The sequence below is a fragment of the Bradyrhizobium altum genome (genome assembly GCF_020889705.1).
Lineage (GTDB): Bacteria > Pseudomonadota > Alphaproteobacteria > Rhizobiales > Xanthobacteraceae > Bradyrhizobium > Bradyrhizobium altum.
The window spans coordinates 1-47,060 of the sequence record NZ_JACMYP010000036.1; the positions used below are offsets into that span (position 1 = coordinate 1).

48 protein-coding genes and 1 pseudogene are annotated in these 47,060 nt (G+C 64.4%); 22 read left to right on the plus strand and 27 right to left on the minus strand.

Features of this window, described 5'->3' with window-relative positions; genetic code table 11:
* Positions 1-98: 98 nt before the first annotated feature.
* The 3 genes from H8B02_RS12495 to H8B02_RS12505 all read left to right on the plus strand — a co-directional run bounded on the left by H8B02_RS12495 (position 99) and on the right by H8B02_RS12505 (position 3,612).
* Positions 99-764, plus strand: a complete 666-nt coding sequence (locus tag H8B02_RS12495) for a response regulator (protein ID WP_229166514.1) — start codon at positions 99-101, stop codon at positions 762-764.
* A 164-nt stretch (positions 765-928) separates the two neighbouring features.
* Entirely contained in the window at positions 929-2,236 is a 1,308-nt protein-coding gene (gene purB, locus H8B02_RS12500) for an adenylosuccinate lyase (protein ID WP_229166515.1), read from the plus strand.
* Between the two features lie 203 nt (positions 2,237-2,439).
* The gene (locus tag H8B02_RS12505) at positions 2,440-3,612 is read left to right on the plus strand and encodes a M20 aminoacylase family protein (RefSeq protein WP_229166516.1); all 1,173 of its coding nucleotides are present in this window, start codon (positions 2,440-2,442) and stop codon (positions 3,610-3,612) included.
* A 67-nt stretch (positions 3,613-3,679) separates the two neighbouring features.
* On the opposite strand, the gene H8B02_RS12510 is transcribed toward H8B02_RS12505, so the two are convergent.
* Together H8B02_RS12510 and H8B02_RS12515 are read right to left on the minus strand one after the other, a co-directional pair.
* On the minus strand, positions 3,680-4,708 hold the full coding sequence (locus H8B02_RS12510) for an agmatine deiminase family protein (protein WP_229166517.1): 1,029 nt from the start codon (positions 4,706-4,708) through the stop codon (positions 3,680-3,682).
* A gap of 92 nt (positions 4,709-4,800) precedes the next feature.
* Complete coding sequence (locus tag H8B02_RS12515) at positions 4,801-5,400, minus strand: cytochrome b (RefSeq protein WP_229166518.1); 600 nt, start codon at positions 5,398-5,400, stop codon at positions 4,801-4,803.
* Between the two features lie 173 nt (positions 5,401-5,573).
* Here H8B02_RS12515 and murI point away from each other — a divergent pair, with 173 nt between their 5' ends.
* Together murI and H8B02_RS12525 are read left to right on the plus strand one after the other, a co-directional pair.
* Complete coding sequence (gene murI / locus H8B02_RS12520; protein ID WP_229166519.1) at positions 5,574-6,371, plus strand: glutamate racemase; 798 nt, start codon at positions 5,574-5,576, stop codon at positions 6,369-6,371.
* 59 nt (positions 6,372-6,430) lie between these two features.
* Positions 6,431-7,207 (plus strand): HpcH/HpaI aldolase family protein, encoded by a 777-nt coding sequence (locus H8B02_RS12525; protein WP_229166520.1) that lies wholly within the window; start codon positions 6,431-6,433, stop codon positions 7,205-7,207.
* 51 nt (positions 7,208-7,258) lie between these two features.
* Here the strand turns inward: H8B02_RS12525 and H8B02_RS12530 are convergent, their stop codons facing one another.
* The 9 genes and pseudogenes from H8B02_RS12530 to H8B02_RS12570 form a co-directional block, all read right to left on the minus strand.
* Positions 7,259-8,242, minus strand: a complete 984-nt coding sequence (locus H8B02_RS12530) for a SphA family protein (protein ID WP_229166553.1) — start codon at positions 8,240-8,242, stop codon at positions 7,259-7,261.
* A gap of 111 nt (positions 8,243-8,353) precedes the next feature.
* Positions 8,354-9,439, minus strand: coding sequence for a transporter substrate-binding domain-containing protein (locus H8B02_RS12535; RefSeq protein ID WP_229166521.1), 1,086 nt, complete (start codon positions 9,437-9,439; stop codon positions 8,354-8,356).
* Between the two features lie 40 nt (positions 9,440-9,479).
* Positions 9,480-10,511, minus strand: coding sequence for a DUF1254 domain-containing protein (locus tag H8B02_RS12540; RefSeq protein WP_376711648.1), 1,032 nt, complete (start codon positions 10,509-10,511; stop codon positions 9,480-9,482).
* A 39-nt stretch (positions 10,512-10,550) separates the two neighbouring features.
* On the minus strand, positions 10,551-11,939 hold the full coding sequence (locus tag H8B02_RS12545; protein ID WP_229166522.1) for a DUF1254 domain-containing protein: 1,389 nt from the start codon (positions 11,937-11,939) through the stop codon (positions 10,551-10,553).
* A gap of 24 nt (positions 11,940-11,963) precedes the next feature.
* On the minus strand, positions 11,964-12,905 hold the full coding sequence (locus tag H8B02_RS12550; RefSeq protein WP_229166523.1) for an HlyD family secretion protein: 942 nt from the start codon (positions 12,903-12,905) through the stop codon (positions 11,964-11,966).
* The gene (locus tag H8B02_RS12555; protein WP_229166524.1) at positions 12,905-13,147 is read right to left on the minus strand and encodes a DUF3302 domain-containing protein; all 243 of its coding nucleotides are present in this window, start codon (positions 13,145-13,147) and stop codon (positions 12,905-12,907) included. The genes H8B02_RS12550 and H8B02_RS12555 overlap by 1 nt, the downstream gene beginning before the upstream one ends.
* A pseudogene (locus tag H8B02_RS12560) lies at positions 13,144-14,186 on the minus strand (HAD family hydrolase). The gene H8B02_RS12555 and the pseudogene H8B02_RS12560 overlap by 4 nt, the downstream one beginning before the upstream one ends.
* A 72-nt stretch (positions 14,187-14,258) precedes the next feature.
* Positions 14,259-16,061, minus strand: a complete 1,803-nt coding sequence (locus H8B02_RS12565; protein ID WP_229166525.1) for an arylsulfatase — start codon at positions 16,059-16,061, stop codon at positions 14,259-14,261.
* Positions 16,062-16,088: 27 nt separating this feature from the next.
* The gene (locus H8B02_RS12570; protein ID WP_229166526.1) at positions 16,089-17,090 is read right to left on the minus strand and encodes a formylglycine-generating enzyme family protein; all 1,002 of its coding nucleotides are present in this window, start codon (positions 17,088-17,090) and stop codon (positions 16,089-16,091) included.
* Between the two features lie 539 nt (positions 17,091-17,629).
* Between H8B02_RS12570 and H8B02_RS12575 the strand changes: the two genes are divergently transcribed.
* The 5 genes from H8B02_RS12575 to H8B02_RS12595 all read left to right on the plus strand — a co-directional run bounded on the left by H8B02_RS12575 (position 17,630) and on the right by H8B02_RS12595 (position 21,364).
* A complete protein-coding gene (locus H8B02_RS12575; RefSeq protein ID WP_229166527.1) occupies positions 17,630-17,986 on the plus strand; it encodes a hypothetical protein in 357 nt (118 codons plus the stop codon).
* A 398-nt stretch (positions 17,987-18,384) separates the two neighbouring features.
* Positions 18,385-18,759: a cupin domain-containing protein gene (locus H8B02_RS12580; RefSeq protein WP_229166528.1), complete on the plus strand. Its 375-nt coding sequence runs from the start codon at positions 18,385-18,387 to the stop codon at positions 18,757-18,759.
* A 318-nt stretch (positions 18,760-19,077) separates the two neighbouring features.
* Positions 19,078-19,695 (plus strand): 30S ribosomal protein S4, encoded by a 618-nt coding sequence (gene rpsD / locus H8B02_RS12585; protein ID WP_229166529.1) that lies wholly within the window; start codon positions 19,078-19,080, stop codon positions 19,693-19,695.
* A gap of 292 nt (positions 19,696-19,987) precedes the next feature.
* Positions 19,988-20,281, plus strand: coding sequence for a type II toxin-antitoxin system RelE/ParE family toxin (locus tag H8B02_RS12590; RefSeq protein WP_312000851.1), 294 nt, complete (start codon positions 19,988-19,990; stop codon positions 20,279-20,281).
* Between the two features lie 15 nt (positions 20,282-20,296).
* Complete coding sequence (locus H8B02_RS12595) at positions 20,297-21,364, plus strand: threonine aldolase family protein (protein ID WP_229166531.1); 1,068 nt, start codon at positions 20,297-20,299, stop codon at positions 21,362-21,364.
* A gap of 116 nt (positions 21,365-21,480) precedes the next feature.
* On the opposite strand, the gene H8B02_RS12600 is transcribed toward H8B02_RS12595, so the two are convergent.
* From H8B02_RS12600 to grxD, 4 genes are all read right to left on the minus strand, one after another.
* The gene (locus H8B02_RS12600) at positions 21,481-22,743 is read right to left on the minus strand and encodes a serine hydrolase domain-containing protein (RefSeq protein ID WP_229166532.1); all 1,263 of its coding nucleotides are present in this window, start codon (positions 22,741-22,743) and stop codon (positions 21,481-21,483) included.
* A 1-nt stretch (position 22,744) separates the two neighbouring features.
* Entirely contained in the window at positions 22,745-23,986 is a 1,242-nt protein-coding gene (locus tag H8B02_RS12605; protein WP_229166555.1) for a serine hydrolase domain-containing protein, read from the minus strand.
* Positions 23,987-24,072: 86 nt separating this feature from the next.
* Complete coding sequence (locus H8B02_RS12610) at positions 24,073-24,618, minus strand: O-acetyl-ADP-ribose deacetylase (RefSeq protein WP_376711649.1); 546 nt, start codon at positions 24,616-24,618, stop codon at positions 24,073-24,075.
* A gap of 2 nt (positions 24,619-24,620) precedes the next feature.
* Positions 24,621-24,953, minus strand: a complete 333-nt coding sequence (gene grxD, locus H8B02_RS12615; protein WP_028336765.1) for a Grx4 family monothiol glutaredoxin — start codon at positions 24,951-24,953, stop codon at positions 24,621-24,623.
* Between the two features lie 293 nt (positions 24,954-25,246).
* Between grxD and egtB the strand changes: the two genes are divergently transcribed.
* The 3 genes from egtB to H8B02_RS12630 are packed head-to-tail and all read left to right on the plus strand — an operon-like array spanning position 25,247 to position 27,943.
* Positions 25,247-26,500 carry an ergothioneine biosynthesis protein EgtB gene (egtB, locus tag H8B02_RS12620; RefSeq protein WP_229166533.1) on the plus strand — a complete coding sequence of 418 codons (1,254 nt, stop codon included), beginning with the start codon at positions 25,247-25,249 and terminating at the stop codon, positions 26,498-26,500.
* Between the two features lie 53 nt (positions 26,501-26,553).
* Entirely contained in the window at positions 26,554-27,522 is a 969-nt protein-coding gene (gene egtD / locus H8B02_RS12625; protein ID WP_229166534.1) for an L-histidine N(alpha)-methyltransferase, read from the plus strand.
* A gap of 25 nt (positions 27,523-27,547) precedes the next feature.
* Positions 27,548-27,943 carry a DUF4345 domain-containing protein gene (locus H8B02_RS12630; RefSeq protein ID WP_229166535.1) on the plus strand — a complete coding sequence of 132 codons (396 nt, stop codon included), beginning with the start codon at positions 27,548-27,550 and terminating at the stop codon, positions 27,941-27,943.
* Between the two features lie 9 nt (positions 27,944-27,952).
* On the opposite strand, the gene H8B02_RS12635 is transcribed toward H8B02_RS12630, so the two are convergent.
* The gene (locus H8B02_RS12635) at positions 27,953-29,134 is read right to left on the minus strand and encodes a low temperature requirement protein A (protein ID WP_229166536.1); all 1,182 of its coding nucleotides are present in this window, start codon (positions 29,132-29,134) and stop codon (positions 27,953-27,955) included.
* 29 nt (positions 29,135-29,163) lie between these two features.
* Positions 29,164-29,400, minus strand: coding sequence for a BolA family protein (locus H8B02_RS12640; protein WP_021077843.1), 237 nt, complete (start codon positions 29,398-29,400; stop codon positions 29,164-29,166).
* A 210-nt stretch (positions 29,401-29,610) separates the two neighbouring features.
* On the opposite strand from H8B02_RS12640, the gene H8B02_RS12645 reads away from it, so the two are divergent.
* Entirely contained in the window at positions 29,611-29,970 is a 360-nt protein-coding gene (locus H8B02_RS12645) for a DUF427 domain-containing protein (RefSeq protein WP_212309974.1), read from the plus strand.
* Positions 29,971-30,098: 128 nt separating this feature from the next.
* Here H8B02_RS12645 and H8B02_RS12650 read toward each other — a convergent pair whose 3' ends face one another.
* Positions 30,099-30,272, minus strand: coding sequence for a DUF1328 domain-containing protein (locus H8B02_RS12650; protein ID WP_021077845.1), 174 nt, complete (start codon positions 30,270-30,272; stop codon positions 30,099-30,101).
* A 184-nt stretch (positions 30,273-30,456) separates the two neighbouring features.
* On the opposite strand from H8B02_RS12650, the gene H8B02_RS12655 reads away from it, so the two are divergent.
* Together H8B02_RS12655 and H8B02_RS12660 are read left to right on the plus strand one after the other, a co-directional pair.
* Positions 30,457-31,641 (plus strand): acyltransferase family protein, encoded by a 1,185-nt coding sequence (locus H8B02_RS12655; protein ID WP_229166537.1) that lies wholly within the window; start codon positions 30,457-30,459, stop codon positions 31,639-31,641.
* 181 nt (positions 31,642-31,822) lie between these two features.
* Positions 31,823-32,083, plus strand: a complete 261-nt coding sequence (locus H8B02_RS12660; protein ID WP_092115308.1) for a GlsB/YeaQ/YmgE family stress response membrane protein — start codon at positions 31,823-31,825, stop codon at positions 32,081-32,083.
* A gap of 106 nt (positions 32,084-32,189) precedes the next feature.
* On the opposite strand, the gene purL is transcribed toward H8B02_RS12660, so the two are convergent.
* A complete protein-coding gene (gene purL / locus H8B02_RS12665; RefSeq protein ID WP_229166538.1) occupies positions 32,190-34,409 on the minus strand; it encodes a phosphoribosylformylglycinamidine synthase subunit PurL in 2,220 nt (739 codons plus the stop codon).
* A 198-nt stretch (positions 34,410-34,607) separates the two neighbouring features.
* Here purL and H8B02_RS12670 point away from each other — a divergent pair, with 198 nt between their 5' ends.
* Both H8B02_RS12670 and H8B02_RS12675 read left to right on the plus strand, forming a co-directional pair.
* Positions 34,608-35,099, plus strand: a complete 492-nt coding sequence (locus tag H8B02_RS12670; protein ID WP_229166539.1) for a PaaI family thioesterase — start codon at positions 34,608-34,610, stop codon at positions 35,097-35,099.
* Between the two features lie 345 nt (positions 35,100-35,444).
* On the plus strand, positions 35,445-37,673 hold the full coding sequence (locus H8B02_RS12675; protein ID WP_229166540.1) for an alkaline phosphatase family protein: 2,229 nt from the start codon (positions 35,445-35,447) through the stop codon (positions 37,671-37,673).
* Positions 37,674-37,747: 74 nt separating this feature from the next.
* Here H8B02_RS12675 and H8B02_RS12680 read toward each other — a convergent pair whose 3' ends face one another.
* Entirely contained in the window at positions 37,748-38,461 is a 714-nt protein-coding gene (locus H8B02_RS12680) for a glutathione S-transferase family protein (protein WP_229166541.1), read from the minus strand.
* A gap of 107 nt (positions 38,462-38,568) precedes the next feature.
* Between H8B02_RS12680 and H8B02_RS12685 the strand changes: the two genes are divergently transcribed.
* Both H8B02_RS12685 and H8B02_RS12690 read left to right on the plus strand, forming a co-directional pair.
* Positions 38,569-38,943: a winged helix-turn-helix transcriptional regulator gene (locus tag H8B02_RS12685; protein WP_229166542.1), complete on the plus strand. Its 375-nt coding sequence runs from the start codon at positions 38,569-38,571 to the stop codon at positions 38,941-38,943.
* Between the two features lie 124 nt (positions 38,944-39,067).
* Positions 39,068-40,021: a DMT family transporter gene (locus H8B02_RS12690; RefSeq protein ID WP_229166543.1), complete on the plus strand. Its 954-nt coding sequence runs from the start codon at positions 39,068-39,070 to the stop codon at positions 40,019-40,021.
* Positions 40,022-40,034: 13 nt separating this feature from the next.
* On the opposite strand, the gene H8B02_RS12695 is transcribed toward H8B02_RS12690, so the two are convergent.
* From H8B02_RS12695 to purC, 6 genes are all read right to left on the minus strand, one after another.
* On the minus strand, positions 40,035-40,772 hold the full coding sequence (locus tag H8B02_RS12695) for a tetratricopeptide repeat protein (protein WP_229166544.1): 738 nt from the start codon (positions 40,770-40,772) through the stop codon (positions 40,035-40,037).
* 201 nt (positions 40,773-40,973) lie between these two features.
* The gene (locus H8B02_RS12700) at positions 40,974-41,954 is read right to left on the minus strand and encodes a tripartite tricarboxylate transporter substrate-binding protein (protein WP_229166545.1); all 981 of its coding nucleotides are present in this window, start codon (positions 41,952-41,954) and stop codon (positions 40,974-40,976) included.
* A 5-nt stretch (positions 41,955-41,959) separates the two neighbouring features.
* Complete coding sequence (gene purQ, locus H8B02_RS12705; RefSeq protein WP_229166546.1) at positions 41,960-42,661, minus strand: phosphoribosylformylglycinamidine synthase subunit PurQ; 702 nt, start codon at positions 42,659-42,661, stop codon at positions 41,960-41,962.
* Positions 42,662-42,665: 4 nt separating this feature from the next.
* Positions 42,666-43,247 carry a hypothetical protein gene (locus H8B02_RS12710; protein WP_229166547.1) on the minus strand — a complete coding sequence of 194 codons (582 nt, stop codon included), beginning with the start codon at positions 43,245-43,247 and terminating at the stop codon, positions 42,666-42,668.
* 12 nt (positions 43,248-43,259) lie between these two features.
* The gene (gene purS, locus H8B02_RS12715; protein WP_229166548.1) at positions 43,260-43,502 is read right to left on the minus strand and encodes a phosphoribosylformylglycinamidine synthase subunit PurS; all 243 of its coding nucleotides are present in this window, start codon (positions 43,500-43,502) and stop codon (positions 43,260-43,262) included.
* 15 nt (positions 43,503-43,517) lie between these two features.
* A complete protein-coding gene (purC, locus tag H8B02_RS12720; RefSeq protein WP_229166549.1) occupies positions 43,518-44,285 on the minus strand; it encodes a phosphoribosylaminoimidazolesuccinocarboxamide synthase in 768 nt (255 codons plus the stop codon).
* Between the two features lie 348 nt (positions 44,286-44,633).
* Between purC and H8B02_RS12725 the strand changes: the two genes are divergently transcribed.
* Positions 44,634-44,957 carry a DUF1476 domain-containing protein gene (locus H8B02_RS12725; protein ID WP_229166550.1) on the plus strand — a complete coding sequence of 108 codons (324 nt, stop codon included), beginning with the start codon at positions 44,634-44,636 and terminating at the stop codon, positions 44,955-44,957.
* Between the two features lie 33 nt (positions 44,958-44,990).
* Here the strand turns inward: H8B02_RS12725 and H8B02_RS12730 are convergent, their stop codons facing one another.
* The gene (locus H8B02_RS12730) at positions 44,991-45,935 is read right to left on the minus strand and encodes a LysR family transcriptional regulator (RefSeq protein ID WP_229166551.1); all 945 of its coding nucleotides are present in this window, start codon (positions 45,933-45,935) and stop codon (positions 44,991-44,993) included.
* A 112-nt stretch (positions 45,936-46,047) separates the two neighbouring features.
* Between H8B02_RS12730 and H8B02_RS12735 the strand changes: the two genes are divergently transcribed.
* Positions 46,048-46,872 carry an isocitrate lyase/PEP mutase family protein gene (locus H8B02_RS12735; RefSeq protein ID WP_229166552.1) on the plus strand — a complete coding sequence of 275 codons (825 nt, stop codon included), beginning with the start codon at positions 46,048-46,050 and terminating at the stop codon, positions 46,870-46,872.
* Positions 46,873-47,060 lie beyond the last annotated feature (188 nt).

Genomic DNA, 47,060 nt, shown 5'->3' on the forward strand with positions numbered 1-47,060 from the left:
CGCGCTCGGCGGCTCGCTGTCGATCGCGCGCGCCAGCCGCGGCTTCTCGGTCGCCGCCACGATTCCACTTGCTGCCTGAGATGACGGCCGCGAAGACGATGACCGCAAAGACAACGAACGTGAAGAGTCGCGGCATCTCGATCCTCTTGGTCGACGATCATCCCGTCGTCCGCCAGGGCTACCGGCGCGTGCTCGAGCATCAGGACGATTTCAGCGTGGTCGCCGAAGCCGACAACGCCGCCAATGCCTACCGCGCCTTCAAGTCGCACGGGCCCGATGTGGTGGTGATGGACATCTCGATGCCCGGCGCCAGCGGACTGGAAGCGATCCGCAACATCCGCGCGCGCGATGCCGACGCCCGCATCCTGGTCTTCAGCATGCACAGCGAGGCTGCCCAGGTGAAAGCGGCGTTCGGCGCCGGCGCCTCTGGCTTCGTCACCAAGGGCAGCGAACCGGCCGAGCTGATCGCAGCGATCCGCTCGGTGGCGCGCGGCGAGCATGCGATGAGCGATGACGTGGCCCGGGTGCTCGCGCTGGAGAGCCTGGTGCCGTCCAAATCGGCCCTCGACCAGCTCGGCGAGCGGGAGATCGAGATCCTCCGGCAGTTCGCGGCAGGCCACACCAAGGAACAGATCGCGGCCAACCTTAACCTCAGCACCAAGACCGTGCAGAACTACCACTATCTGATCAAGGCCAAGACCGGCATGCGGACCGACGCCCAGCTGGTCCGCCTGGCCGTCGAATGCGGGCTGGCGAATTTGTAGCCGCTTTGTAGCCCGGGTGAGCGCAACGACACCCGGGAGCGGCCGCGAGGCCCCGGATATCGCTGCGGTCATCCGGGCTACGGCCACCACGCCGGCTATTTTGGCCGGATTTCCGCACTATATTCCTTGTGAGCGGCCCCGCCCCGCTCGATTCGGAGCCCTCGATGATCCCCCGTTACACCCGCCCGGAAATGGCTTCCATCTGGGAGCCTCAGACGCGTTTCAAGATCTGGTTCGAGATCGAGGCGTATGCCGCCGACGCGCTGGCGGAGCTCGGCGTGATCCCCAAGGAAGCGGCCAAGACGATCTGGGCCAAGGGTAAGGACGCCACCTTCGACGTCGCGCGGATCGACGAGATCGAGCGTGAGACCAAGCACGACGTCATCGCCTTCCTGACCCATCTCGCCGAGATCGTCGGCCCCGAGGCGCGCTTCGTGCACCAGGGCATGACCTCCTCCGACGTGCTCGACACCTGCCTCAACGTCCAACTCAAGCGCGCCGCCGACCTCTTGATCGCCGATCTCGACCGGGTGCTGGCGGCGCTGAAGACGCGCGCCTTCGAGCACAAGATGACGCCGACCATCGGCCGCTCGCACGGCATCCATGCCGAGCCGGTCACCTTCGGCCTCAAGCTCGCCTATGCCCATGCCGAGTTCGCACGCGCACGCGCCCGTCTGGTCGCCGCGCGCGACGAGATCTCGACCTGCGCGATCTCCGGCGCAGTCGGCACCTTCGCCCAGATCGACCCGCAGGTCGAAGAGCACGTCGCGAAAGCGATGGGCCTGCGGCCGGAGCCGGTCTCGACGCAGGTGATCCCGCGCGACCGCCACGCAATGTATTTCGCCACCCTCGGCGTGATCGCGGCCTCGGTCGAGCGGCTCGCGGTGGAAGTGCGGCATCTGCAGCGAACCGAGGTGCTGGAAGCGGAGGAGTTCTTCTCCGAGGGCCAGAAGGGCTCGTCGGCGATGCCGCACAAGCGCAACCCGGTGCTGTCGGAGAACCTCTCCGGCCTGGCGCGCATGGTGCGCGCCTATGTGACGCCGGCGCTGGAAAACGTCGTGCTGTGGCACGAGCGCGACATCTCGCACTCCTCGGCCGAGCGCATGATGGCCCCCGACGCCACCGTGACGCTCGACTTCGCGCTGGTCCGGCTCGCCGGCCTGATCGAGAAGCTGCTGGTCTATCCGCAAAACATGCAGAAGAACCTCGACCGGCTCGGCGGCCTGGTGCATTCGCAGCGCGTGCTGATCGCGTTGACCCAGAAGGGCGCCAGCCGCGAGGACGCCTACAAATTCGTGCAGCGCAACGCGATGCCGGTCTGGCGCGGCGAAGGCGACTTCCAGACGCTGCTGAAGCAGGACGCGGACGTGAAGAAATACCTGACGGATGCCGAGATCGAGGAAAAATTCGACCTCGGCTATCACCTCAAGCATGTCGACACGATCTTCCAGCGGGTGTTCGGGGAGAGCTGAGGGTTTCTCTGTCATTCCGGGGCACGCGCACCGCGCGTGAGCCCGGAATCTCGCGCCACAATGTCGAGATTCCACAATTCGCAGTTGCGAATTGGGGTTCGCCCTCCGGGCGGCCCCGGAATGACGGTCGCTTTCGCGTGACAAGTCGGCGGGTTAGGCTACGCTGCCCGCCCTACAAAGCTCACAAGAAACGGACGCTCCCCATGCCCATCGTCAATCGCGTTGCCGCCCTCTCGGATGAAATGGCCGCCTGGCGCCATGACTTCCACGAGAACCCCGAACTGCTCTACGAGGTCCACCGCACCGCCGGCATCGTCGCCGACAAGCTGCGCGAGTTCGGCTGCGACGAGGTGGTGACGGGGATCGGGCGCACCGGCGTGGTCGGCGTGATCCGCGGCCGCAAGTCCGGTTCGGGCAAGACCATCGGGCTGCGCGCCGACATGGACGCGCTGCCGATCGCCGAGGCCTCGGGCGTCGCCTACGCCTCGAAGGTCCCCGGCAAGATGCACGCCTGCGGCCATGACGGCCACACCGCGATGCTCTTGGGCGCCGCAAAATATCTCACCGAGACCCGCAATTTCGACGGCACCGCGGTCGTGATCTTCCAGCCCGCCGAGGAAGGCGGCGCCGGCGGCAAGGCGATGGTCGACGACGGGCTGATGACGCGCTGGGGCATCCAGGAGGTCTATGGCCTGCACAACATGCCCGGCCTGCCCGAGGGCTATTTCGCGACCACGCCCGGCCCGATGCTGGCCTCGTCGGACACCTTGAAGATCGTCGTCCGCGGCAAGGGCGGCCACGCCGGCGCCGCCCCGCACGAGGCGGTCGACAGCGTGCTGATCGGCGCCCAGATCATCAATGCGCTACAATCGATCGTGTCGCGCAATGTCGATCCGCTGAAATCGGCGGTGATCTCGATCACCATGTTCGAGGCCGGCGCCGCGTTCAACGTGATCCCGGAGACCGTCACGCTGGGCGGCACCGTGCGCACGCTCGATCCCGGCGTGCGCGATCTGGTCGAGCGCCGGATCGGCGAGGTCGCCTCCAACATCGCCAAGGCCTATGGCGGCTCTGCCGAGACCGACTATGGCCGCATGTATCCGGTGACGCTGAACCACGCCCGCGAGGCCGGCATCGCCGCCGAGGTCGCACGCGATGTGGCCGGCGCCGAGCGCGTCAACGACAATCTGGTGCCGGTCATGGGCGCTGAGGACTTCGCGTTCATGCTGGAGGCGCGCCCCGGCGCGTTCGTCTTCCTCGGCATGGGCGACGGGCCGATGTGCCACCACCCTGCCTACAAGTTCAACGACAACATCCTCGGCCACGGCGCGTCCTACTGGGTGCGCCTGGTCGAGAAGCAGATGCCGGCGGGTTAGCACCGCTTGCGTCATTGACGAACGGCGAACGGCCCGGTCGCGATCCGTCGCGGCCGGGCCGCTCACATCACGAACGCGGTTGCTGTTGCGTGGTGCAGTGAATGCCGCCTCCGCCGGCCGCGATGCCGTCGATGTTGAGCTGGATGATCTCCCGGTCCGCAAACAGCTCCCGCAGGATGTCGCGCGCGTTGCGGTCCGCGGTCGTGTCGCCGAATTCCGGGGCGATCACGGCGCCGTTGCAGACGTAGAAGTTGATGTAGCCGGCAGCGAAGTCCTTGCTGCCGTGCTTTGGACGCACCGTCGACGGGCCCTGCAACACCGCGACATCCAGACGCCGGCCCTTCGCATCAACAGCACCGCGCAGGATATCGAGGTGTCGCGTGGTCACCGCGTGATCGAACGACGAAGGATCCACCTCCAGGCCGGCCACGACCACACCGGGACCGGCAAATCGCGCGTAGAAGTCGGTATGTCCGTCGGTGATGTCCTTGCCGGCGATGCCGGGCAGCCAGATGATCTTGTCCAGCCCGAGCAGGCGAGACAATTCGGCCTCGCATTTGTCCCGGGAGACGCCGGGATTGCGATTTGGGTTGAGGACACAGCTCTCGGTGATAATCGCCGTCCCTTCACCATCGACTTCGATGCCGCCGCCCTCCAGCACCAAATCCGCCTTGACGAACGTCGCCTGGGCCGCCCGCGCGACATGCGCGGCGACCTCGGCATCGAGCGCATGGCGTTGCTTGTTTCCCCAGCCGTTGAAGTTGAAACCGACCGCGCCAAGCTGTCCCGACGGGTCCCGCACAAACACCGGTCCGGTGTCGCGCATCCACACGTCGTCGACCAGTTGAACGACGAGGCTGACCGCGGGGCCGCACAGCCGCGCGGCAATCTCGCGGTCCTCCTCGCGCACCAGCATGTTGACGCGTTCATAGGCTGCGATCGCCTTGGCAATGTTGGCGAGATTTTCCCGCGCCACCGGAAGCAGCCTGCCGCCCCAGATCGCCGCGCTGACGCCGAAGGCCATCCAGGTCGCGGCATGCGGCGCGCCCTCGTCCGGCATCCGCCAGTTCGCATTGTCCCGCGCCAAATCATCCACGAGCGTTCCGGCCGCGACGGCCCTCCCGGGTTCGCCGCGAGACTAGCGCCGCCACCGGTGCGATGCCATCACCTGGCCGTCAAGACTCGACGTCATCCGCTCGTCCTGGACGTCGCCGTCCGCGCTACCTCATGGGCGGGGTCGACCTCGCCCGCTCCCATCATCCGCGCGGCGACGCGGTCGCGCTTGACGAAATGATGGAAGGCGACCGCGGCGAGGTGCAGCACGATCAGCGCGAGCAAGAGGTAGGCGAAGAAGATGTGACGGTGCTCAAAGGCATCCGCCGCCGCCTTGTCGGGCGAGGTGATCTGGGGAACGTGGAACAGGCCGAAGAAGCTCGAATAGTCCTGGTCGCGGGATCCGGAATGCGCCCAGCCCAGCATCGCCACCAGGATGGTAACGGCATAGAGCGCGCCATGGTTGACGCGGGCGGCGATCCGCTGCCAGGCGGGCGTATCGGCCGGCAGCGCCGGCGTCGGATTGACGCCGCGCCAGACCAGCCGCAGCACGGTCAGCAGCAGCACCAGATAGCCGATATCGGCATGGATCGACCGGTAGAAGAACTTGTCCGCCCGCGCCGGGAAGTGGTTCATCCACCAGCCATAGGCCAGCATGCCGATGATGGTGATGCCCAGCACCCAGTGGAACGCACGGGCGAGCGAGCCCCAGCTCGCGGCGGTATTGCGGATCATGATCGAGTTGCCCCGTTTGGATTTTCGCACGTCGCAGCAATAGTTTGCCGTGATACTTGCAGGGATAGGTCAAGGCCATATGAAATTCCCGGCTTCACCGCCTTTTGTCGGCCGCAGAGGCCGGATAGCCAAAACAACTGAATGGTAACCCTGCTTCGGATAGACTTTTCACCGTGTCCACTCCCCCGACCATCCTCGTTTTCGATTCCGGCCTCGGCGGCCTCACCGTGCTGCGCGAGATCGTCCGCGCCCGGCCCGACGCGCACTATGTCTATGTCGCCGACGACGCCTTCTTCCCCTATGGCCACCACACCGAGGACGAGATCATCGCCCGCGTGGTGCCGCTGGTCGGCGAGCTGATCGAGGCCCATACGCCCGACCTCGTCGTGATCGCCTGCAACACGGCATCCACCCTGGTCATGTCGCATCTGCGCGACGCCTATCGCCTGCCCTTCGTCGGCACGGTGCCGGCGATCAAGCCGGCCTGCGCACGGTCGAAAACCAGGCGCGTCTCGGTGCTGGGCACCAGAGGCACCGTGAAGCGGGAATATACCCGCAAGCTGATCTCGGATTTTGCGCAAGGCTGCGAGGTGACCCTGGTCGGTTCCGGTGAGCTGGCTTCGCTCGCCGAGGCCGCGCTGAGCGGCCAGAGGGTGCGCGACGAGGACATCGCCGCTGAACTGGCCCCCTGCTTCGTAGGGGATGGCGCCAATGACCCGACCCGCACCGATACCGTCGTGCTCGCCTGCACGCATTATCCGCTGCTGCTGGAACGCCTGACCCGGCTCGCGCCCTGGCCGGTCGACTGGATCGACCCGGCGCCGGCGATCGCCCGCCGCGTCGCCGATCTGCTCGGCCCGGCCGGCACCGGGAGCGACGAGGCCGGCGCCGAGATGATCTTCACCTCGAAGCGCCCGCACAGGCTGACCGAAGCGCTGACGCCGTTCTTCGGCGGCCGCGTCCCGGCCTGATCCTTTTCGCCGTCACAACGCGCTGCTAGCCTCTGCTCGCCTTCGAGGGAAGACCGCATTTGACCACAGCACCCCTGACGCCGCTCAATCGCCTGCGCCAGGCTTGGCGCGACAAGCGCCCGACCTTCGGCGCGATCGCAACCATTCCAAGCATCCAGACCGTGCAGATCATGGCGCAGTCGCTGGACTGGATCATCGTCGATCTCGAGCACGGTCCGATCGACCTCGGCACCGCGCATGCGATGATCGTGGCCACCTCGGGGACGCCATGCGTGCCGATGGTACGGATCGCGGCCAATGAGCCGTATCTCGCCAAGGCACCGATGGACATCGGCGCGCTCGGCATCAATTTCCCGATGATCTGCAACCGCGACGACGCCGAGAAAGCCGTGCGCAGCGTGCGCTATCCGCCGACGGGCGACCGGCTCTGGGGGCCGTTCCATGCGCCGTTCCGCTGGGGTGTCTCGATGGCCGACTACATGGCGACCGCTGACGACGACATGATCTGCATGATCACGATCGAGCATGTCGATGCGGTGAACCGCATCGACGAGATCATGGCCACGCCCGGCATCGACCTCGCGGTGATCGGGCCCGGAGATCTCGCCACTTCGATCAACAAGCGCGGCCTGCCCGACGACGCGGAAGTGGTCGCGCTGATGCAGCGCGCCGAGCAAGGCATCCTGAAGAGCGGCGTGCCGATCGGCGGCGTCGCGCGCACCGCCGATCAGGCCAATGCGATGATCGACCGCGGTTACCTCGCGCTCGCGCTCGGCTTCGACTGGTCGCTGTTCCAGCGCGGCATCGCGGCTGCGTTCGCCGGGATCAAGCGATAGGCGTTAATCGCCGCCGGCGCGCTGGCCCGGCTCGGCCATGTCGACGCCTGCTCAGTACTTCCGCACAATCGGCTTCGCCGAGGCCGGCCCAGGCGGCGCCGGCGAGATCGCTAAGGTGACCCAGGTGTTCCAGCCTTCGGGACGGTTCTCGGCGGCGAACTCCTTGTAGCCCTTGATGTTGAGGTAGCCCTGCATGTCGCCCACCGGGAACATGAAGCCGACCTGCGGGCCGACGCCGGCGATGCGCGAGCGGAAGCCGCCGAGCGTCGCGCCCGGGCCCGTGTCGTCGGAAATTTGCTGCATCACGTAGCCGACCAGGCCGAGCTGGATATTCGGCGTGAAGAAGTGCGACGCCCCCCAATCGAAATGGAAGTCGACGCCACTCTGGTATTGGGTGTCGGGATTCTTGAAGTTGTAGGTGAAGCCTGCAACGCCGGAAAATTCGTTGCCGTTGTGCGGGTTGAAATAGGTGTAGCCGCCGCCGAAATCCATCGCGCCGTGACCGATGCCGATATTGGCGAGGCGGGCAGGATCGTAGGCGCCGACCGGGATATCGCCGGTGCCGTAGAGCAGGATATTGTTGACGCCCCTGTTCCATTTCAACGTCACCTGCGGAATGACGTCGCCGATGTCGGTCAGCGCCTCGGAGCGCGACAGGTTGAACGTGTTGCCAAGCGGACCGGTCAGTGACGCCGCGACCGAAGCGCTACTGCGCCCGCCGAAGGCGAGCAGGCTGACGGAACCGACGGCACCAAGGCCGGGCACCGCGAACGTGTAGGTCGGGCCGAAGATCGCCAGATCGCCCTGCCCGCCGACGCCGAGATCGATTCGTCCACCACGTGGAAATCGGGCGCCCGCCGCGGACGACACCTCGGTATGATAGTAGACCGTCGCCCATGACCATCCCGGCGTACCCGGCACCGCGGCAAGGCTGCCGAAATTGCCAGGCAGCCAGAAACTGATGCCGCCTTCGTCGGCCACCGCGCCGCGCGGGAGCCCAAGCCACGCGATTGCGCACAACGGCGCGATCACCATCACCCTGCAACGTCCGATAGTCCCCATAGCGACCTCTCATTCTCGCCTGACGCCTGCGGCGCCGGCTTACGTCACCCGCATGCACGCTTTCGATCCGCTCTGATGCGCATCTCAATTTGCCTGCCCCAGATAGCGGAACAGCACATCCTTCCACCAATCCAATTGCCCCGCTTCCAGCAGCGCGATGTTGAGCCGCTTGCGCAAGACGCGGTCTTCCCGCAACGCGATGGCGTAGCTCTGCGGCTCGAAGGTCACATCGGTGAGCTCGGCCGACAGGCTGCCCTGCCGAATCATCCAGGCGAGGATCGGCCGATCATAAGCGAGTGCATCGATGCTCCCCTGCTGCAGCGCCTGAAAGCCTTCCGCGACCGAGGCAACCTTGTGGTGCTTGATGCGCATCCGCGACAGCGCGTCCTCGGTCGCCGTCCCCTGCACCACACCGACGCGAACTGCCGAGAGATCGCCGATCGAATTGACCGCGCCGTGCAGCCGCTTGGTCGTCAGCGCGGAGGTGATGCCGGCGGTGAACACCGCGATCGCGATGACAGATACGATCATCCACACCACCGCGACGATGCGGCCGGGCAGCGTGATCGGCGCAGCGCCGCCGACCACGCGCTGGGTCATGGTGTGGGTCGACCACAGCACGCCGGAACTCAGGCCGTGCGCGAGCCCGCGGCCAAATCCCTCGTTGGCGTTGTGCTCAAACATCCAGATCAGCAGGCCGGCGAGGATGGCGAGGCCGAGCAGCGCCAGCGCCGCCTGCACGAAGCCATAGGATACGATCGAGCGGATCACCGGCATCCAGTTCGCAACATGGTCGGTCTGCACTGCGACTCCGGTCCCCGTCTGGAAATAGGGCAACGTGAAATCGACCTGCTTCTCCCGCGCCGGCGTCACCGTGATCGCCGCCACCGCGACGTCGAACTTGCCGGCCTGCACGCCTTCGAGCAGCGCAGTGACGGACGGCGCCTCGACGAATCGATATCGCAGCTTGAGCTGATCCGCGAGCTTGCGCCACAGCTCGATGCTGATACCGCTCCATTCGCCTTCGCCATTCTTGATCGCAAAGGGCGGCGCATCCTTGGTACCGATCACGAGCTCGCGGACTGTGGATTCATCCTGTGCATTGGCGGGCGGCGCCAAGAGCACGACCGAGGCGAGCAGCAGCGCGGCGATCGCCAGCGCCGCTGCCATTGCCGTCGATCGTTGCCTGCGGCTCACTCTCGCACCTCGCTCATTTCACCGCCTCAGCTCCGGGAAACTTCCACTTGCCGCTGAGGATTTCCGGGCGGGGTCGATATAGGCGAACGGTGTAGTTCCAGCCCTTCGTGATCGGCAGGCAGTTTTGGACCTTGCCGTCGCAGCCGCCGAACTGGACCGCGATGGAGCCGTCAGGGCCCTTCGCGCCGGTGATGTCGTTCAGCGTGTAGGCGTCGGAGGGATTCTTCTCAAAATATCCCTTGGCGTTGTAGACGCTGATCGACCAGAACGCATCGACGGGAACATCGCGAACGGTCAGCTTGTAGACCGTCGTGCCGTCGTTCTTGGAGGGCGTGATGCTCAGATAGGTGGCATCCTTGTCGGGATTGCCGCCCCAACCGGCGGCAGTGCCGATCAAATGCCTGACAGGATCGACCTGTCCCTTGGATCCGAAGGCATGTGCGAAACCGCCCGTGTGGTCATTCAGCACAAGGAGCGCATCGCGAATGGCTTTCTGGCTGGCGGGGTCCCAGTTCGGCAGTTCGAGCTTACCGGTGCCTTTCTGGCTGACGTTGATGGCGTCCTGCAGCGCGTGCACGCGTGCAACGTCCTTTGGATCGTTCGGGTCGACCAGCGTCCGAATCGCGACCACCGCGTAGCGCGTACCGACGCTGTCGCGCGTCAGCGTGCGCTTTCCGGCGCCATAATACACCGCGGGCACATAGTGATCCTCGCTGACCACCTGAAACGACATGAAGCGCTTGCCAGGGTCAGGCATCGTGATCGTCACCGGCCCGGCGTCGAGGTCGAACACCCCTGATGTATAGAGCGTGTCGCGGTTGAGCCGGATAACCGTCTGGTTGTCGATGTTGGCCGGCTCGCGGCGATGTTCGAGCTTTCCGAGGCCCGCGCCCTTGGCGAGATTGCCGAGATATAGATCAGACTCGGCGCGGGCGAAATTGTCGACTGTAACAGGCACGGCATCGCCCGTGAGGGACTGCGCCCGAACCGCGGAAATTCCCGCCACCGTCATGACAAGAGCGAGGCCAATGCGTCTGATGATCATGAATCAACTCGCCTTTCGTTGAATTTCTGCGACAGCGTTCTAGTTCGCCTTCTTCAGCGGCGGCGCCTCCCACTTGCCCTGCAAGGCCTCCGGCTTCGGCCAATAGAGCCGCATTGCCACGAAGAACGGCCCCTTTGGCGCGGGCAGCCAATTTGATTCCTTGTCCTTGCCCGGCGACTCGTTCTGCACATACAGCGTAACGCCGCCGTCGGCATCGCGCTTGAGGTTCGGGAGCATTGGCGAATTGATCAGGTAACGGTTCAAGGGGTTGGCGAAGAGGAGGCTCGCCGGCAATTCGTAGAGTGTCAGCGACCAGAACGCCCGCGCCGGGGGCAGTTGCCCGGGCGCAAACCGTAGGGCATAGCGGTTTGTGCCTTCGAGTTTCTGCTTGCCGGCATCGACGAAGTAGACCGGATAGATCGCTTCATCCTTTGAATTACCGTAGATGCCGAGTGCAGCGGCGGACATCCGGGCCAGATAGTCGCCCTTCAGGGCGGCCCGCGTTCCGAATCCGTCCGCGCTGCTCCTCTTTCCTGTGTCGAGTTGGGTTTCCTTGTACTCAGCAAAGGACTTCCAGGCTTCGGCCATGCCATCCTGGAGCGCCTTGCGCATCTCCGGCGTCAACGCGCCGGCATCGACCTTCTTCCCTGCCCCGACGTTGATCCTGGCAAAGCGCGCCATCATCGCTTTTTCGGCCGGGTTCGTCGGACAGAACTGAAGAATGAAATTGAGCTCATTAAAGAATTCCGGCGAAGTCCGCTCCAGTTCCGAAGACAACGGCTTGACGAAATCGATTGTCGGCGCCGCCGCGGGAGCCTGCTTGCCGATGTACGCCGACAGGGGCTGCACCTTGTAGCCCGACTGAACCTTCTTCACATTGTCGATGTCGGCGGGACTGAACAGTTGCGTGCGATACAGCACGAATGCAAATTCCGTCTCGGAGCGGATGACCTGCTTGATCCCCTTCGGCTTCTCGCCCTTCCAGCCTGGCCCGGCCAGCAAATAGCTGCCGGCGCCGTTACCAGTCGCCCGGCTTCCGACATAGGCGAAATTGAACGTATACATGTCGATGAATTGCAGCGAATAGTAACGCCCCTTCTCGACCTCAGGCACCGTGAACACCAGCGGCTCGGCGCGCAAATCGGCGCCGACGTAGGAATAGGGCGTGTCGGAGTTCGGCGTCTGGATCGACTTGTCGTCGGGCGTGTAGACGCGGGCATTATTGACGAGCGTGTTCCAGCCTGCCTTGAACTCCGGCGAGTTGCGATCGACGAAATAGGAGTACTGGACGCGATAACTGTCCACCAGGGGGAAGCCGTAGACATAGGCATCTCTTGCGATTGCACGTGCCTCGTCCGGCGTCGTCTGCGCGCGCACGGGCACCAGCGCCGATGCCAGAACGAGAGCGGCAATTACCAACTTTCTCATGATAGCCCCTTGCAATGGATGCACCTAAAACGGATTGACGTAATTGACGATCGCAAGCTGACGCAGGATCACGCGGCGCACGACATGGGTTGGCTTCATATGGTCGGTGTAGATCGCCGCCGTTCCGGTCGAGCCGGCCGGCAGGCGGCTGGCGAAGGCGGCATCGTCGAGCCTGACGCGGACGACGAACGGCACGGTCTCGATCGCTTTCGGAGCAACGGCCGTGCCCGAGGTCGTGGCCTGGCCGGTCGCGACCGCCTGCAATACGCTTTCGACCTTCCCTGCGTAAATCTGCCCGGGCGCGAACTTGAAGGTCACCTCGACCTCCTGCCCCGGCGCGATATAGCGCGCGTCGATCTGGTTGATCTCGACGCCGATGATCGTGCTCGAGGTATCGATGAACGCCATCACCGGCGACAGCGGCAGGTTCGTCACCCGCGCGCCTTTACGCAGCGCAACGTTGGTGGCGTAGCCGTCGGCCGGCGCCCGCACCACTGTCTTGTCGCTGTTCCACTGCGCAGCCTCGAGCTGGCCGCTGAGCTGATCGACCTCGGACTGCCGCTGTTCGACGTCGAAGCCACGCCCCGCATCGCGCTCGTAGAGCGTCGTCATCTGCGCAAGCCGTATCTTCGACAGCTTGAGCTGGGCCGTGATCGCCTTGACCTGCGCGTCGTAGGGCGTCGGATCGATCTTGAACAAAACGTCGCCGGCCTTCAGCGGCGCATTGGCGGCGACGGGCACCTCGGTCACTTCGCCCGCGACGTCGGGCACGATCGACACCGCGTTGCGCACCACCAGCGCGGAGCCCTGCGGCGCGCCCCAGCCCATCGGCACCAGCAGGCCGAACAGCAGCAGCACCAGCACGACAAAGGGCGACGCCTTCCAGAACAGGTTGAAGCGCACGACCTTGAAATGCACCAGCAGGAACAGCAGCACCAGATAGGTATTGAAGATCGCAACACCCATCACGCATCTCCCGCCCGGCGTGGCGCCGGTACATCGACATAGGCCCAGACGAAGGCGATCGGCCACAGCGCAAAGCCGCAGATCAAGGTGATCCAGCCGGCAACCGTCACGGCCTGCGCATAGGGATGATTGCGGGACCTGGCGATATGCCCCGGCAGCCAGCCCGCGATGCAGAACACGCCGATCGCGCTGGCGATCAGGATGACGAGCACGATCCAGGCGAAGATGTCGTAGCCGCTCATGGCTTCGCCTCCTTCGCGGCGCCCGCCGTGGCCAGGGATGGAAAGACCTCCTTCCAGTCCTGCTTCATGTCGAAGCCGCCCGCACTGGCTGCATCGAGCGCCTTGTCGAGCTTGCCGATCTTCGAGTCCCGGTCGTAGGCGTATTCGCGGACGCCATCGGTGTGATGCACGATGCCGGCGAAGCGCGCGCCTGGACCCGCGGCGGTCCATTGCAGCATCTGCAAATCGCCGTCGGAGTTGCCGAAGGCGAAGATCGGACGGCGGCCGATGAAGCGGTTGATACCGACCGGCTTGCCCCGACCGTCATCGATGAACTCGATCTTGGCCTGCTTCATCAGGTCAGGCTTGCCGTCGGCGCTGATCTGGAACTTGACCACGCCGGACGAGCCGACTACCTGCTCCGGCAGAATGCCGTAGACCCCCTCCATCCACGGCCGCATGAATTCGACCCCGCCTCCGGAGACGACGAAGGTCTTGAAGCCGTTGCTGCGGAGATAGCCCAGCAGCTCCAGCATCGGCTGATACACGAGACTGTCGTAGGGCCGGTCGAAGCGCGGGTGCCGTGCCACGGCGAGCCAGTCGCGCACCGATTTCGAGAACTCTTCGGTGGTCATGCCGGCATGCGTCGCCGCCACGATCTGGAGCAGGCCCTTTTCGCCCGATGCCGTGAGCGCTCCGGCGTCCTTCTCCAGCAGCGCCTTGAACGGTTGCTGCGTCTTCCATTCCGGATGTTTTGGAGCCATCGCCTTGACGCGATCGAAGGCGAAGGCGAGCTGGAATAAAATGGCTGCTCGGTCCACAGCGTGCCGTCATTGTCGAAGGTTGCGATACGCTCGGAAGGCCGCACGAAATCCGCGCCGCGTTGCGTTGTCACGCGCGCGACGAAATCGGTGATGGATTTCTTCGCCGCGCCGTCGTTCCAGGACGGCAGCGGATCAACGCCCTGCGCAAACGCCTCCTGGTGCGGAGCAGCACTCGAAACCAGGGCAAGCAAGACCAAAATGGTCTGCCGGAAGCAGCGGGCGAGAGCGGCGAACATAGTCCTCAACTGCGTTTCGTATCAGATCGAGGTCACCCGGCCCGCCGATGCACGGGCCGGGTGCACGGCGTGTCAGCGACTTTGCAGTTGTTGCTGGATGATCTTGTTCAGTTCGGCACGAACCTTCTCGACGTCCATGCTGTCGGTCAACGCCTTCTTCTGTTTGATACCGTCCATCATGCCTTCCAGGATGTTGGCCGGATTGAAGCTCGGCGGGAAGGAGCGCGGCGGGAACTCCTTGAACGTCGCGACGAATTTGAAGACTTCGTCCATCATCCCGTAGGCCCCACCGACATGGTTGAGTTGCCAGTCCCAGAATGTGTTGGATGTGATATCGGCCCGCTCGAACGGGTCCTGCATCAGGTTGAATATCTTCTGCAAGCGGAGCGTGGTGAAGGGTTCGGCCCACAGCCCCATGGTCCCTTCCTTGCGCTGCTCGGAGAACACGTACTTGTAGTCACCCTGCCTGAAGCACACGAGCAGGCCGTCATCGTCGGAGTAGAAGAACTTGTCGCGCGCGCTCTTCGCGCCGTTATTGTTGGCTGCAGAGCCGCTGACGTTGCGCAGAAAAGCGGACTGGTCGTAGCCGTCCAGATGGACCTTGTAGTTGACGCCGTTCGCTGTGTAGCCGGCCTTCAGCTTGTTGACGATGTCAGGCTCGCCGGCGATGGCACAGAAAGTGGGTATCCAGTCGTTGTGACTCATCAGCTCGTTGCTGACTGTGCCGGGCTTGATGTTTCCCGGCCAGCGCACCAGGCAAGGGACACGGAAGGCGCCTTCCCAGTTGGTGTTCTTCTCGGAGCGGAACCAGGTCATCGCGCCGTCCGGCCACGTGTTCATGTGCGGGCCGTTGTCACTGGAGTAGATCACGATCATGTTGTTCGCGATCCCCATGTCGTCGAGCGCCTTGAGCAGGGTGCCGACTGTGTCGTCATGCTCCAGCATGCCGTCGATATACTCGCTGTCACCATGGGTGTAACGGCCTCGATGATCTGTTCGGACATGGGTCCGCAGATGCATGCGGGTAGAATTAAACCAGCAAAGGAATGGCTTTCCGGCCGCCTGCTGTCGCTTCATGTAATCGATCGCCGCTGAAGAGGTCTCGTCGTCGATCGTCTCCATGCGCTTCTTGGTGAGCGCCCCGGTGTCCTCGATGGTTTGCTTGCCGATCTTGCCGAAGCGCGGATCAACGGTAGGATCATCGACGTCGGTTGCCTTGCAACGCAAGACGCCGCGTGGGCTGAACTTGGCAAGGTAGGCCGGGTCCTTGGGATAGTCCGGCAGTTCGGGCTCTTCCTCGGCGTTGAGGTGGTAGAGATTGCCGAAGAACTCGTCGAAGCCGTTGACGGTCGGCAGCGATTCGTTGCGGTCGCCGACATGGTTCTTGCCGAACTGCCCGGTGGCATAACCGAGATTCTTGAGCAGGCCGCCGACGGAAGGATCCAATTGGCTCATGCCCATCGGTGCGCCGGGGTAGCCGACCTTGCTCAAGCCGGATCGGATGATGTGCTGACCGGTGAGAAATGCCGAGCGTCCTGCGGTGCACGATTGCTCACCGTAATAGTGCTGAAACTTGATGCCTTCGCGCCCGATGCGATCGATGTTTGGCGTCTCGTATCCCATCAGGCCATTCGAATAGGCGCTGATATTCGCGATGCCGATGTCGTCGCCCCAGATCACCAGAATATTCGGCTTGCGACCGGATGGCGCGGCCGGTGCGGGGCTCGCGGCCGGCGCGGCCTTCTGCGCTTGCGCCAGCGCCTCGGACGTCAACGTCGCCGCTGCTACCAGAGTGGATGTACCCAGCAACAGATTGCGGCGATCGATCGCCTGAGTCTTGCCGGTCTGCTTGTTGTTGTCGGCGTCGTTGCTCATAAGAAACTCCCTACATTGCAAAGACTTTCAGTTCGGTGGGTGAGAGACGGCAGCGGACGGCCGCACGACGCACCTGAAGCCGACATGGCTGGTCGACGTGTCGATCGGTTCGGCGTGACGGGCGGCGGGACGGTAGCGGCGGCAGTAATTCGGCGCGCAGAGATGCGAGCCACCCTTCAGGACCTTGCGCGGAATCCTGATCGCGGGCTGGGTCGGGTCGTAGCTCGCCTCCTCGCGGCCGCCGCGCGGATTCTGCGGGACGCAGCAGGGTTTTGCAGCGTCGGCCTCGTGGCGCGCGGACCACCAGTCGGCGGTCCACTCCCAGACATTGCCGATCATGTCGTGGACGCCGTAACCGTTCGGCGGGAACGCGGTCACCGGCGAGGTTCGGTCGAAGCCGTCCTCGCAGAGATTCTGCAGCGGGAAATTGCCCTGCCAGATGTTGGCCATGTGCTTGCCGCCTGGCGTCAGGGCGTTGCCCCAGGCAAACTCCTCACCTTCAAGCCCGCCGCGTGCTGCGAACTCCCACTCGGCTTCGGTCGGAAGCTCCTTGCCGGCCCATTTGGCGTAGGCGAGCGCATCGGCATAGGCGACGTGGATGACCGGATGGCTGCCGAACACATTGATGTTGCTGCGCGGCCCGTAGGGGCGACGCCAGTTCGCGCCCCGCATGAAGGTCCACCACTGGCTCCAGTCGCGCAGGGTGGTGACCCGGCGCGGCGGAGAAAACACCAGCGAGCCGGCGTACAGCATGTGCGGCAGCGCACCCGGATATTGTGCGGGATCGGGCGGCCGCTCGGCTATGGTGATGTGGCCGGTTTCCCGCACGAAGTCGCGGAATTGGGCGTTGGTCACCGGCGTACGATCGATCCAAAAGCCATCGACCGAGGCCGGATGCGACGGCGCCTCCTCGGGATAATGATGATCCGAGCCCATGCGGAAGGTGCCGCCGGGAATCCAGACCATGTCGTCGGTCTGCATCCGGTCGTCCGGCTCTGGTTCAGCGGAGGCGATCTCTGCCCGGGACACGGCGATGCACCTGTTTGCGCTATCGTGGGCAATAATCCCGGAAGCCCAACGTTCCGGACGGGGCGATGATTCCGATGAGTGCTGCGCGGAAAATCTTGCTGAAGATCGCAGCCTTGTAGATCACGGGCTTGGGGTCCTGGGGATCGAACGTCGTGCTCGATTGCATTGTCGCGCCCTTCCATTTTTCTGTGCTGCACTTTTCGGCAGCGTTGATTACGTCAGGCCCTCTTCCCCTTCTCTCCTCGTCTGTACGCGCGTCCACACGCGCGACCGCTCCTGCGGCGCGTGATCCGTCCCGCCGGACGTTGTCACGAGCTGTTTCGCTTTGAGATCAAACGATAGCCCAACGCGTCATGCGTGTGATGTGCAGTTTGTGCCAACCGCAACCGCAAGGCGTGCAGCCTTAACGAACAATGTCTCAATTCCATCAATCCGATGTCGTCGTCAGATTCTCTTTCTCGAAAAAACAAGCGAAAAACTGCGCGTTTGCGAAATCCGCTCGACGAGCGCGCCGTACGAATCCAACCAAGCGAGGCACGATGTCGCAGGGCGCCCGGTGCACTGACTTCAAGCGCCTGCACTCAGCCGATCGATCGCGCTGCGCTCGTGAACGTGGAATCGTCGCGGACGCTGACCTGCTTGGCAGAAGGCCGGACGAATTGAACGCCTGCACGAACCGGGAGCGCATCGCAGGAGAAGCCGCGTCGCCGAAAATCACGATCACTGAGTTGCCCGACGGCGCAAGCCCCTGCGGCAAAAATATTTCGGTTTATCGGAATGAAGATCTGGTGTATGAACAGCCCGTCTCACCCGATCGAGGGGCGCTTGCGCATCGTCACGGGCGTTGCGGTGAGATGCGGTGGACGCTGATGTCACGACCGACGAAGCGTGATTGATGCGTACGGCGAAATCGTGTGGTCCTGACGCCCCAGCGGCTGGTGTCTCCCGCGAGACGCGCAAGCGTTTTCGCGGAGACGGTGACAAACAAGCCCGGTCTCACCGGGGAGAGCACGTATAAGCCGTCAAACCATCGCGCGGGGAAAGCCGGAGCTCCCGGTTTCACCTGTGGTCCTACCTCCCGTGCTTTTTGTTGCACGGGACCCATGGGTGCGATCGGCACCCGGCTTTCCCTGCGCCCTCTGACAAATGTGGGCGAACCGATGATGCAAAACCCGGGTGCTTCGCGCCGCGGGATGAACGGACTTATCCGAATGTCGCAAGCGCAGATCACACATCGCCCGCTTTCCGCCGCGATTCCGCGCTGCTAGAGTTTCTCGCCTTGGGAGGAAAATGCATGTTCAGGAATTTGCTGCTTGGTCTCACCGTGATTGCCTTTGCCGGTGCCGGCGCTGCCCTTGCGCAGCAGAGCGGCATCAAGCGAACGCCGCTGCAGAAGGTCGATTTCCCGGCGGGCTACAACACGGTGACGGCGATTGGGGGTGCGTCGGGTCGTCACAGCCATCCCGGCGCTGAAACCGGCTATGTGCTCGACGGCGAGCTCGAGCTCCTGATCGACGGCAAGCCGCCGTTGAAGCTGAAGGCTGGAGATTCCTACCAGATCCCGGAAGGTGCGGTGCACGACGCCAAGACTTCCGGCGAAAAGCCGCTCAAGGTGCTCGGAGTCTACATCGTCAAGGCCGGCGAGCCCCTGGCGAAACCGGCGCCGTGAACCGAACCAAATTTGGCCTTTGGCGTCCGCGCGGCCAGAAATCGCCTTTGAGGGCCGAAATAGTCGATTTTGACGCCGATTCGGCCCAAAACGCCCTGCGTTTTGTTTGACAGAACCGGACTTTCTCCTTAAGACCACCCTTGCTCGCGGGCCGGTTTCGGCCCGCGATGCGTTTCGCGACCCGTGGTTCTCCCCGAGCTTTCGAGGCGGACCTGTCGGTACGGGCCTTTTGGCCGGTACACAGGAGGGCGCGTCTCCTCAAACCTGAAACTGACAAAACGCCGGGCGCTTCGTGCGACGGCTATCAAAGAGGACGCGATGACAAAGCGCAGTGAGGCGAAGTACAAGATCGATCGCCGCATGGGCCAGAATATCTGGGGCCGCCCGAAGAGCCCCGTGAACCGCCGCGAATACGGCCCCGGCCAGCACGGCCAGCGCCGCAAGGGCAAGCTCTCCGACTTCGGCGTGCAGCTCCGCGCTAAGCAGAAGCTGAAGGGCTACTACGCCAACATTTCCGAGCGCCAGTTCCACGGCATCTATGTCGAGGCCAGCCGGCTGAAGGGCGACACCGGCGAGAACCTGATCGGCCTGCTCGAGCGCCGTCTCGACACCGTGGTCTATCGCGCCAAGTTCGTCGCCACGATGTTCGCCGCGCGCCAGTTCATCAACCACGGCCACGTCAAGGTGAATGGCCGCAAGGTCAACATCGGCAGCTACAAGCTGAAGATCGGCGACACCATCGAGGTCAAGGAAGCCTCCAAGCAGCTGACGCCGGTGCTGGAAGCCGCCCAGCTGCCCGAGCGCGACGTGCCTGACTTCCTCGAGGTCGATCACGGCAAGATGACCGCGAAGTTCGTCCGCACCCCGGCGCTCGGCGACGTGCCGTTCCCGGTGCAGATGGAGCCGCATCTGATCGTCGAATTCTATTCGCGCTGATCGCAGCAGCGTTGCGAGATCCGAAAGGCCCCGGTTTTGCCGGGGCCTTTTTGTTTGAGCCGGAACTTGTGCTATATTGCCCCGATGTCACAGACTGCCGACAAAGCAACGCGCGTCATGCCGTCCGCTATACCAACGGAGGCCGAGTTTGCGGCCTGGTCCGCCCTCCCACGCGACGAGCAACTGCGTCGCTATCAGGAGGCGCTTGCCCATCCGGATTGCGCAACGCTGACCGATAGCAGCATGGATGACGTGCTAGCGGCTGCCCGACAGCAAGCCGCCGCACGTACGCATGGCTGAATGCCGCCTCTCGGTTCGAGCGCGTGCGCAGCTCTTCGACATCTACGGCTTCACATCGATGACGTTCGGGCAATATCAGGCGGAAGCGTACCATGCCGGCCTCGAGCGTCCATTCGGCCTGCTCGCAGATTTCCACGCATTGGACAATCGGTCGAGGAATTGGCCGCGCCACCGCCGCTTTCGATTCCAGTCCCACAGTGTCTTCTACACGGAAGAAGCGGGATATATCCTGATCCGCGCGCTCTACCATCATGCGCAAGACATCCGACCGCAGCCGTTCGACTGACCATCAGGACTAGCCATGCACTACACCCCTGCCCGGCCCGATCCCAAGGCGCCCGCCGTCCGCATCAACCTGTTGTCGGACACGCAAACCAAGCCGACGCCGGCAATGCGCGAGGCGATGGCAAAGGCCGAGGTCGGCGACGAGCAAGTCGGTGACGATCCGACCACCAATGAGCTCAATGCCCGCGTCGCCGATCTGCTCGGCAAGGAAGCCGCCGTCTTCATGCCGTCGGGCACGATGTGCAACGTCGCGGCGACGCTGGCCTATTGCCGCCCCGGCGACGAGATCCTGGCACACGCGACCGCGCATATCATCGCGCGCGAGGGCGGCGCGCACGCGGCGCTCGGCGGCTTCCAGATCACGCAGCTCCCGGGCGACGACGGCCAGTTCACGCCCGACACGTTCCGCGCGGCGCTGCATCCACGCACCCGCTACCAGCCGCCGCAGGTGCTCGTCAGCGTCGAGCAGACCGCCAATATCGGCGGCGGCACGATCTGGAAGAAGGCCGCGCTCGACGAGGTCGTGCGCATCGCCAAGGACCATGGGCTTGTCACCCACATGGACGGTGCGCGACTCCTGAACGCGACCGTCGCCTCAGGCATCGCGCCGCGCGACATGACGGCGGGCTGGGATTCCGCCTGGATCGATTTCTCCAAGGGCCTCGGCGCGCCGATCGGCGGCGTGATCGCCAGCACCCGCGCCTTCATCGACGAGGTCTGGCGCTGGAAGCAGCGGCTCGGCGGCTCGATGCGGCAGTCCGGCATCTGTGCCGCCGCCTGCATCTATGCGCTCGATCACCATGTCGATCGCCTCGCCGACGACCACGCCAATGCGCGGGCGCTGGCGCGCGGGCTGTCGCAGATCAACGGCATCGCGGTGCAGGCGCCCGAGACCAACCTCGTCTTCTTCAAGCCCGACGGCGCCGGCGTCTCCGGCGACAAGATGGTCGCCGAGCTGCGCAAGCGCGGGGTGACGCTCGCAATGATGGACGGCCGGATCAGGGCCTGCACGCATCTCGATGTCAACGCGGCCCAGATCGAGGAGATGATCGACCACGTCAGGGACATCGTGCGCGCGGCGTAGCTCCCACACTGTCGTTGCGAGGAGCGGAAGCGACGAAGCAATCCATGTCTCAGCAAGTGGCGGGATGGATTGCTTCGCTCTCGCTCGCAATGACGAGAAGATGGTCTTGCCCGGATCTACCTTCCCATCGCCTGGTAGATCAGCGTCTTCAGCTCCTGCTGGATCCGGCCGCGCTGTGATGGCGTCTGCACCATGAATATCCCGAACAGATCGTCCGCGGGATCGATGAAGAAGAACGTGCCGCCGACACCGTCCCAGCGATACTCGCCCAACGGCCAGGACGTGTTCGGCGGCACCGAGGTGCGGACCGCGAAGCCGAGGCCGAAGCCGGAGTTCGGACCGGGATAATAGTTCTTGTCGCGCACGACCCCGGTTTCCGGACCGATATGATCCGACGCCATCAGCGCGATGGTTTCCGGCTTCAGATAGCGCCGGCCCTGATAGCTGCCGCCGTTCAGAAGCATCTGCGAGAAGCGCGCATAGTCGCCGACGGTGCCGACCAGGCCGCCGCCGCCGGATTCGCGCCTCAGCGGCTGGCGCGGGTCGCTGATGTCAGCGATCGGGCTGAGGTTGCGATCCGTCGGCATCGGCTCGGCGATCAGCGGCCATTTCGCGCGGTCGGCGACATAGAACGCGGTCTCGTTCATGCCGAGCGGATCGAGCAGCCGCTCCTTCTCGACCTGAAACAGGGATTTGCCTGTTATCACCTCGATGATGCGGCCGAGCACATCGGTGGAATGGCCGTAGTCCCATTGCGTGCCGGGTTGCTCGGCGAGCGGCATCGCCGTGAGCCGCGCCACGAATTCGGCATTGTCGGGATCATTGTCGAACAGGCCGGCATCGGCGTAGGTCTTGTTCACGACACCGCCGCCATAATAGCCGTAGGGCAAGCCTGCCGTGTGGCGCATCAGGTCTTCGATGGTCACCGGCCGCTTGAGCGGCTCCAGCGTCATCGACGGCTTGCCCTCGTCGCCACGCTTCTCCACGCCGACCTTCATGTCGGCAAAGGCCGGGATGTATTTCGACACCGGATCGTTGAGGGCAAGCTTGCCCTCCTCCACCAGCATCATCGCGATGACCGTCGTGATCGGCTTCGACATCGAATAGAGACGGAAGATGGTATCCGCGCTCATCGAGTATTCGGTGGCGACGTCACGGACTCCGAAATTCTGGTAGTAGACCGGCTTGCCATGCTGTTGCAGCAGCAGGATCCCGCCGGGTATCTTCCCGGTCACGATCTCGTTCCTGACATAGTCGGAGACCTTGGCGAGGCCCTCCGGAGAAAAGCTGTGCGCGGCAGGCCCTGCGGAGCCGGCCTGTGCAGCCGTAGCAACGGACGCGAGCACGAGCGCCGCGACGAACGCGCGGCACTCGCGCATATCAGTTCTCCATGGCTTCATAGACGAGCTGCTTCAACGTCCGCTGGATGCGCTGACGCTCGGTCGGCGTCTGCTCCAGGAGGATGAAGAACATGTCCTGCTTGCGGTCGATAATGTAATAGCAGCCGCTGGCGCCATCCCATTTCAGTTCACCGAGATCGCCGGGCGGCGGCGGCTTGGCATTGCCTGGATCGGTGCGCACTGCGATCCCGAGCCCGAAGCCGAAGCCGTCGCCGGGGAAATAGAACACGTCGCGCGCAACGCCGGAGCCCGGGCCGACACGATCGGTCGTCAATTCCTTGAACGTCTCGGGCTTCAGGATGGTCTTGCCGTCGAGGGTGCCGCCGTTGAGCAGCATCTGGGCGAAGCGCGAATAATCCGCCATGGTCGAAACCATGCCGCCGCTGGCGGATTCCCATTTCTTGACCTTGGTCGGATCGTTGATCCGGCCGACCCGGAAATCGCTGTCGGTCGGGAGCGGTTCGGCCATCAGCTTCTGCTTCTCGGGATCGGTGACGAAGAAGCCGGTGTCCTTCATGCCGAGCGGGTCAAGCAGCTTCTCGCGCTCGATCGTCGAGAACTTCTCGCCGGCGGCCACCTCCATCACGCGCGCCAGCACGTCGGTGGAATGGCCGTATTGCCAGAGCCCACCGGGCTGGTTGTGCAGCGGCAGTTTGGCGATCCGCTCGGCGAATTCGGCGAGGTCGAAGTCGCCGGCGTAGATGTTGGCATCCTTATAGGCCTTGCGGACCAGGCTATCGCCATAGAAGCCGTAGGTGATGCCCGACGTATGCGTCATCAGATCGAGGATCGTCATCGGGCGCTGCGGCGGCACCAGTTCGAGCGTCTTGGTGCTGTCCTCGGCCTTCTTCTCGACGCCGACCTTCACATCGGCAAAGGACGGGATGTATTTCGAGACAGGATCGTCGAGCTTGTATTTGCCCTCTTCCAGGAGCTGCATCGAGACCACGGCGGTGATCGATTTGCTCATCGAGAACAGGCGGAAGATGGTCTTGTCGGTGATCGGCGCTTTGCTGACCGCGTCCTGCACGCCGAACGACTCGTGGTAGACCGGCTTGCCGTGCTGCTGGATCAGGACCAGCGCGCCGGGAATCTTTCCGGTCGCCACCTCGTTCTTGAAGAACTCGCCGATCTTGGCGAGCTTGTCGGGATTGAAATGCGCACCCGCCGGAATCTCATAGGTGCCTTCTGCGCGCCATCGGCGCCGCGAGCACGACCGCAGCGGCTGCGGCCGCGCACGCCAGACGAAGTAAATGCATTTGATTGCTCCCTCCCCGGAAATCACGCGGAAGTGTAGCGGCCGCGTGGTCAGGCACAAGGGCTCCCAAAGGAGGCCAAAGCGGCCTCGTGCAATTCGGCGCTGGGGGCGGAGAAGCAGCAGAAGATCACGTGCTCGACGCAGGGGGCGGTGGTCAGCGTGTCGACGACAGCCCTTACGGCGATCTGGGCCGCGCGATCCGCGGGGAAGCGATAGATGCCGGTCGAGATTGCGGGGAAAGCGACCGAGGCAAGGCCGTGCTTTTCACAGAGCTCCAGCGATCGCCGATAGCAGGATGCAAGCAGGCTGTCCTGGTCGAGCTTGCCGCCATTCCACACCGGGCCGACCGTATGGATGACGTGCCTGGCAGGCAGCCGATACCCTTTGGTGATCTTGGCCTGGCCAGTCTTGCAACCATGAAGCATACGGCATTCGGCGACCAGATCAGGCCCCGCGGCGCGATGGATCGCGCCGTCGACGCCGCCGCCCCCAAGCAGCGACGAATTGGCCGCGTTGACGATGGCGTCAACGCGTAGCGTCGTGATGTCGGTAACGATGACTTCGAGCCGCGCCTTGCCTATCTGGCGCGCCGTCAAGGTCAGGCAGCCACGTCGACCGGGATGCCCTTGTCGGCAAACAGCTGCTGCAATTCACCGGCCTGGAACATCTCGCGGATGATGTCGCAACCGCCGACGAACTCGCCCTTTACATAGAGCTGCGGAATCGTCGGCCAGTTCGAATAGACCTTGATGCCGTCGCGCAGCTCGGCCGATTCCAGAACGTTGAGGCCCTTATAGCCGACACCGATGTGGTCGAGGATCTGCACGACCTGACCGGAAAACCCGCACTGCGGGAATTGCGGCGTGCCCTTCATGAACAGCACGACGTCGTTCGACTTCACTTCGTTGTCGATGAATTGCTCGATGCTCATTTTCGCTTCCTTCGGGGGCGGCGCTCTCAAGCCTTGTGGGCCGGCCCACCCTTCTAACCCGTGACTGGCTATATATGTAGCTCAAACCATTGTGCATCCAAAGCAAAATGGCGGAAATCTGGCATGCGGCGGGGGCCGGACGGCACCGCAAAAGGAGCCGGGATTATCTGACGGCCCCAATATCATCATGGGGGGAGGCTTTTTTCCCGTAACGGAGCCCCTATCTAGGACGAACTGTCCGTCTGGAACCAGTTTGCCGAAGCAACGTTCTCCCCTTGAATCGGAGACCATCGTTGACGAAACCAGCCTCTGCCGCGGCCGCCATTCCCGGCACCCCCCCGTCATTGTCCTCCGAATCCGGATCGCTCGCGCAGCGGCTGGTGGATGCCTATCGCGCGGTCCGCAACGAGACCGAGCGCCGGGCCGCGCCGCTGTCGGCGGAAGACCAGCTGATCCAGTCGATGCCGGATGCGAGCCCCGCCAAGTGGCACCGCGCCCATACCGCCTGGTTCTTCGAGCAGTTTCTGCTCGGCGAGCACGTCAAGGGCTACACGCCGTTCCACCCGGACTACGCTTATCTGTTCAATTCCTATTACGTGGGCGCCGGCCCCCGCCATGCCCGCCACCAGCGCGGCCATCTGACCCGCCCGACCGCCGACGAAGTCACCGCCTACCGCCACCATGTCGACGCCGAGGTGGTGAAATTCTTCCAGACCGCCCCGACAGAACAGCTCGCGGCGCTGGTGCCGCTGGTCGAGGTCGGCCTTAATCACGAGCAGCAGCATCAGGAGCTGATGTACACCGACATCCTGCATGCCTTCGCACAAAACCCGATCCCGCCGGCCTACGATCCGGCGTGGCGCTTCCCGGCATCGCAGCGCGGGCCTGAGGAATGGGTGACACTCAGCGAAGGCATCCACACCGTCGGCCACGGCGACGACAGCTTCCATTTCGACAATGAGAAGCCCGCGCATCGTGCGCTGGTCGGCCCGGTCAAGCTCGCGAAAAACCTCGTCACCAATGCCGACTGGCTCGCCTTCATCAAGGACGGCGGCTATTCTACCGCCACGCTGTGGCTGATGGATGGCTTCGGCACGGTGACCAACGAGGGCTGGCAGGCGCCGGGCCACTGGCGCGAGATCGACGGCGAGTGGAAGATCATGACGCTCGGCGGTCTGCAGCCGATCGATCCGCAGGCTCCGGTTTGCCATGTCAGCTACTACGAAGCCGACGCTTTCGCCCGCTGGGCCGGCAAGCATCTGCCGACCGAGATGGAATGGGAGGTCGCGGCGCGCGCCGGCCTGCTCAACGACGCCTACGGCATCGTCTGGCAATGGACCCGCAGCGCCTATTCGCCCTACCCGGGCTACCGCGCGATCGAAGGCGCGCTCGGGGAGTACAACGGCAAGTTCATGGTCAACCAGCTCGTGCTGCGCGGCTCGTCGCTGGCGACGCCGGCCGGTCACAGCCGTGTCACCTACCGCAACTTCTTCTATCCGCACCATCGCTGGCAATTCACGGGGTTACGCCTCGCCGACTATGCCTGATTGAGTCCTGTCGACATCGATGACGCGTCGGTAAGCGCGTTCGGGAGAGTATCATGAATGTGCATGCCGCCGCTTTGGCCAAAGCGTATCCGTTCGACGAAGCGACCTCGGCGTTTGCCGGCGATGTGATCGGCGATCTCGCCCGTCACCCGAAACGGCTGTCGCCGAAATATTTCTACGACGCCACGGGCTCGGAGCTGTTCGAGCAGATCACGGTGCTGCCGGAATATTATCCGACGCGCACCGAGCTCGGCATCCTGCGCGACCGCGGCAGCGAGATCGCCGCGATCATTCCGGACGGCGCAGCGCTGGTCGAGTTCGGCGCCGGCGCGACCACCAAGGTGCGCCTCTTGCTCGAGCACTGCGAATTCGCCGCCTATGTGCCGGTCGATATATCGGGCGATTTCCTCAAGGCCCAGGCCGATGGCCTGCGCCGGGATTTCCCGGGTCTTGGCATCTATCCGGTCGCGGCCGATTTCACCACCCCGTTCGCACTGCCCGAGGCGGTCGCTGACATGCCGAAGGTCGGCTTCTTCCCGGGCTCGACGCTCGGCAATTTCGAGCCAAGCGAGGCCTTGGCCTTCCTGCGCAGCGCGCGCAAGATCCTCGGCCACGGCGCGCAGATGATCATCGGCGTCGATCTCGAGAAGGACGAGCGCGTGCTGTACGACGCCTATAACGACGCGGCCGGCGTCACCGCGCGCTTCAACCTCAATGTGCTGGTTCGGATCAACCGCGAGCTCGGCGGCAATTTCGACCTGTCGGGCTTCACCCACCGCTCGATCTACAACCGCGACCGCCATCGCATCGAGATGCACCTGATCAGCCGCAAAGCGCAGACCGTGCGCATCCTCGGCAACACCTTTGCGTTCCGTCCGGGCGAGAGCATTCACACCGAGAACAGCTACAAATATTCGCTCGAGCGATTCACCGCGCTCGCCCGCAGCGCGGGCTGGACGGTGCGCGACAGCTGGACCGACGCCAACACCATGTTCTCGGTGCACGCTTTGGTCGCGGACTAAAACTAAACCGGATGGGGCAACAATCATGGGCCGGCGTGCGCTGCAGATCGCGACGGCCCTGCTCGCCCTCGTCCCTATCCTGACCGGCATCATCACCATGCTCGGCGTGAGCGATCCGCTCTACGCCTCGTCGGGCGTTCCGTCGCTGCCGGTGCTCGACAGCAATCTGCGCTTCTTCGGCGGGGTCTGGCTCGGTCTCGGCCTCGCTTTGCTCTGGCTGGTGCCGCGGATCGAAAGCGAGAGCGTGCTGTTCCGCGTGGTCTGGGGCGGCATCTTCCTCGGCGGCATCGGCCGGCTGCTGTCGATCGCGATGGTCGGCCTGCCGCCGCTGCCCTTCGTGGGCTTCACTGCGCTCGAAGTGATCGGCGCCCCGCTGTTCGTCTACTGGCAGCACCGCGTGGCCACGGCCGGTCGCAGGTAGCGACCCGCGCTATTCTTCCTCCCCGCTCGACCGCAGCGAGATCGATTCCCACGCCGCGACCACGATCATGATCGCGGTGGTGACGATCGAAAGCACCAGCGGTGACATCTCGCGGGCGAAATAGGCCGTGATCGCAAGTGCCACGATGCCGACGCCGTGCGAAAGCTGCAGGAAGTTGCGGATCACGTATTTGAACAGGATGGTCCCGACCAGGAACAGCGCAGCGCCGCCGACCGAGCTCACGATGGTCTTCAGGTCGGAATGGCCGGACGGGTGCTTCAGCACCAGTTCGTCGGCGACTGCGGTGAGGATGATGCCGCCGACGATCGGCATGTGCAGATAGGTGTAGGCGATCCGCGCCACGCGGCCGGATTCCGCGGACTTGGAGATCATGTCCGCGCCGGCCTCGGCGCCCTTGTGGAAATAGATCCACCACATCGCGATGCTGCCGACCAGCGCCGAGATGAACGCGGCGACATTCTCCGGCGTCCAGGTCAGATCGGCAAAGGTCGCGCCGTCGACCACGATCGCCTCGCCGAGCGCAATGATGATGAAGCCGGCGCAGCGCTCGGCCATATGGCCGCCCTCGACCGACCAGGCCTCCATCGAGGAGAAGCCGAGCCCAGGGGTCCAGAACCGCAGAGCCGGCGCGACGTACTCGATGGCCAGCGCCGCGATCCAGAGCCACATCCGCGTCTCGTGCTCGGCAAATCCGCCCAGAACCCAGAGCACGGCCGAGCAGGACAGCCAGGTCAGGATACGGATCGCGTTGTGGCGCACCGCGGTCCGGTGCCGCGGCGTCGCCAGCAGCCAGAACGCGGTGCGGCCGACCTGCATCGCTGCATAGGTCCCGGCAAACCACAGCCCGCGGCCCTCGAAGGCGGACGGTATCGAGGTCGACAGCAGCAGCCCGCCCAGCATCAGGACAAACAGCAGCAGGCGGACCGGTGTCAGGTCGGGATTGAGCCAGTTGGTGACCCAAGTGGTGTAGACCCACACCCACCAAACCGCGAGGAACAGCACCGTGACCTGCACCGCGCCCAGCGGGGTGAAGTGGTGCAGCAGCGTGTGCGACAGCTGCGTGACGGCGAAGACGAAGACGAGGTCGAAGAACAGCTCGGCATTGGTGACGCGGCTGTGCTGGTTCGGCACGATGACGCGAAACATCGCGCCGCGCGGATTATCTGCCATCGCTTGGGGCCCCGCCCGGTCGCCGGGGCCTAGCCTTCCGGCACGCCGGTCTGCAGGGCCAGCGCGTGCAGCACGCCGCCCATCTGGCCCTTCAGCGATTGGTAGACGATCTGGTGCTGCTGAACCCGGGACTTGCCGCGGAATGACTCGGAAACGACAGTGGCCGCGTAGTGGTCGCCGTCGCCGGCCAGATCACGGATCGTCACCTCGGCATCAGGGATCGCTGCCTTGATCATCGATTCGATATCACGGGCGTCCATCGGCATCCCAGTCCACCTCCGTCAGGTCATTCGAATCAGGGCCGATTCGGCCAGGAAAACCAAGACAAAACCTAAGATAAAACCTCAGATAAAACCCGGCACTTGAGGTCTTCTAGGTCATCCTGGGGCACACTATATTCCCATTCCCAGCGATTTAAACCTGCATCAATCGGTCACAAGCCATCACGCCGAAATGACCAGAAGAGGCGCAGAATCATGAAGCTCCCCGGCCCCGACCATCCGATCACGATCACGCCCAATGCCAGGCGCGTCCGCATCACCGCCGACGGCGTCGTCATCGCCGAGACCACCCACGCGCTGACCTTGAAGGAAGCGAGCTATCCGGCCGTGCAATACGTCCCCCGGCAGGACGCCAACATGGAGCTGTTGACCCGCACCGAGCGGACCACGCATTGCCCCTATAAGGGGGATGCGAACTATTTCAGCATCAAGGCCAACGGCAAGACGCTGGACAATGCGATCTGGACCTATGAGGAGCCCTTTCCGGCCATGACCGAGATCGCCGGCCACCTCGCCTTCTATCCGGACAAGGTGAAGATCGAGGAAGTCGCCTAGACCATCGCGCCTGCCGCACGCGCCGAGCCTCGCCCGGCCGTTTCGGCGTGGTGCCCACCTGGCCTGAAAAACGGAAATGCCCGGGCGAGGCCCGGGCATGACGACGGGAGTGTTCGGCCGGATCGCCGCTAGACCCTGAATATCGTGAGCCCAAGGATCAGCAGCACCAGGAAGATCACGACGAACACGTAGAACAGGAAACGCGCGATGTCGGCGGAGGCGGCGGAAATGCCGGTGAAGCCGAGCAGGCCCGCGATGATCGAGACGACAAGAAAGACCAACGCCCATTTCAGCAGTGTCATTGCTCGCTCCACAAACCGCGCGCTCAGCGCGTCCGCCCGACAACGCCCGCCACCGACCCCGGTTCCAGAACGAAACAGTTCCACTGAAATGACCGACCTCGACACCACGGAATCGGGACGATTGGGCCTTGCTGAATCGGGTTCCCGATTGCAACATCAGGGTGCAGACCCGGCTGGGGGCACCATGAAATCGATTGCTCACGCGGCTCCGGCCGCCGACGTCCAGGCAGCACCGAAGCTCCACAAGCGCAACGTCGCCCTCGACCGTGCACGCACCTTCCTGACGCTGGTCGTGCTGCTGCATCACGCGGTGATCCCCTACACCCATTTCGGCCACACCGACCCGACGTCCTGGATCGGCTTCGACTGCGTGGTGCTCGCCACCGACAGCTTCTTCATGGCGATGTTCTTCTTCCTGTCGGGGCTGTTCGTCTGGCCCGGGCTCGGTCACAAGCCGTGGCTAATCTTCCTGCGCGACCGGCTGCTGCGGCTCGGCCTGCCCTTCGTGATCTGCGCGTTCACTGTGATTCCGATCGCCTATTATGCGATCGCGCTGCGTGCGACGCCGGAGCTGACCTTCTCCGAATTCTGGTGGAAGACCATGATTTTCGGGCCCTGGCCGAGCGGCCCGATCTGGTTCGTCTGGGTCTTGATGACCTTCGACGTGACGGCGAGCGTGCTGTACCGGGTGTCGTCGCGCCTGCTCGAGCCAATCAACCGTCTGTCGATCAAGGGATTTGAACGTCCCTCGAAGTTCTGGCTGTTCCTCGTCGTCGTCAGTGCCGTCTTCTATCTGCCGATGCTGGTCCATTACGGCCAGAACTACTGGTTCGAGCTCGGACCGTTCTCGGTGCAGGCGAGCCGGGTGCTGCTGTATGCGTCCTACTTCTTCATCGGAGCAGGGATCGGGGCGGCAAACCTCGAGGGCGGCCTGCTCAGCGCAAACGGACGGCTGACCGAGCGGCGCTGGTTCTGGACCGGCATCACGCTGATCCCCTACTGCTTGATGTGGGTGATGATCTACATCAAGCGCGGGATCATCGGTAACCCCGACCCGCTGCCGGGCTGGTATCTCGCGTCCTACGGCACCTTCTACGTGCTGTTCAGCGCCTCGATCCTGTTTGCGATCCTTGCCTACTTCCTGCAATCGAAGGCGCAGGGACCGACGCTGCTCGACCGCATGCAGGGCGACGCCTACGGCATGTTCTTGGTGCACTATCCGATCGTGCTATGGCTGCAATACTGGCTGTTCGACATGGAATTGCCGGCGATCGCCAAGGCCGCGATCGCGTTCTTCGCCACCGTTGCGCTGAGCTGGGCCGCCACCGCCGTGCTGCGCAAGATTCCCGGCTCAAAATACGTGCTGTAGCTTCCTTTAGCTGCAGCAATCTCACCGATCACCGCGACGAGCTGGTCACGGCGGCGTCGCAAGCGGCGGGCCGAGGTCGGGCGCCGCCACCAACAAGTTGCGCACAACCTGCCATTGGTCACATGTGGCCATGTGATTCTCGGCTATGCTGGCCGGACTGCTGACCCTAGGGAGGCCTGAGATGAACGACCCTCAAGTTGGATGGATCGCCGCAATCATCGTCGGCGGATTGGCCGGCTGGCTCGCCGAGATGTTCATGAAGACCGGAACCGGCATCTTCATGAATATCATCCTCGGCATTGTCGGCGCCACGCTGGCGAACTGGCTATTGGGTCTGCTCGGCGTGTCGCTCGGCGGCGGATGGATCGGCTTTCTCGTCGCCGGCTTCATCGGCGCCTGCATCATCATCTTTGCGTGGCGCGCGATCCGCGGCGCGACGTAGGCTTGATCCGCAGGGACCGCGGTCGAACAGAAGAAAATAGCGCGATGATGGGTTCATCGCGCTATTGAAATGGTTGCTTCGCGCCGCAGCGCCTGATCCTGCCGGATCAGGCGGCGGTGTTGTGCATATAGTTCGGCAGCCAGTGCTCGAAGGCGCGGGACAGGCTTTCGATCGTCACAGGCGGCTCGCCGGCGACCGCAATCGCCTCGCCGCCGGTGGTGCCGATGCGTGCGCACGGCACGCCGGCGCCCTTCATCTTGGCCAGCACGAGACCGGCGTCGGCCGCAGGCACGGTGACGATGTAGCGGGCCTGATCCTCGCCGAACCAATAGGCATGCGGCACGATCGAGGACGGCGCCGCCAAGAGCTGCGCGCCGATGCCGCTCGCGATCGCCATCTCGGCGAGCGCGATCAGCAGCCCGCCGTCGGAGACGTCATGCACCGCGGTCGCGGTGCCGGCGTGGATCATGCCGCGCACCACGTCGCCGTTGCGCTTCTCGGTGGCGAGATCGACCGGCGGCGGAGCGCCCTCCTCGCGGCCGCAGACGTCGCGCAGGTAGACCGACTGGCCGAGCCAGCCTTGGGTGTCGCCGACCAGCAGGATCGCCTCGCCGGCCGCCTTGAAGGCCAGGGTCGCGGACTTGGTGAAGTCGTCGAGCAGGCCGACGCCGCCGATCGAGGGCGTCGGCAGGATGCCGCGGCCGTTGGTCTCGTTGTAGAGCGAGACGTTGCCGGACACGACCGGGAAATCCAGCGCGCGGCAGGCTTCCGAAATACCCTTCAGGCAGCCGACGAACTGGCCCATGATCTCGGGCCGCTCCGGATTGCCGAAGTTGAGATTGTCGGTGATCGCGAGCGGCCGGCCGCCGACCGCGGTGATGTTGCGCCAGGCTTCCGCCACCGCCTGCTTGCCGCCCTCGAACGGATCGGCCTCGCAATAGCGCGGCGTGACGTCGACGGTGAGCGCGAGCCCCTTCGGCCCGTCCTCGACGCGGACCACGGCGGCATCGCCGCCGGGACGCTGCATGGTATTGCCCAGGATGACGTGGTCGTACTGCTCCCAGACCCAGCGCTTCGAGCACAATTCGGGCGTACCGATCAGCTTGGTCAGCGCCTCTGCGATCCCGAGCGGCGGCTTGACGTCCTGCCCGCGGATCACCGGCGGCGCAGTTGATGCGACGTGCGGGCGGTCATAGACCGGCGCCTCGTCGCCGAGCTCCTTGATCGGCAGATCGGCCATCACGTCGCCGCCATGCTTGACGACGAAGCGCTTGCTCGGCGTGGTGTAGCCGACGATGGCGAAATCGAGCCCCCATTTGCGGAAGATCGCCTCGGCCTCTTTCTCCTTCTCGGGCTTGAGCACCATGAGCATGCGCTCCTGGCTCTCCGAGAGCATCATCTCGTAGGCGCTCATTCCGGTCTCGCGGGTCGGCACCGCGTCGAGATCGAGGTCGACGCCGAGATCGCCCTTGGCGCCCATCTCGACCGCCGAGCAGGTCAGGCCGGCCGCGCCCATGTCCTGGATCGCGACCACGCAATCAGCCGCCATGATCTCGAGGCAGGCTTCCAGCAGCAGCTTCTCCGCGAAGGGATCGCCGACCTGCACGGTCGGGCGCTTCTCCTCGGAGGCGTCGTCGAATTCGGCCGAGGCCATCGAGGCGCCGTGGATGCCGTCGCGGCCGGTCTTGGAGCCGAGATAGACGATCGGCATGTTCACGCCGGAGGCCGCCGCGTAGAAGATCTTGTCGGCATCTGCGAGGCCGACCGCCATCGCGTTGACCAGGATGTTGCCGTCATAACGGGTGTGGAAGCGCACCTGGCCGCCGACCGTCGGCACGCCGAACGAATTGCCGTACCCACCGACGCCCGCGACCACGCCGGACACCAGATGCCGGGTCTTGGGGTGCTCCGGTGCGCCGAAGCTCAGCGCATTCAGGCAGGCGATCGGGCGTGCGCCCATGGTGAAGACGTCGCGCAGGATGCCGCCGACGCCGGTGGTCGCGCCCTGGTAGGGCTCGATGTAGCTCGGGTGGTTGTGGCTCTCCATCTTGAAGACCACGGCCTGGCCATCGCCGATATCGATCACACCGGCATTCTCGCCGGGGCCCTGGATCACCCAGGGGGCCTTGATGGGCAGCCCGCGCAGATGGATGCGCGACGACTTGTACGAGCAATGCTCGTTCCACATCGCCGAGAAGATGCCGAGCTCGGTGAAGGTCGGAACCCGCCCGATCAGCTTCAGGATGCGCTCATACTCGTCCGGCTTCAGCCCGTGGGCGGCGACGAGTTCGGGGGTGATTTGAGGCTCGTTCTTGGGCGCGGTCATGGGACCCTTAATAGGTAGATCGAACGGGGGCGAAAAGGCCTTTTACGGCCCATTTCCGGCCTGTCCAGAGCTTTGCGGCGGTTGGACGCGGCCCGGGATTTGCAGCCTGGATTGAAGCCCGGATTTGTACCTGGGATTTGCACAATGGGGATGGATCGGATTTAAGGTCCCGAACCCGATAATTGAAGGCCAGATTTCGTGAACGAGCTCGCCAAGACCGCACTCACTACGGCATTCAACCGCCGCCCCGACCTGCACGTCGAGACCGAAGGCGAATTCGCCGGCTGGCGAACCTGGACCCGGGACAGTTTCGAGACCCATACCGGCCCATTCTACCACCGCATGGACGAAAACGGCCGCATCGCCTGCGCGTTCCGCGTCGGCCCGAAGCACCTCAACGGCTCCGGCAACGTCCATGGCGGCTGCCTCATGACCTTCGCGGATTACTGCCTGTTCGCGCTCGCCTCCCCGGTGCTCCAGGGCCCAGGGGTCACGGTCTCGTTCGCTTCGGAATTCCTCGACGCCGCCCGCGACGGTGCCTTGATCGAATGCACCGGCGAGGTCACGCGCGCCGGCGGATCGCTGATCTTCGTGCGCGGCATGCTGACATCGGCCGAGCGGCCGCTGTTCAGCTTCTCCGGCACCATCAAGCGGACGAAGCGCAAGGCGCCGGCGGCGACGACAGCGTAAAGCGCGCTGGAGCCCGTTCAGATTGAATCGGAATGGGCTCCGGATTTTTCTTTGACGCGTTCTCTTCACGCGAACCGCTACCCACTTCGCGCGAAAATGCTTCGCGCCTGTGGACAACCGCCGTCATCCAGCCGTTACATCGCCGCGGGTTGAATCGACAGCACCGCGCTACCGCGTTGTGTTCACGCGCGTTCTTCGCGTAAAGCATTTCAAACGCCGGTTGTGACGCGACGACATGCTGTCTTTGCGTCGTCGCGCGCGCGTCACATGCACGTCAGCCAAGCCCCCGAAGATTGCTGAACGGTTTCTGTTTGTGCATTCGCGCAGCGAAGTTGGGGCATTCTCATGAAATTGAAGACGTTTGTTTCCGTCACGTCGGTGATGTCGCTTGTCGCATCGCTGGCGTGCGTTGCAACTCCGGCGCGCGCCGGCCAGGACGGCGACAATGGCGATCGCGGCGTCGGCGAGTCCCGCGGTCAGGATCAGGATCAGGACCATGACGGCGACCATCATGGCCGCAAGCCGCGCGTGGTGATGATCTCGCTCGATGGTGCCAAGCCCGATTTCATCCAGAAATTCATCGAGGAAGGCGTGCTGCCGCGCGACGGCGGCCTCGCCCGGCTCAGCCGGCGCGGCGCAGTAGCGCTGCAGAACGTGACGGCGTCACCGTCGCTCACCGCGGTCTCGCACATTGCGATCGCGACCGGTTCGACGGCGGTCCATAACGACATCCCTTCCAACACGTTCGAGCCGATCGTCGGCCCGATCTCCAGCAGCATCAGCGGCTTCGCGGCGCCGATCGGCGGCTACAACGAAAGCCCGCTCGGGCCGTCGGCGCACCCGACGGCACAACCGCTCTGGGTGCAACTGCGCCAGCAGGGCAAGAAGGTCATCACCGCGACGTGGCCTGGTGGCGACGGCGCCGACATCTCGATCAACAAGACCGTGGTGCAACCGGCCCAGCCCATCCGCGTGACCGACTTCACGGTGCCGTTCGGCGCGTTCGGTGGCATCGGGGCCCAGGGCTTCACGCTGTCCCGCAGCGACTTCACGACCGATCCGGGCATCGTGGCGGCGCTGCAGGCTGCCGGCCATTTCTCGTTCAGCCCGGTGCTGGTAACCTCGGCGCCGATCGAGACGTTCTCATGTTCCGCGGCGGCAACCGCGACCTGCACCAGCGCCGCGACGCTCGACGTCAAATATTCGATCCGCGTCGCCGCCATCGACACCACCAATGACCGCAAGGTGAACTACGACACGCTGGTGTTCTTCGATGCGAACAGCGGCATCACCGCAGGACCGTTCCACGCACCGTCGACCGGGCCGGCCTACGTCAAGTTCGGCGGCGAGAACGCACCGTTCTTCTTCGAAGGCAGCGGCGCGAGGGTCGGCGCCGCCTACTTCGTCTCGGCGCTGTCGCCAGACCTCTCGGTGGTGCGCTTCGCCCGCTACGGCGCCAACTTCATCCCGCGCAACACGCCGGTGTTGGCCGATGTCGACGACATCAACAACAATATCGGGTTCTGGCGTCCGCAGGCCGACTTCCGCATTCCGGAGCGCCTGAGCCCGGGCTTCACCAATTTCCCCGACGTCGAGATCGAGACGATGTACGAGGACATGGTGAAGACCTTCGTGCGCTACCAGGCCAATATCGGCGAGCGCGCGATCAAGACCCATCCGGACGCCGACCTCGTCATGGTCTATATCGAGCAGCCCGACGGCTCCGAGCACCAGTTCCTGCTGACCGATCCGCGCCAGGGGACCAACCCGACCGACCCGAATTCGATCGGCGCCAACCAGGATCCCGCCAAGGTCAAGCGCTACGCCTCCTACATCCGCTTCGCCTACCAGACGGCCGACAGGGCGGTGAAGCAGATTGCCGATGCCGCGGGCCGCGACAGCAACGTCGTCGTGGTGTCGGATCACGGCTTCGCGCCGTTCCACACCTCGGTCAATCTCACCAACATCCTCCGCAACGCGGGCATCGACACCAGCAAGGTCGGGATCCGCACCTCCGGCCCGGCCGCCGACATCTACGTCAATCTGCAGAACCGCGAACTCGGCGGCACCGTCGATTTGGCGACCTACCGTAACCTGGTGGCGCAGATCACCGATACAGTGACGAACGCGGTCGATCCCAATGCGCGCTTCAACTACTCGCTCAAGGAGCAGCGCATCTTCACCGTCGTCGAGACCCGGCCGCTGCAATGCGACGCCGGTACCGGGCAGTGCACCAGCAAGACCGTCGGCCAGGACTATGGCGACGTGTTCGCGCTGATGGCGCCCGGCTACAATTTCGACGGCGTGCAGAATCCCGGTGTCGCGCGCCAGGGCGACGCGCCGTTCAATGCGGCGACCACTGCCTTGTCGATGCCGAACTTCTACGGTGCCCACGGTCACGATCCGGAGCTTCCGGTGATGAGCGCGACGTTCATCGCCGCGGGGCCGCAGATCCGAAAGGACACCGTGGTGCGGCACATGCGCAATATCGACGTGGCGCCGACCATCATGCGGCTCCTCGGCACCACACCGCACCAGGTCGATGGCGAGGTGCTGAGCGAGGTCCTGCGCTAGGATCCTTCGGCAAATTCAGTGCGGTGGACGTCAAGCCGGCGTCCACCGCCTCCCCGATTTGCGGCCCGGAATCATCACGCGCGCGGCGTGCCGAACCGCTCGATCACCTCGGCAAGCGGAACGTGACCGACGCAGGCTCCTGACCCCGGACTGCTCTCGCCCTTCTCCAGCGCCGTCGCGTAGATCACGGCCGGATCGGCCTCCAATCGTGCGCGAAGTGCGGCCAGTTTCAGCCAGCGATTGCGGTCGGCGACGGCGTGGAAATCGAGCCAGCGCGCGACGCCGATCAGCAGCCCATCCGCCAACGTCGGATGGTCGCCGAGCAGGAACGGCGCATCGCCGATCAGTTGCTCGAGCCTGTCGTGCCGCTGCACGACATTGCCCTGCCCCCACTGCCGCAACGCAGACTGCATCGCGGGGTTCGGCGTCTGCATCTCCAGCGCCGCCCATAGCGGACTGAACGCGGCGGTGAAGCCGGTGTTCACGAAGGCCATCAGCTGACGCATCCGGTCGGCCTGCGGCGACAGCGGGTCGAAGCTGATGCGGCGCTCGGTATCGCGTGCCGCGAGCCAGCTTGCGATCGCCATGTTCTCGGTGAGCATCCTGCCCTGGTCCGTGACGAAGGCCGGCGTCTCATGCCGCGGATTGATCCGCGCATAGGAGGGATCGCGCATTTCGCCGAGCATGTCGACGCGGCAAAGGCGATAGGGCTTGCGCAGCCATTCGAGAGCTGCAACGAGCCCCATGGAGCTTCCCAACGGGAAGCCATAGATAAGAATAGGTTCCATGATGTGGTCTCCGGTGAAGTCTGACGATCAAGCTGCGCAGCGGAGCCGGACCCTATTCGCCACATCCGTGAAGTAAATTACGCACCTTTTTGTAACCACGAGCCGCCATGAAATCTCTCGTCTCCCGCTGCCCGATCGAGGAAGTGATGCAGATCCTGAGCGGCCGCTGGCCGACGCTGCTGATCTATTATCTGAAGCAGGGCACCAAGCGATTCAGCGACCTGCGCCGCGACAACCCGACCATCTCGCACAAGATGCTGACCCTGGAGCTGCGCAAGCTGGAGGACGCCGGCATCGTCGAGCGCACCGAATTCGACGGCTATCCGCTGCGCGTCGAATACCAGCTCACGCCGGCCGGCCACCGGCTGGTGCCGCTGATCGACGCGCTGGGCGAGTGGTGGGAAACGACGTCGAGTGCCGCAGCCCAGTGCAGTTCCGTGGATGCCGAGCCGGTCATTCCGAATACCGTCTCGCGGGATTGAACGGCACGAAGCGCCGTCAAACTTGCGCTGGCATCGGATAGGCTCCCGAAGTATCAGTTTTGATGCGCGGCAATGCGCGGGGGAGCCAATCAAGGTGCCGCAGTGCACAGCTAAGACGGGCGGCGTGACGGCTCCCGCGATCACGCCGATCCTGTCCACCGCGCCAGGCGCGCGCGGCTGGCGCGACTATGCCCTGCTGCTGGCGCTGGCCTGCTGCTGGAGCTCGACCTATCCACTGACCAAGATCGGGCTCGGCTCGATCCCGCCGGTCACCTTCATCTCGGCGCGCTCGCTGGTGGCGGCCGCCTTCCTGCTCGTGGTGCTGCGGATCCGCGGCATCCGCATCCCGACCGACACCAAGGCGTGGAAGCTGTTCGCCTTCCAACAGACCATCAACTCGACGATCCCGTTCCTGGTGATCACCTGGGCGCAGCTCTACGTGCCGGCATCCAACACCGTGGTGCTGGCCTCGACGACGCCGATCTTCGCCTTCCTGATCACCTGGGCGATCACGCGGCACGAGCCGGCCTCGCCGCTCAAATTCGTCGGCGCCATCCTCGGCCTCGCCGGCACGGTCGCGATCATCGGCCTCGACGCGCTCTCGGGCTTCGGCAAGGAGATTGTCGCCGAGATCGCGATCCTGCTCGCCACCGTCTCGTTCGCCTGCGCCACGATCTTCGGGCTCCGTCTCTCCGACTATGACCCCATGGTGGTGGCCGCCGGCTCGCTCTTGTTCGGCGGCACCGTGCTGCTGCCGGTCGCGTTGATCGTCGACCATCCCTGGATGCTGCATCCGACGCCGCAGGCGCTGGCCGCCACCGTCGTGATGGGCATCTTCTCGAGCGCGTTCGGCCTGATGCTGTTCTACATGTGCCTGACGCGGCTCGGCACGCTCACCACGAACGCGCAAGGCTATTTGCGGATTCCGATCGGCGTCGCGTTATCAGTGATCCTGCTCGGGGAATCCGTGCCGTCGAACCTGGCGCTCGGCCTCTTGCTGGTGATGGCCGGCGTCGCCGCGATGACGGTGCCGGCCGAGGCCTATAAGCGCGCGCTGAGCCGATTGCGAAACCGCTAGCCTGTGTCGCAGCTCAGGCTGACAACTGCTTCTCGGCGATCGAGAGCCACTCGGCCTGCGCATCGCGCAGGTATTTCGGCGCACGCCGCATCTGGATCAACAGCTCGTTGAACACGATGCGCGCTTCGGCGGTGCAGCCGACCAGCTGCAACAACAGGCCATAGCGGACCCGCGCCTCGGCTCCCGGAAAATACTGCGTGACCGCCTGGTATTCCTCGAGCGCCTCGTCGAGCCGGCCCGTTTCGGCGAGCGAACGGGCGTAGAGCAGATGCCCCTCGGCGGACTCGAAATCGGGCCAGCGCTCGCGCAAGGCGTCGAGCGTGGCCAGTGCCTCGGCCGGTAGCTTGCGGGCGAACTGGGCCTGCGCCTTGGCCAGCGCGTAGGCCGGATCGTCGCCCTGCGGCAGCCGCAAGACGTGGTCGTAGTGGTTCTCCGCCTCCTCGAAGCGTCCGATGGTCTGGCACTCCGCGGCCAGCGCGGCGCGGTTGGCGATCGTGTCGGATGTCGCGAGGCGGTCGGACAGTTCGCGATACCGTTTCTCCGGATCGATACGGTTGGCGACGCGCTTGCGCGCCTGCGCGGCGGCCGGTCCGCCCCACCATTCCGGAACGAGCTCGACGACGATATAGGCGAGCGCGCCGATCAGCGGCACCATCAGGATGATGAAAGCCCACGGCTGCAGGCGCCCGGTGCGCGAGGCGTGGTAGATCAGCGTGATGTCGAGCAGCAATATGACCAATGCAACGGGCATCAAAGATCCCAGCGAGCCGGACAGATCATCCCAATCGCCTCCGTCATAACGTGCCCGGCACGCTGCGACAATCCTCGGTTGCTATTCCGGCCAGCGCTAGCGTGAAGAGATTGTAAAACGGAGGCAACTATCCCTGCATTGGTATCTGATAGAACGGACCAGGTTCATTGGTCCGGGGCGTCCGAGCGGGGCCCATAGGCGCTATTTCTTGTCGTCCGCCAGCAGCGCGCGGTACTTCGCGACGTCGCGGGTCACGAGCTGCTGCAGCACTTCGGGTGCGAGCTCGTCGGCGTCGGGCGCAACGGTCGACAGCTCGACGAAACGCTTCTTCACCGCTTCGCTCGCGACCGCGGTGCGCGCGGCGGCGTTGAGCTTGGCGATGATCTCAGGCGGGGTGCCCTTGGGCGCGAACAGGCCGTTCCAGCCCTGCGCCTCGAACTCTGCTAGGCCAGCCTCGGCCGAGGTCGGCAGCTCCGGCAGCGAGGCGAGCCGCACGGTCGAGCCGACCACGACCGCCTTCACCAGTCTGTCGTCGATCGCCTGCGACACCGAGGCAGCCGCATCGCAGACGCCGTCGATCTGGCTGCCGATCGCGTCCGTCAGCGCGAGCGCCGCGCCGCGATAGCCGACCAGCTGCACGTCGATCCCGGCGGCATGCACGAAGCTCTTGCAGATCAAATAATTCGAGGAGCCGACGCCGGCATGGCCGAGATTGACCTTGCCCGGATTCTTCTTGGCGTAGTCGATGAATTCCTTGAGGTCCTTGGCCGGAAAATCCTTGCGCAGCGCGACGATGCCGAAGGTTTTCGCCACCACGGCGATCGGCGCGAAGGAGTCGGGCGTGAACGACAGCTTTGGATAGATCGTGTAGGTCGCGGCATTGGTGCCGGCGTTGCCGATCGCGATCGTGTAGCCATCCGGCTCGGCACGCGCGGCACGGGTCAGCGCGGTCGAGCCGCCGGCGCCGCCGACATTCTCGATGATGATGGTCTGGCCGAGCGCGGCGCTCATCTGGTCGGCCACTGCACGGGCGATCACATCCGAGGTGCCGCCGGCCGTGAACGGCACGATCATCGTGATCGGACGCTTCGGGAAGTCCAGCTTCGAGGGATTCTGGGCGTTGGCCGCCGTCGCAAGCAACAGGACCGCGGCTGCCACCACGGCAAGGCACCTTCCAAACATGGTGGTTACGCCGCCTTGTCGAACTGCTGGACCAGCCCTGCAAACAGGCCGCGGCCGTCGGTGCAGCCCATGATTTCTTCGACGTGGTTTTCCGGATGCGGCATCATGCCGAGCACGTTGCCGCGCTCGTTGACGATGCCGGCGATCGAATGCGCGGCGCCGTTGAAGTTGGAGGCCTCGTCGACCACGCCCTCGGCGGAGCAGTAGCGATACAGCACCCGCCCGTCGCCCTCGAGCCGCTTCAGCGTCTCCTCGTCCGCCTCGTAATTGCCCTCGCCATGCGCGACCGGCACGCGGATCACCTGGCCGGCATTGTAGCCGCGGGTGAACGGCGTGTCGGAGCGTTCGATCCGCATATGCACGTCGCGGCAGACGAATTTCAGCCCGGCATTGCGCATCAGCACGCCCGGCAACAGCCCGGACTCGCAGAGGATCTGAAAACCGTTGCAGACGCCGAGCACCAGCCCGCCCGAAGCTGCGAAGTCGCGCACCGCGTCCATCACGGGCGCGCGGGCCGCGATCGCGCCACAGCGCAGATAGTCGCCATAGGAGAAGCCGCCGGGCACCACCACGAGGTCGGTGCCTTTGGGCAGCGCGGTCTCGGCGTGCCAGACCATCGCGGTCTCATTGCCGGATGCAAGCTTGAGCGCGCGCGCCATGTCGCGCTCGCGATTGATGCCGGGGAAGACGAGGACGGCTGATTTCATTGCATCACCTGGTTTTGGGTGCCAGCACGAGCTTAACTGCGGCGGCAAACTTCGCGTAATTGTCGTTGCTGGCCTTCTCGTCACGCGCCGAGCTGATCAGGCTAGCGGAGCCTTGTCCGCCAAGCAGCAAGCCGCTGACCTGATACTCGCTTGCGCCGTTGGCTGTCACGGTCAGGCGCCGTGCCTTGAACATGCGCGGCCCCGCGGTGCCCTTGTCGCCATCGACGCCGAGCAGCGTAATGCGCTGCCCTGGCGTCCGCTGCTCCAGCGCCTTGATGATCTGCTCCTGCCCCTCGCGGAACTGGTCGAGCGTCATCTGTTTTCCGCCGGTATAATACCGGTAGCTCACCTTGGAGCCCGCACCGCAGGACGATTGCGCGCAGCGGAACATATGCACATCGGAGCCGCGGCGCTCGTAGCTCCATCCGCTGACCGTGAACGGCGGCGGCTGCGTCGTCGCGGCAGGCGCTGCCGGTGCCGGTTGAGCCGAGGCCCCGCCGATACCGGCCGCGGTCAGCAAGCCGATGCAGAGCGCTCCGATGAAGATTCGGTCACGGCGAGCAGCGGCGGGAGCGGCTGTTATCATTTGGCGCGCTCGCTAGCTCAGAACCTCGACCCGGTAGTTCTCGATCACGGTATTGGCCAGCAGCTTGTCGGCGGCGGCCTTGAGCGCCGCCTCCGCCTTGGCCTTGTCGGTCGCGGCGAACTCGATGTCGAACACCTTGCCCTGGCGAACGCTGGCGACGCCGTCGACGCCGAGCGATTTCAGCGCGCCCTCGATCGCCTTGCCCTGCGGATCGAGGATGCCCGACTTCAATGTCACAGTTACACGTGCCTTCACGGTCGCCCCTTAAGCTTAGCCCTTCACCAGCACCGGGCCGCTGCCGGCCGGCCGCTCGTTCTCGATCAGAATGCCGAGCCGCTTCGCGACCTCGGTGTAGGCCTCAAGCAGGCCACCCAGATCCCGGCGGAAACGGTCCTTGTCGAGCTTCTCGTTCGACTTGATGTCCCACAGCCGGCAGGAGTCCGGCGAGATCTCGTCGGCGACGATGATCCGCATCATTTCGTTCTCGAACAGCCGCCCGCACTCCATCTTGAAGTCGACGAGGCGGATGCCGATGCCGAGGAAGAGGCCGGTCAGGAAGTCGTTGACGCGGATCGCGAGCGCCATGATGTCGTCGATCTCCTGCGGCGTGGCCCAGCCGAAGGCAGTGATGTGCTCTTCCGACACCATGGGGTCGTTGAGCTGGTCGTTCTTGTAATAGAACTCAATGATCGAGCGCGGCAGCTGGGTGCCCTCCTCGATCCCGAGCCGCTGCGACAGCGAGCCGGCGGCGACGTTCCGCACCACCACCTCGAGCGGCACGATCTCGACCTCGCGAATCAGCTGCTCGCGCATGTTGAGACGGCGGATGAAGTGGGTCGGCACCCCGATATCGTTGAGGTGCTGAAACAGGTACTCCGAAATCCGGTTGTTGAGGACGCCCTTGCCCTCGATCACCTGGTGTTTCTTGGCATTGAACGCGGTCGCGTCGTCCTTGAAGTGCTGGATCAGGGTTCCCGGCTCGGGGCCTTCGTAAAGCACCTTGGCCTTGCCTTCATAAATACGGCGTCGACGGCTCATTGGGATGTACCGTGTTTTGTTGAAATCCATGGATTTGGGTGCTCCGGATGACTTGGGTTACGACCCACGACGGAGCTGCCGCGGAGGCCTGGAACCCGAACAATCCACTGGAAACAGAACAAGAACCATGCCTGTTGGCAACCTATCCGATTGGGCCATCCAGCACAATCGATAGTGCCCGCTTCGGGGCACTTATACCGCCCTATCAAAAAGGCCCGATTCCGCCTGTTTTGCCTGCGGCTTAACGGCTCGTTGTCTTGCCGATTCCTCTCCTCTATCTAGGCAGGCATCGGGGCTGCCGCAACGAGCAGAAAGCCCGTCATTCAGCAGGGAACTGGAACTTCAGCCATGAACGAATTCAACAAGCGCGAGGAAGGTTTCGAGAAGAAGTTCGCCCTCGACGAGGAGCTGAAGTTCAAGGCTGAGGCGCGCCGGAACAAGCTGCTCGGCCTGTGGGCTGCCGAGAAGCTCGGCATCGCGGGCGATGCCGCCAATGCCTATGCCAAGGAGGTGGTGGCCGCCGATTTCGAGGAAGCCGGCGACAATGACGTGCTGCACAAGGTTCTGAAGGACCTCACCGCCAAGGGCCAGGCCGTCACCGAGCGCGACATCCGCGCCAAGATGGACGAGCTGCTGGCCGTGGCCGTAGCCCAGGTCAAGGCGGGAACCTAAGTTTCTCGCGCCGCCTGAGCTCCAATTCGACTTTTACGCGCGCCGGACACCGTTCCGGCGCGACGTGTTTGTGCCCCTCGCTTTCGTGAAGTCGGCCCGGATGATCTCGAGCAGGCGGCGCGACGCGGCGCTGAGGAAGCCGCCATGCCGCGTCACGGCGACAACCTCATGACTTGCGGTGAGATTGCCGACGCCGATCGTCGCGATCGAGGAGGCGCGCAGCTCCTCCGCCGCGTTGCTTTGTGACAGCAGCGCGATCCCGAGCCCGGCCTCGACCAGCCGCTTCTGCGCGGTGAGGCTGTCGACCGGCGTCCAGGCGACCTCGCCGAGCCCGTGCGTCAGGAACAGGGCGAACACGTGCGAAGCGGTGATCTCGCGCCGTCCGGGCACCTCGGGAAAGGCGATCCAGCGCTCGTCCCTGAGATCGGCAAGACGGCCGACCCGGCGTCCCGCCAGCGGATGGTCCGGCGCGCAGACCACCCCGAGCGGCTCGACGAACAGCACCTCGCAATCGAGGTCACCCGAGCGGTCGCGGTCGTAGCGCAGCCCGATCGTCGCCTCGCCGCGCCGGATCAGATCGCTGACCTCGGCACTGGTCGCGGTACGCAGCGTCAGCGCGACATCCGGATGCCGGCGGGCAAAGCGCTTCAGCACCTTCGAGAGCCGCTCGCCCGCAAGCGTGCCGGTCACCGCCAGCGCCACCGGGCCGGAATTGTCGCGCAGCAGCGCGCGCACCGCGTTCTCGGCATCCTGCGCCGCCGCCACCGCGCGTTCGGCATAAGGCACCATCACCCGCCCCGCATCGCTCAATCTCGTCTTGCCCGCGATCCGCTCGAACAACGGCACGCCGAGCTCCTGCTCGAGCAGCGCGATGCGCCGCGAGATCGCCGGCTGCGAGCGATGCAGCGCCTTGGCGGCATTCGAGATTCCGCCGCGGCGATGCACCACCAGGAACGTGTTGAGCGCGTCGCTGTCCATCCCTCACCTCATGCAAAAAACTGATGATATCGAGAGAAATAACAAATTTGTTTGATGGCCGAAACCGCCCTATCGCTGGGCCAGTCGCTTTTTCCAATCATCAGGAGTTCACATGCGCACCCAGGCAGACAAGGCAGCACGGTTTCGCGAACTGCATCAGCGCCCCGGCGCCTTCATCATCCCGAATCCCTGGGATGCCGGCACGGCGAAGCTGCTCGCGGCGATGGGTTTCGAGGCGCTCGCGACCACCAGCCTCGGGCTCGCCAACACGCTCGGCAGCGCGACCGTCAGCCTCGATGCCATCATCGAGAACTGCCGCGTGATCGCCGCGGCCACCGACCTGCCCGTCAACGCCGATCTGGAGAATTGCGGCGCGGATGATCCGAAGACCGCGGCGAAGGCGATCACCCGCGCAGCCGAAGCCGGCGTCGTCGGCGGCTCGATCGAGGATTCGACCGGCAATCCGCAGCGCCCGATCTACGACTTCTCGCTCGCGGTGGAGCGGGTTCAGGCCGCCGTCGAGGCTGCGCGGGCGCTGCCGTTCTCATTCACGCTGACCGCCCGCGCTGAGAACTTCCTGCACGGCCGCAAGGATCTCGACGACACCATCAAGCGGCTGCAGGCGTTCGAGGCCGCCGGCGCCGACGTGCTGTATTCGCCGGGTCTGTATGACATCGGCACCATCAAGACGGTGGTCTCGGCCGTGAAGCGGCCGTTCAATCTCGTGATGGGCTTTGCCGATCCGACCTTGACGGTCGAGCAGCTCTCCGCCGCCGGCGTCAAGCGCATCAGCGTCGGTGGCGCGATGGAGCGTCACGCGCTGGCCGCGTTCCTGCGCTGTGCCCGCGAGATGAAGGACGACGGCGCGTTCAGTTTCGTGCGCGACATGGCGCCGGTGAAGGCGATAAGGGATATGTTTGCAGCTGGTCAGGCATGACCTAACCGAGGGTCATCGCAGGGCGCTGGCGACGAGCCGTTGGCCTCCGCGGAGCCTGCCGGCGCCGCCCCGGATCGCCAGAGGCGGCCGCTGCAAGAATCTGGTATGGTAGCGCCAACACCGCAAGTCCGGCCAAGGCGCTATCAGACCTGATGATTCATGACAGGTCGCGACTTGCAGGCAGCCTC

Bases quoted from the DNA above. Each gene is read 5' to 3' on its own strand.
- H8B02_RS12495 (WP_229166514.1), top strand. From the start codon at position 99: ATGACCGCAAAGACAACGAACGTGAAGAGTCGCGGCATCTCGATCCTC.
- purB (WP_229166515.1), top strand. From the start codon at position 929: ATGATCCCCCGTTACACCCGCCCGGAAATGGCTTCCATCTGGGAGCCT.
- H8B02_RS12505 (WP_229166516.1), top strand. From the start codon at position 2,440: ATGCCCATCGTCAATCGCGTTGCCGCCCTCTCGGATGAAATGGCCGCC.
- H8B02_RS12515 (WP_229166518.1), bottom strand. From the start codon at position 5,400: ATGATCCGCAATACCGCCGCGAGCTGGGGCTCGCTCGCCCGTGCGTTC.
- H8B02_RS12530 (WP_229166553.1), bottom strand. From the start codon at position 8,242: ATGGTGATCGCGCCGTTGTGCGCAATCGCGTGGCTTGGGCTCCCGCGC.
- H8B02_RS12535 (WP_229166521.1), bottom strand. From the start codon at position 9,439: ATGGCAGCGGCGCTGGCGATCGCCGCGCTGCTGCTCGCCTCGGTCGTG.
- H8B02_RS12540 (WP_376711648.1), bottom strand. From the start codon at position 10,511: ATGATCATCAGACGCATTGGCCTCGCTCTTGTCATGACGGTGGCGGGA.
- H8B02_RS12545 (WP_229166522.1), bottom strand. From the start codon at position 11,939: ATGAGAAAGTTGGTAATTGCCGCTCTCGTTCTGGCATCGGCGCTGGTG.
- H8B02_RS12550 (WP_229166523.1), bottom strand. From the start codon at position 12,905: ATGGGTGTTGCGATCTTCAATACCTATCTGGTGCTGCTGTTCCTGCTG.
- H8B02_RS12555 (WP_229166524.1), bottom strand. From the start codon at position 13,147: ATGAGCGGCTACGACATCTTCGCCTGGATCGTGCTCGTCATCCTGATC.
- H8B02_RS12565 (WP_229166525.1), bottom strand. From the start codon at position 16,061: ATGAGCAACGACGCCGACAACAACAAGCAGACCGGCAAGACTCAGGCG.
- H8B02_RS12575 (WP_229166527.1), top strand. From the start codon at position 17,630: ATGTCGCAGGGCGCCCGGTGCACTGACTTCAAGCGCCTGCACTCAGCC.
- H8B02_RS12580 (WP_229166528.1), top strand. From the start codon at position 18,385: ATGTTCAGGAATTTGCTGCTTGGTCTCACCGTGATTGCCTTTGCCGGT.
- rpsD (WP_229166529.1), top strand. From the start codon at position 19,078: ATGACAAAGCGCAGTGAGGCGAAGTACAAGATCGATCGCCGCATGGGC.
- H8B02_RS12590 (WP_312000851.1), top strand. From the start codon at position 19,988: ATGGCTGAATGCCGCCTCTCGGTTCGAGCGCGTGCGCAGCTCTTCGAC.
- H8B02_RS12595 (WP_229166531.1), top strand. From the start codon at position 20,297: ATGCACTACACCCCTGCCCGGCCCGATCCCAAGGCGCCCGCCGTCCGC.
- H8B02_RS12600 (WP_229166532.1), bottom strand. From the start codon at position 22,743: ATGCGCGAGTGCCGCGCGTTCGTCGCGGCGCTCGTGCTCGCGTCCGTT.
- grxD (WP_028336765.1), bottom strand. From the start codon at position 24,953: ATGAGCATCGAGCAATTCATCGACAACGAAGTGAAGTCGAACGACGTC.
- egtD (WP_229166534.1), top strand. From the start codon at position 26,554: ATGAATGTGCATGCCGCCGCTTTGGCCAAAGCGTATCCGTTCGACGAA.
- H8B02_RS12630 (WP_229166535.1), top strand. From the start codon at position 27,548: ATGGGCCGGCGTGCGCTGCAGATCGCGACGGCCCTGCTCGCCCTCGTC.
- H8B02_RS12635 (WP_229166536.1), bottom strand. From the start codon at position 29,134: ATGGCAGATAATCCGCGCGGCGCGATGTTTCGCGTCATCGTGCCGAAC.
- H8B02_RS12640 (WP_021077843.1), bottom strand. From the start codon at position 29,400: ATGCCGATGGACGCCCGTGATATCGAATCGATGATCAAGGCAGCGATC.
- H8B02_RS12645 (WP_212309974.1), top strand. From the start codon at position 29,611: ATGAAGCTCCCCGGCCCCGACCATCCGATCACGATCACGCCCAATGCC.
- H8B02_RS12650 (WP_021077845.1), bottom strand. From the start codon at position 30,272: ATGACACTGCTGAAATGGGCGTTGGTCTTTCTTGTCGTCTCGATCATC.
- H8B02_RS12655 (WP_229166537.1), top strand. From the start codon at position 30,457: ATGAAATCGATTGCTCACGCGGCTCCGGCCGCCGACGTCCAGGCAGCA.
- H8B02_RS12660 (WP_092115308.1), top strand. From the start codon at position 31,823: ATGAACGACCCTCAAGTTGGATGGATCGCCGCAATCATCGTCGGCGGA.
- purL (WP_229166538.1), bottom strand. From the start codon at position 34,409: ATGACCGCGCCCAAGAACGAGCCTCAAATCACCCCCGAACTCGTCGCC.
- H8B02_RS12675 (WP_229166540.1), top strand. From the start codon at position 35,445: ATGAAATTGAAGACGTTTGTTTCCGTCACGTCGGTGATGTCGCTTGTC.
- H8B02_RS12680 (WP_229166541.1), bottom strand. From the start codon at position 38,461: ATGGAACCTATTCTTATCTATGGCTTCCCGTTGGGAAGCTCCATGGGG.
- H8B02_RS12685 (WP_229166542.1), top strand. From the start codon at position 38,569: ATGAAATCTCTCGTCTCCCGCTGCCCGATCGAGGAAGTGATGCAGATC.
- H8B02_RS12695 (WP_229166544.1), bottom strand. From the start codon at position 40,772: ATGCCCGTTGCATTGGTCATATTGCTGCTCGACATCACGCTGATCTAC.
- H8B02_RS12700 (WP_229166545.1), bottom strand. From the start codon at position 41,954: ATGTTTGGAAGGTGCCTTGCCGTGGTGGCAGCCGCGGTCCTGTTGCTT.
- purQ (WP_229166546.1), bottom strand. From the start codon at position 42,661: ATGAAATCAGCCGTCCTCGTCTTCCCCGGCATCAATCGCGAGCGCGAC.
- H8B02_RS12710 (WP_229166547.1), bottom strand. From the start codon at position 43,247: ATGATAACAGCCGCTCCCGCCGCTGCTCGCCGTGACCGAATCTTCATC.
- purC (WP_229166549.1), bottom strand. From the start codon at position 44,285: ATGAGCCGTCGACGCCGTATTTATGAAGGCAAGGCCAAGGTGCTTTAC.
- H8B02_RS12725 (WP_229166550.1), top strand. From the start codon at position 44,634: ATGAACGAATTCAACAAGCGCGAGGAAGGTTTCGAGAAGAAGTTCGCC.
- H8B02_RS12730 (WP_229166551.1), bottom strand. From the start codon at position 45,935: ATGGACAGCGACGCGCTCAACACGTTCCTGGTGGTGCATCGCCGCGGC.
- H8B02_RS12735 (WP_229166552.1), top strand. From the start codon at position 46,048: ATGCGCACCCAGGCAGACAAGGCAGCACGGTTTCGCGAACTGCATCAG.